The 57,671-nt window shown below is 36.5% G+C and carries 57 protein-coding genes and 1 tRNA gene (2 of these 58 running past the window's edge); 8 read left to right on the forward strand and 50 right to left on the reverse strand.

Annotated features, from left to right (window positions below):
- From ACUXEY_RS05650 to ACUXEY_RS05695, 10 genes are all read right to left on the reverse strand, one after another.
- Positions 1–2,019, reverse strand: the 5' portion of a protein-coding gene (locus ACUXEY_RS05650) for a sugar phosphate nucleotidyltransferase (RefSeq protein ID WP_166701797.1). It extends 336 nt beyond the left edge of the window; 2,019 of the gene's 2,355 nt are visible here — the first part of the coding sequence; its start codon is at positions 2,017–2,019; the stop codon falls past the left edge of the window.
- 356 nt (positions 2,020–2,375) lie between these two features.
- The gene (gene phoU, locus ACUXEY_RS05655) at positions 2,376–3,032 is read right to left on the reverse strand and encodes a phosphate signaling complex protein PhoU (protein WP_166702108.1); all 657 of its coding nucleotides are present in this window, start codon (positions 3,030–3,032) and stop codon (positions 2,376–2,378) included.
- A gap of 146 nt (positions 3,033–3,178) precedes the next feature.
- Entirely contained in the window at positions 3,179–3,994 is an 816-nt protein-coding gene (pstB, locus tag ACUXEY_RS05660) for a phosphate ABC transporter ATP-binding protein (protein ID WP_000226683.1), read from the reverse strand.
- A gap of 28 nt (positions 3,995–4,022) precedes the next feature.
- The gene (pstA, locus tag ACUXEY_RS05665) at positions 4,023–4,889 is read right to left on the reverse strand and encodes a phosphate ABC transporter permease PstA (RefSeq protein WP_429600130.1); all 867 of its coding nucleotides are present in this window, start codon (positions 4,887–4,889) and stop codon (positions 4,023–4,025) included.
- 1 nt (position 4,890) lies between these two features.
- The gene (gene pstC / locus ACUXEY_RS05670) at positions 4,891–5,841 is read right to left on the reverse strand and encodes a phosphate ABC transporter permease subunit PstC (protein WP_429600133.1); all 951 of its coding nucleotides are present in this window, start codon (positions 5,839–5,841) and stop codon (positions 4,891–4,893) included.
- A gap of 27 nt (positions 5,842–5,868) precedes the next feature.
- The gene (gene phoX / locus ACUXEY_RS05675; RefSeq protein WP_461300257.1) at positions 5,869–6,786 is read right to left on the reverse strand and encodes a phosphate ABC transporter substrate-binding protein PhoX; all 918 of its coding nucleotides are present in this window, start codon (positions 6,784–6,786) and stop codon (positions 5,869–5,871) included.
- Between the two features lie 331 nt (positions 6,787–7,117).
- Positions 7,118–9,238 (reverse strand): peptidoglycan D,D-transpeptidase FtsI family protein, encoded by a 2,121-nt coding sequence (locus ACUXEY_RS05680; protein ID WP_461300258.1) that lies wholly within the window; start codon positions 9,236–9,238, stop codon positions 7,118–7,120.
- A 109-nt stretch (positions 9,239–9,347) separates the two neighbouring features.
- Positions 9,348–10,625: an MFS transporter gene (locus ACUXEY_RS05685; protein WP_461300259.1), complete on the reverse strand. Its 1,278-nt coding sequence runs from the start codon at positions 10,623–10,625 to the stop codon at positions 9,348–9,350.
- A 115-nt stretch (positions 10,626–10,740) separates the two neighbouring features.
- A complete protein-coding gene (sodA, locus tag ACUXEY_RS05690) occupies positions 10,741–11,352 on the reverse strand; it encodes a superoxide dismutase [Mn] (protein ID WP_461300260.1) in 612 nt (203 codons plus the stop codon).
- 221 nt (positions 11,353–11,573) lie between these two features.
- Positions 11,574–11,647 (reverse strand) — tRNA-Ile (locus ACUXEY_RS05695).
- Positions 11,648–11,889: 242 nt separating this feature from the next.
- On the opposite strand from ACUXEY_RS05695, the gene ACUXEY_RS05700 reads away from it, so the two are divergent.
- The 3 genes from ACUXEY_RS05700 to ispG all read left to right on the forward strand — a co-directional run bounded on the left by ACUXEY_RS05700 (position 11,890) and on the right by ispG (position 14,354).
- On the forward strand, positions 11,890–12,648 hold the full coding sequence (locus tag ACUXEY_RS05700) for a DUF1189 domain-containing protein (RefSeq protein ID WP_461300261.1): 759 nt from the start codon (positions 11,890–11,892) through the stop codon (positions 12,646–12,648).
- A 72-nt stretch (positions 12,649–12,720) separates the two neighbouring features.
- Complete coding sequence (locus tag ACUXEY_RS05705) at positions 12,721–13,086, forward strand: hypothetical protein (protein ID WP_461300262.1); 366 nt, start codon at positions 12,721–12,723, stop codon at positions 13,084–13,086.
- A 164-nt stretch (positions 13,087–13,250) separates the two neighbouring features.
- Positions 13,251–14,354 (forward strand): flavodoxin-dependent (E)-4-hydroxy-3-methylbut-2-enyl-diphosphate synthase, encoded by a 1,104-nt coding sequence (ispG, locus tag ACUXEY_RS05710; protein ID WP_161114734.1) that lies wholly within the window; start codon positions 13,251–13,253, stop codon positions 14,352–14,354.
- Positions 14,355–14,433: 79 nt separating this feature from the next.
- On the opposite strand, the gene ACUXEY_RS05715 is transcribed toward ispG, so the two are convergent.
- The 4 genes from ACUXEY_RS05715 to ACUXEY_RS05730 all read right to left on the reverse strand — a co-directional run bounded on the left by ACUXEY_RS05715 (position 14,434) and on the right by ACUXEY_RS05730 (position 17,585).
- Positions 14,434–14,847 (reverse strand): Fur family transcriptional regulator, encoded by a 414-nt coding sequence (locus tag ACUXEY_RS05715; RefSeq protein WP_166701790.1) that lies wholly within the window; start codon positions 14,845–14,847, stop codon positions 14,434–14,436.
- Between the two features lie 13 nt (positions 14,848–14,860).
- Positions 14,861–15,694, reverse strand: a complete 834-nt coding sequence (locus tag ACUXEY_RS05720) for a metal ABC transporter permease (RefSeq protein WP_166701789.1) — start codon at positions 15,692–15,694, stop codon at positions 14,861–14,863.
- Positions 15,694–16,464 (reverse strand): metal ABC transporter ATP-binding protein, encoded by a 771-nt coding sequence (locus ACUXEY_RS05725; protein WP_166701788.1) that lies wholly within the window; start codon positions 16,462–16,464, stop codon positions 15,694–15,696. The genes ACUXEY_RS05720 and ACUXEY_RS05725 overlap by 1 nt, the downstream gene beginning before the upstream one ends.
- A gap of 242 nt (positions 16,465–16,706) precedes the next feature.
- The gene (locus ACUXEY_RS05730) at positions 16,707–17,585 is read right to left on the reverse strand and encodes a YitT family protein (protein ID WP_461300263.1); all 879 of its coding nucleotides are present in this window, start codon (positions 17,583–17,585) and stop codon (positions 16,707–16,709) included.
- Between the two features lie 149 nt (positions 17,586–17,734).
- Between ACUXEY_RS05730 and ACUXEY_RS05735 the strand changes: the two genes are divergently transcribed.
- Positions 17,735–17,989, forward strand: a complete 255-nt coding sequence (locus ACUXEY_RS05735; RefSeq protein WP_048531205.1) for a DUF2624 domain-containing protein — start codon at positions 17,735–17,737, stop codon at positions 17,987–17,989.
- Positions 17,990–18,015: 26 nt separating this feature from the next.
- On the opposite strand, the gene ACUXEY_RS05740 is transcribed toward ACUXEY_RS05735, so the two are convergent.
- Both ACUXEY_RS05740 and ACUXEY_RS05745 read right to left on the reverse strand, forming a co-directional pair.
- The gene (locus tag ACUXEY_RS05740; protein ID WP_461300264.1) at positions 18,016–18,912 is read right to left on the reverse strand and encodes a deoxyribonuclease IV; all 897 of its coding nucleotides are present in this window, start codon (positions 18,910–18,912) and stop codon (positions 18,016–18,018) included.
- Positions 18,913–19,046: 134 nt separating this feature from the next.
- Positions 19,047–20,357: a DEAD/DEAH box helicase gene (locus ACUXEY_RS05745; protein WP_048531209.1), complete on the reverse strand. Its 1,311-nt coding sequence runs from the start codon at positions 20,355–20,357 to the stop codon at positions 19,047–19,049.
- A gap of 180 nt (positions 20,358–20,537) precedes the next feature.
- Between ACUXEY_RS05745 and vrrA the strand changes: the two genes are divergently transcribed.
- Positions 20,538–21,296: a VrrA/YqfQ family protein gene (gene vrrA / locus ACUXEY_RS05750; protein WP_461300265.1), complete on the forward strand. Its 759-nt coding sequence runs from the start codon at positions 20,538–20,540 to the stop codon at positions 21,294–21,296.
- Positions 21,297–21,385: 89 nt separating this feature from the next.
- Positions 21,386–22,336, forward strand: coding sequence for a 4-hydroxy-3-methylbut-2-enyl diphosphate reductase (locus ACUXEY_RS05755; RefSeq protein WP_048531213.1), 951 nt, complete (start codon positions 21,386–21,388; stop codon positions 22,334–22,336).
- Positions 22,337–22,376: 40 nt separating this feature from the next.
- Here ACUXEY_RS05755 and ACUXEY_RS05760 read toward each other — a convergent pair whose 3' ends face one another.
- From ACUXEY_RS05760 to gpr, 32 genes are all read right to left on the reverse strand, one after another.
- On the reverse strand, positions 22,377–23,498 hold the full coding sequence (locus ACUXEY_RS05760; RefSeq protein ID WP_461300266.1) for a Nif3-like dinuclear metal center hexameric protein: 1,122 nt from the start codon (positions 23,496–23,498) through the stop codon (positions 22,377–22,379).
- A complete protein-coding gene (locus tag ACUXEY_RS05765) occupies positions 23,495–24,202 on the reverse strand; it encodes a tRNA (adenine(22)-N(1))-methyltransferase (protein ID WP_166701783.1) in 708 nt (235 codons plus the stop codon). Before ACUXEY_RS05765 ends, ACUXEY_RS05760 begins: the two co-directional genes overlap by 4 nt.
- Before the next feature lie 165 nt (positions 24,203–24,367).
- Positions 24,368–24,724: a cytochrome c550 gene (cccA, locus tag ACUXEY_RS05770; protein WP_048531220.1), complete on the reverse strand. Its 357-nt coding sequence runs from the start codon at positions 24,722–24,724 to the stop codon at positions 24,368–24,370.
- Positions 24,725–25,109: 385 nt separating this feature from the next.
- Positions 25,110–26,237, reverse strand: a complete 1,128-nt coding sequence (gene rpoD / locus ACUXEY_RS05775; protein WP_461300267.1) for an RNA polymerase sigma factor RpoD — start codon at positions 26,235–26,237, stop codon at positions 25,110–25,112.
- A 59-nt stretch (positions 26,238–26,296) separates the two neighbouring features.
- Positions 26,297–28,093, reverse strand: a complete 1,797-nt coding sequence (dnaG, locus tag ACUXEY_RS05780; RefSeq protein ID WP_000528216.1) for a DNA primase — start codon at positions 28,091–28,093, stop codon at positions 26,297–26,299.
- Between the two features lie 82 nt (positions 28,094–28,175).
- The gene (locus ACUXEY_RS05785; RefSeq protein ID WP_279588524.1) at positions 28,176–28,307 is read right to left on the reverse strand and encodes a hypothetical protein; all 132 of its coding nucleotides are present in this window, start codon (positions 28,305–28,307) and stop codon (positions 28,176–28,178) included.
- Positions 28,308–28,945: 638 nt separating this feature from the next.
- On the reverse strand, positions 28,946–29,758 hold the full coding sequence (locus ACUXEY_RS05790) for a pyruvate, water dikinase regulatory protein (protein ID WP_000368943.1): 813 nt from the start codon (positions 29,756–29,758) through the stop codon (positions 28,946–28,948).
- A gap of 29 nt (positions 29,759–29,787) precedes the next feature.
- A complete protein-coding gene (locus tag ACUXEY_RS05795) occupies positions 29,788–30,420 on the reverse strand; it encodes a helix-turn-helix transcriptional regulator (RefSeq protein WP_000583758.1) in 633 nt (210 codons plus the stop codon).
- A 106-nt stretch (positions 30,421–30,526) separates the two neighbouring features.
- Positions 30,527–31,273 (reverse strand): DNA repair protein RecO, encoded by a 747-nt coding sequence (gene recO, locus ACUXEY_RS05800; RefSeq protein WP_000487010.1) that lies wholly within the window; start codon positions 31,271–31,273, stop codon positions 30,527–30,529.
- Between the two features lie 33 nt (positions 31,274–31,306).
- The gene (locus tag ACUXEY_RS05805) at positions 31,307–31,450 is read right to left on the reverse strand and encodes a YqzL family protein (RefSeq protein WP_000883924.1); all 144 of its coding nucleotides are present in this window, start codon (positions 31,448–31,450) and stop codon (positions 31,307–31,309) included.
- A gap of 176 nt (positions 31,451–31,626) precedes the next feature.
- A complete protein-coding gene (gene era / locus ACUXEY_RS05810; RefSeq protein WP_048531222.1) occupies positions 31,627–32,532 on the reverse strand; it encodes a GTPase Era in 906 nt (301 codons plus the stop codon).
- Positions 32,525–32,923, reverse strand: a complete 399-nt coding sequence (locus tag ACUXEY_RS05815; protein ID WP_166701782.1) for a cytidine deaminase — start codon at positions 32,921–32,923, stop codon at positions 32,525–32,527. Before ACUXEY_RS05815 ends, era begins: the two co-directional genes overlap by 8 nt.
- A 99-nt stretch (positions 32,924–33,022) precedes the next feature.
- The gene (locus ACUXEY_RS05820) at positions 33,023–33,376 is read right to left on the reverse strand and encodes a diacylglycerol kinase family protein (protein WP_048531224.1); all 354 of its coding nucleotides are present in this window, start codon (positions 33,374–33,376) and stop codon (positions 33,023–33,025) included.
- On the reverse strand, positions 33,373–33,843 hold the full coding sequence (gene ybeY, locus ACUXEY_RS05825) for an rRNA maturation RNase YbeY (RefSeq protein WP_166701781.1): 471 nt from the start codon (positions 33,841–33,843) through the stop codon (positions 33,373–33,375). Before ybeY ends, ACUXEY_RS05820 begins: the two co-directional genes overlap by 4 nt.
- Positions 33,840–35,984: an HD family phosphohydrolase gene (locus tag ACUXEY_RS05830; protein WP_461300268.1), complete on the reverse strand. Its 2,145-nt coding sequence runs from the start codon at positions 35,982–35,984 to the stop codon at positions 33,840–33,842. The genes ybeY and ACUXEY_RS05830 overlap by 4 nt, the downstream gene beginning before the upstream one ends.
- A 191-nt stretch (positions 35,985–36,175) precedes the next feature.
- Positions 36,176–37,135, reverse strand: a complete 960-nt coding sequence (locus tag ACUXEY_RS05835) for a PhoH family protein (protein WP_461300269.1) — start codon at positions 37,133–37,135, stop codon at positions 36,176–36,178.
- A gap of 3 nt (positions 37,136–37,138) precedes the next feature.
- Positions 37,139–38,338, reverse strand: coding sequence for a sporulation protein YqfD (gene yqfD, locus ACUXEY_RS05840; protein WP_461300270.1), 1,200 nt, complete (start codon positions 38,336–38,338; stop codon positions 37,139–37,141).
- 175 nt (positions 38,339–38,513) lie between these two features.
- Positions 38,514–38,807: a sporulation protein YqfC gene (gene yqfC, locus ACUXEY_RS05845; protein WP_461300271.1), complete on the reverse strand. Its 294-nt coding sequence runs from the start codon at positions 38,805–38,807 to the stop codon at positions 38,514–38,516.
- Between the two features lie 107 nt (positions 38,808–38,914).
- Entirely contained in the window at positions 38,915–39,358 is a 444-nt protein-coding gene (locus tag ACUXEY_RS05850; protein WP_048531234.1) for a GatB/YqeY domain-containing protein, read from the reverse strand.
- A gap of 15 nt (positions 39,359–39,373) precedes the next feature.
- Complete coding sequence (gene rpsU / locus ACUXEY_RS05855) at positions 39,374–39,547, reverse strand: 30S ribosomal protein S21 (protein ID WP_000048061.1); 174 nt, start codon at positions 39,545–39,547, stop codon at positions 39,374–39,376.
- 412 nt (positions 39,548–39,959) lie between these two features.
- A complete protein-coding gene (gene mtaB, locus ACUXEY_RS05860; RefSeq protein WP_461300272.1) occupies positions 39,960–41,312 on the reverse strand; it encodes a tRNA (N(6)-L-threonylcarbamoyladenosine(37)-C(2))-methylthiotransferase MtaB in 1,353 nt (450 codons plus the stop codon).
- Between the two features lie 6 nt (positions 41,313–41,318).
- A complete protein-coding gene (locus ACUXEY_RS05865) occupies positions 41,319–42,068 on the reverse strand; it encodes a 16S rRNA (uracil(1498)-N(3))-methyltransferase (RefSeq protein WP_001190159.1) in 750 nt (249 codons plus the stop codon).
- Between the two features lie 145 nt (positions 42,069–42,213).
- Entirely contained in the window at positions 42,214–43,152 is a 939-nt protein-coding gene (gene prmA / locus ACUXEY_RS05870) for a 50S ribosomal protein L11 methyltransferase (RefSeq protein ID WP_461300273.1), read from the reverse strand.
- Positions 43,153–43,180: 28 nt separating this feature from the next.
- A complete protein-coding gene (gene dnaJ / locus ACUXEY_RS05875; protein ID WP_461300274.1) occupies positions 43,181–44,296 on the reverse strand; it encodes a chaperone protein DnaJ in 1,116 nt (371 codons plus the stop codon).
- A 193-nt stretch (positions 44,297–44,489) separates the two neighbouring features.
- Positions 44,490–46,325, reverse strand: coding sequence for a chaperone protein DnaK (dnaK, locus tag ACUXEY_RS05880; protein ID WP_073516545.1), 1,836 nt, complete (start codon positions 46,323–46,325; stop codon positions 44,490–44,492).
- Positions 46,326–46,351: 26 nt separating this feature from the next.
- On the reverse strand, positions 46,352–46,918 hold the full coding sequence (grpE, locus tag ACUXEY_RS05885; RefSeq protein WP_087956981.1) for a nucleotide exchange factor GrpE: 567 nt from the start codon (positions 46,916–46,918) through the stop codon (positions 46,352–46,354).
- Between the two features lie 114 nt (positions 46,919–47,032).
- Positions 47,033–48,049 (reverse strand): heat-inducible transcriptional repressor HrcA, encoded by a 1,017-nt coding sequence (hrcA, locus tag ACUXEY_RS05890; protein ID WP_140970334.1) that lies wholly within the window; start codon positions 48,047–48,049, stop codon positions 47,033–47,035.
- Between the two features lie 133 nt (positions 48,050–48,182).
- Positions 48,183–49,322 (reverse strand): radical SAM family heme chaperone HemW, encoded by a 1,140-nt coding sequence (hemW, locus tag ACUXEY_RS05895; protein WP_166701774.1) that lies wholly within the window; start codon positions 49,320–49,322, stop codon positions 48,183–48,185.
- Positions 49,323–49,373: 51 nt separating this feature from the next.
- Positions 49,374–49,748, reverse strand: a complete 375-nt coding sequence (locus ACUXEY_RS05900; protein ID WP_429600183.1) for a winged helix-turn-helix transcriptional regulator — start codon at positions 49,746–49,748, stop codon at positions 49,374–49,376.
- Between the two features lie 148 nt (positions 49,749–49,896).
- Positions 49,897–51,720, reverse strand: coding sequence for an elongation factor 4 (gene lepA, locus ACUXEY_RS05905; protein WP_144612543.1), 1,824 nt, complete (start codon positions 51,718–51,720; stop codon positions 49,897–49,899).
- A gap of 210 nt (positions 51,721–51,930) precedes the next feature.
- On the reverse strand, positions 51,931–52,293 hold the full coding sequence (locus tag ACUXEY_RS05910) for a YqxA family protein (protein ID WP_429600653.1): 363 nt from the start codon (positions 52,291–52,293) through the stop codon (positions 51,931–51,933).
- Positions 52,293–53,396 (reverse strand): GPR endopeptidase, encoded by a 1,104-nt coding sequence (gene gpr, locus ACUXEY_RS05915; RefSeq protein WP_029439956.1) that lies wholly within the window; start codon positions 53,394–53,396, stop codon positions 52,293–52,295. The genes ACUXEY_RS05910 and gpr overlap by 1 nt, the downstream gene beginning before the upstream one ends.
- 181 nt (positions 53,397–53,577) lie before the next feature.
- On the opposite strand from gpr, the gene rpsT reads away from it, so the two are divergent.
- Positions 53,578–53,835 carry a 30S ribosomal protein S20 gene (gene rpsT / locus ACUXEY_RS05920; protein WP_001274011.1) on the forward strand — a complete coding sequence of 86 codons (258 nt, stop codon included), beginning with the start codon at positions 53,578–53,580 and terminating at the stop codon, positions 53,833–53,835.
- Positions 53,836–53,914: 79 nt separating this feature from the next.
- Here rpsT and holA read toward each other — a convergent pair whose 3' ends face one another.
- On the reverse strand, positions 53,915–54,925 hold the full coding sequence (gene holA / locus ACUXEY_RS05925) for a DNA polymerase III subunit delta (RefSeq protein ID WP_461300275.1): 1,011 nt from the start codon (positions 54,923–54,925) through the stop codon (positions 53,915–53,917).
- A 346-nt stretch (positions 54,926–55,271) separates the two neighbouring features.
- On the opposite strand from holA, the gene ACUXEY_RS05930 reads away from it, so the two are divergent.
- Positions 55,272–55,406, forward strand: a complete 135-nt coding sequence (locus ACUXEY_RS05930) for a YqzM family protein (protein WP_000997609.1) — start codon at positions 55,272–55,274, stop codon at positions 55,404–55,406.
- A 29-nt stretch (positions 55,407–55,435) separates the two neighbouring features.
- On the opposite strand, the gene ACUXEY_RS05935 is transcribed toward ACUXEY_RS05930, so the two are convergent.
- A protein-coding gene (locus ACUXEY_RS05935) for a DNA internalization-related competence protein ComEC/Rec2 (RefSeq protein WP_461300276.1) crosses the window boundary here: on the reverse strand, positions 55,436–57,671 show its 3' portion. Its footprint extends 86 nt past the window's final position; only the last 2,236 of its 2,322 coding nucleotides appear in the window; its start codon lies beyond the right edge, outside the window; its stop codon occupies positions 55,436–55,438.

Genomic DNA, 57,671 nt, shown 5'->3' on the forward strand with positions numbered 1-57,671 from the left:
TCGATATAAAATATCTCGCTTCCATCTCGCTTGAAACGACTTTTTTTCATCCTGCGTATAAAATAGAAGGTAACACTCTCCTAATTTCAAAGACATTGGGTAAATATTTCCTGTCGATTCAAGTAATAAATCTGGAATATCTACCTCTTCAAAATCTGTTCCTTGGTAAATATTACTATGATTATCATATAACTCGAAATAATTTCCTTGCTCTGAAAACATAAGAGCCATATTTGCTTTACTTGATTTCATCAAAGCTTTCACATGATCCTTTTGTTCGCCCGCATAAATCCACGTAACTGTACATCCGAGCCTTTGCAAAAAGAGCATAAGTAAATGTTGTAACATATCATTTCTCTTATTAATAAGAAGATGAAACTTCTGTTTTTGTATTTTCTCAATATCAATGCGTTCTAATACAGCCTCTATATAATCATGTAAAGAAACGTGGACTAGCTTATTCCGCCCCATTTCCTTCTCACATACGTAATAAAACGACTCAGACATATATACTTGTTCTATCGCTTTTTGCTGCTTATACGTTAATTGTACCCCATCCTTGCCATACAACTTTATAACTACCTCTTTTTCATTTTCTACTTGAATGAAAACCCCGCCTGCACATTGTAAATCCTGAATGCTATACTGAAAAAGCGACTCGTTCATTTCTTTGCATTCCATCGTATGAACTCCGATACCATGAATCGCATGAAGAAAGAGATTTTTATAAGAGGTCGTTTCTATATGTTCTTGACTCCCGATTAATATACTTTCTCCTTTGGCAAAAAGAGATCCATACGCCATCGCAACCTTTACAATAAATTGAGGAGTGATTTCAACATTACCTCTTCCTACAATGCGGCTTTTTTGCAACCATCCTGCACTCTTTTCACTTTCTTGAACACCAGCCGATCCTACTACCGAATAGCTGTCAATCGCCTTATATGGCCATAGTTTTCCCTTTTGCTTAATTACCGTACTCTTCCCTATATGACAATGATCCGCTACAATGCTTTTTTGAAACAATGTAACGTCATCTTCCACCATTGTATGCTCTCCTATTGTCGTTTCTAATAACTCGCAATACTGGCCAATGTGAGCATTTGCAAAAACAATACTTTTTTGAAGATGAGAATAGCTTGAAACAATACTATTTTTCCCGATAATAGAGTACGGTTCAATTATAGCTCCAGCACCAATCTTTGCTCCTTCTCCAATAAAAGAGGGACCGTGAATTTTCGTTCCTTTTCCAATCGTCACCCCTTCCCCCATCCATACCATCGGCAATACTTCCGTGTAAGGAATAGGTACTTGTAATTTTTTCGTTAACAAATCAAATTGTGCTTGTCGATATTGATCAAATGTACCGATATCTAACCAATAGCCTTCTGACAAATATGCAAATAACGCGTTCTTATTTGCCAGTAACGGAAACACATCTTGACTGAAATCAAAAAATTTTCGGGGCGGTATGTAAGAAAAAATTTCTGGCTCCATAATATATATACCTGTATTCACAATATTAGAAACTACCTCATTCCAACTCGGTTTTTCTATATATCGTGTAACCTCTTGTTCTTTGTTCATTACAACTAAACCGAATGAGAGTGGATTTTCTACTTCCTTTACAAACATAGTTACCATTCTTTTCTTTTGTTCATGAAACGCAATGCCTGCTGATAATTGAAAATCAGTTAACGCATCCCCGCTTATGACAACAAACGTTTCATCCAAAAATTTTTCCGCTTGTTTAATACTTCCTGCAGTACCAAGCGGTGGAGAGTCTTCAAAGTAGTACAAATTGACGCCCCATTTGCTACCGTCACCAAAGTATTGTTTAATAGCCGTACTCATATACTGAACAGTAATGGCAATCTCACGAATACCATGCTGACGTAATAATTCAATATTGTATTCCAAAACTGGCTTCTCTAATAATGGCAACATCGGCTTTGGAGTATTACATGTTAATGGTCTAAGGCGTCGTCCTTTTCCTCCAGCTAAAATAACCCCCTTCATATACTTCAGCCTCCACTTATATAATGTTCAGTAACTTCATATACGATATGTATATTATCTAGCCCGCATTAACTAGCAGTATAAAATGAAACTTTAAATATTAAGGATTTTTTCATCTCCCGTTGATGGCTGACAAGCAGTATAGCTCCCTATATACATTTACCTTTCAAACACAAAAAAGAAAGCGCTTACTATTAACTTAGTAAAATATTACTTACAAAACGAACAACATATATGTCCTATTTTTTCCATTATATTATGATACATCTTATCATCATAAACTAAAGGAAACAACGAGCTTTTTTTGTCATGTTTTGACTAAAAAAAGCAGATGATGTTTCACCTGCTTTTTTTCTTTATTCATTTAATAAGTAATGCTTTCCTTTTACTAAATAAAAAACATTTTCAGCAATATTTGTAATGTGGTCTGCTACACGCTCAATATATCTCGCTACAAATGATAATTGTGTAATTTGCGTAATTGCTTCTGGTTGTTCTGGGACTGAAGATATAAATTCACGAATCGCTTTCCCATATATTTCATCAACTGAATCATCCATTTCGGCAATTTGTTTCGCAAAAGTTAAATTTTCTTGCTCATATGCATCTAATGCTAACTGTAACATATTATTTGCAATTGCAAACATCTCATCAAGATTGTGCAAACTAACAGACGCTTCTTTTTCCCCGAGACGAATCGTTGATTTCGCAATATTAACAGCATGATCTGCGATACGTTCTAAATCTGTCGCTGTTTTAATTGAAATAAAAATCCTTCTTAAATCACTTGCTACAGGTTGCTGCTTCGTAATAAGCATAAGCGCAAGATCATTTATTTCCTCTTCTAAATTATCCATACGATAATCACCATCTATTACCTCTAACGCTTTCTCTACATCCCTTTTATGAAGACCTTCCATAGCAAGCAATAAAGCTTCCCTCGCTAGTTCACCAAGCTCAATCACCTTTTGCTGTAACGCTTTTAAATCACATTGAAATTGTTCTCTTACCATTGTTTCTTCCCCCTCAATATTGTGTGCCATTATATATAAATCTCCTATGTAAGGTAATCACCCTTACATAGGAGAAGTATTCCTTCTCAATAAAACAAGAAATACCCTCTGTTAAGAGGGTATTTGCTCTTAGCCTTGCAACGATATCAACCGAATCGGCCTGTAATATAATCTTCTGTACGCTTATCTGAAGGTGTCGTAAATAATTTATTTGTATCTGTATACTCCACAACTTCTCCACTTAAGAAGAAAGCAGTTTTGTCTGAAATACGTGCTGCCTGTTGCATGTTATGCGTTACGATAACGATGCTAAAGTCTTTCTTTAATTCTTGAATTAATTCTTCTACTTTTAATGTTGAAATTGGATCTAGCGCCGATGTTGGCTCATCCATTAAAATAACGTCTGGTTCAATCGCTAAACAACGTGCGATACATAGACGCTGTTGCTGTCCACCGGATAAACCATATGCATTATCGTGCAAACGATCTTTTAACTCATCCCAAATTGCTGCTCCACGTAAACTTTTTTCAACAATTTCATCCAATGTTTTCTTGTCGCTAATACCATGAATTTTCGGGCCGTATGCTACATTTTCATAAATAGATTTTGGAAATGGATTTGGCTTTTGGAACACCATTCCTACATGTGTTCGCAATTCTTCAACTGGGTATGATTTATCAAATATATTGCGCTCTCTATATTCAATTACGCCTGTAGTTCGCACGATTGGTACTAACTCTACCATACGATTTAATGTTTTTAAGTACGTGGATTTACCACAACCACTTGGTCCGATAATTGCTGTAACTTCATTCTCATGAATGCTTAAATTAATATCTTTTAAAGCATGGTCTTCTCCGTACCATAAATTTAAGTTTTTCGTATCAAATACTACTTTCTTTGGCGCAGTCTCGATTTTCTCCTCGTTTTTCACCTGTACATTTACTACTGTTGCTACCATCTGAATTCCCCTTTCATCCATTTCCAACTTATTTTCGATTTCGTAACCATAGGACAAATATATTGATAAAGAGCAACAAACCTAACAAAACAATCATTCCAGCAGCTGCTACATACTGAAATTCTTCTTGTGGTCTACTCATCCAATTAAAAATTTGAATTGGTAAAACTGTAAATCTATCAAACATACTAAATGGAACGTAATTTGCAAATGCAAGTGCTCCAATAACTAATAAAGGTGCCGCTTCTCCAATCGCTCTTGATATCGCTAACGTACAACCCGTTATAATTCCTGGGAAAGCATATGGCAATACAACTTGATACATCGTTTGCCACTTCGTAGCACCTAATCCATAAGAAGCTTCTAATAATGAACTTGGTACAGATCGTATCGCTTCTTGACTTGCTACTACAACTGTAGGTAAGACGAGTAAACTCATCGTCAGTGCCGCCGCAATAATACTCTCACCTAAATGAAGAGCATATACAAAAATAGTTAAGCCGAGTAATCCAAATACGACGGAAGGTACTCCTGCTAACGTTTGATTATTAATTTCTATTATCTTTTTAAATATAGATTCCTTCGCATATTGCTCTAAATAAAGAGCAGTTCCGACTCCAAATATAAAGGAGACTGGTATAACAATACCCATAAACAATATCGTTCCTGACAATGCTGCAGCAATCCCAGCTTCTTTCGGATTACGCGAAGCAAAGTTTGTAAAGAAATCTAACGAAAGATAACTTATACCTTTTTCGAAAATTTGAAAAAGCAAAATAAGCAGTATTACTATTGAAAATAAAATAGCTATATAAAATAACATTTTGTAAACTCGATCTTTTAAAAAACGTGATGCCATATTTTCTTGTATTTGTTTATGATTCAACATTCGCATTTTATGTCACCCTCCTAAAGCGGCGCATAATAAACTGCGAAATGATGTTCATGATAAAAGTAAACAAGAATAACGTTGCGCCTACAGCGTACATGCTGTAATACGTAATTGTTCCATGCGGAGCATCACCTAGACTCACTTGCACAATATAAGCTGTTAGCGTTTGAATAGAGTGTGTCGGATCGAGCGATACGTTCGGCGTGGATCCCGCTGCAATTACAACGATCATCGTTTCACCAATTGCCCTGGAAGCAGCTAATATAATCGCTGCCATAATCCCTGTAAAAGCCGAAGGAAACACGACTTGTTTTACCATCTCAAACCGAGTTGCTCCAAGTGCTAACGAAGCTTCTTTCGTCCCTTTCGCTACAGCTCTCATTGCATCTTCAGACAGAGATGCAATTGTCGGGATCATCATAAAGCCAATAACAATACCCGGACTAATCGCATTAAAAAACTGTAAATCTGGTATAATCCGTTGTAAAAGCGGTGTGACAACTGTTAATGCAAAGAAACCATATACAATTGTCGGGATACCTGCTAATAGTTCTAACATCGGCTTTAATACTTTCCTTGCACCGTTTGAAGCATATTCGCTTAAAAATACGGCACACGCTAAACCGATAGGAATTGCTACGAACATAGCGATTGCTGTTACAAGTACCGTTCCACATATAAGTGGTAATATACCGAATTTAGGATCTTCAAAAAAAGGTAACCATTCTTTCTCTGTCAAAAAGGAGAGCAATGGTATTTTTTGAAAAAACATCATTGTTTCATTTGCCAGCGTAAAAATAATTCCAAGTGTCGTCACAATAGACACGCTAGCAATTATTTTTAGTAATAATGGAACGATTCGATTGATTCGCTGCGTTTTTTTTCTTTGTTTTGAATTTCTTTCAATCAAATGTTGTACAGAAAATGTAATTTGACTTTTGTCATTATGAGCCAAAGATGAAAACCCCTTTCCACCCTGACATTACCTTTTTATTTCTGTTAACATCCGCAGCTGCTCATTGTATTTTTCTTTTGGTAATTTTACATATCCTACCTCTTCAGCAAGATTACCAACATGCTGAATCATAAACTCAACATAATTTGCTACATTCATTTTATTTCGGATAGATGCATCATTTACATAAGCAAATAGCGACCTAGATAATGGCTTATATTTACCTGATTGAATCGTATCTTTCGTCGGAAGTACACCATCCACTTTTATTGCTCTCACCTTATCTCGATTGGCCATATAATAAGCATATCCTACAAAAGCAATGGCATTTTTATCATTCATTACCCCTTGCATAATAACTTGATCATCTTCAGACAAAGAGACTTTTTTTACAATGCGATTATTTTGTAAGATGACGTTTTGAAAATAATCATACGTACCAGAGTCTACACCTGGCGCATAAAACTTTACCTGTTCACGTGGCCATGAAGAATGAATTTGTGACCATCGCTTTTCGTTTCCATCTTCACTCCATAATAGACGTAACTCGTCTACTGTTATATTGTCTACCCAAGTATTTTGGCGATTCACAACGATCGTAAGACCATCGTAAGCAACTTCAAATGGTGTAAACTGAATGGAGTTTCTCTTCATTTCATTTTCTTCCACTTGTTTCATTACTCTCGAAGCATTATTTATATCCACTTCTCCTTTACTGAAACGATTAAATCCTCCTCCTGTTCCAGAAACACTGATGGAGATTTTCACGTTTGGATGCACCTTTGTATATTCCTCCGCTACTGCTTCTATAATAGGAAAAACCGTTGAGGATCCATCAACTCTCACTTCTCCCATTTCATTCACAGCAAATGCAGTAGACGTGCCAACAGACAGGAAACATGTCGACAGTATGAAAACTTTAATTGATGCACTTATCCATTTCACGTGTTCTTCCTCCTAGAAGTAACCGGAAATAACAGGATTACAGATATAAGAATACTGCTAAACTATTAATTCGGTTTTAATTGTTTGTAAAAGTTTTGTAAAGTTCCACAAGAATCAACACAAGGTAAAACTTGAATCCGTATCGACCGTTCCTCTTCACAGATAATTGACTCATAAAATCGTTATCCTCCAGAGGCTTGTGTAAGTATCATTTGTGAGATCTCTTATTTTTTTCGATATAATATGCTTGTCCACCTTATTAAAACGTATGCATGAATCATAAAAAAAAGCACACTATCTTTTCAGATAGTGTGCTTTTTTTACAACTTTTTTATTCATCATCTTGCTCTTTCTTTTTCTTATCTATTTCCTCTTGTGTAGCTTCGCCATTTTCTATTTTTTTCAAATCAAAGTACGCGTCCATAATATCACGGCTAATATAACCGTTAATACCTGATTTATCATCTACCCAAGGTACAACAACAGAAAATGCTACTTCAGGGTCTTCAAGTGGCGCATAACCTACTAATGTTAAATTATATGTTTCTTTACGCTCACCGTTTGCCTTTTTACCAATCTCTTTATCTCCGCCATACACAGTTTGAGCTGTACCTGTTTTACCAGCAGCTTTATATGGTGCACCTGTAAAATATTTCGCAGCTGTGCCGCCAGAATCGTTAAATACTTGTCTAAACCCTTCTTGAACACGTTTAATTTGTGATTCAGGCATATCAATACGATTTAGTACTTTCGGCTCCATTGAATGAACAACTTTTCCAACTTCGTCTTGTTTCGCTGACGGTTGACGAATTTCCTTTACAACTTGCGGCTGCATACGATATCCACCATTTGCGATTGTTGAAACATATTGTGCTAATTGAAGTGGTGTATACGTATCATACTGTCCAATTGATAAATCTAATAGGAAACCTGGCTGATTTCCTCTACCTGTTTGGCCCGCAGATTCATTTGGTAAATCAATACCTGTTTTTACGCCAAGTCCAAACTGTCCGAAATAATAACGCATCGTATCAAATGCTTTTTGTGGTATATCTAACGTACCACCTCTTACATATGGAACGCCTGCGATATTCATCGCTGTTTTAAACATATATACGTTAGAAGACATTTTTAATGCTGTTAAATCATTAATATATCCCATCGTCTTCCACGAAGATTTTGGTGGCGTTCCCTTTAATCTGATTGGTTCATCAAGTTGAACTGAACCTGGTTGAATTGCACCTGTTTGATATCCTGTAAGTACTGTCGCACCTTTTACAGTTGATCCCATCGGATAAGAGCTTGTCATCGTTCCTAATGCGAAATCTTGCACTTTCGTTTCGCCATTTTCTTCCACTAACTGTTTCCCTGCCATAGATAAAACTTCACCATTTTTTGGATTCATCATTACAACGAATGCACGATCTAAATAGGGTTGTCCACCTTTATATCTCAATAAATTTTTCGTGATAATTTCTTCTACACGCTTTTGTAATTCCATATCAATTGTTAAATTTAGATTATTACCACTTTGCCCTTTTGATACATTAATCGTTTCTAAAATATTACCGTTTTTATCTGTAACATTTCTCACTTCCGCTTTATTACCGTGCAAACTATCTTCATATTGCTGCTCAAGATAACTTTTCCCTACGCGGTCATTTCGATTATAATCACGAACAAGATAGTAATCTAGTCTTTCTCTAGGTAAACCTTCATCAGACGTTGACACCCCGCCAAGTACACTTCGGAATAAATCATCATAAATATACTTTCGATCCCAATCAACATTCGTATCTACACCCGGTAATGTTGCTAGATTTTCACTAATAATCGCGTATTCTTGTTCTGTAGCATCCTTTTTAATAACTTGTGGCGTCATCGCATATCCGCCGTCCATTTTGCTTTTAATCGCTAGTACTTCTAAATCTTTTGCGGATAACTGATTCACTTCTTCTTCTGTCACGCGATTTCGTTGACGCTCATCTAATTCTTTATCGTCAATTTTTTTATCTTTAAGCTCTTGACGATCTTTATTCGTAATTTTTTCTTTAGCTTCCTCTTTATGAATAGCAAGCCAATAATCTTTCTTATCGCGATCTGTTAATTTATCTGTCGGTACTTCAATCAAATCTGCTAGCTTTTTCGCTGTTTCTAAGCGAGCCTCTGCAGTTGATCCTTTCATTTTTGTAAATGTAATCGTACGTACAGCTGCATTATCTACTACAGCTCGCCCATAACGGTCAAATATTTTCCCACGTGGTACAGGATTACTAATCGTCGAGTTCTCTTTCCTCTCCACTTCATTTTTATATTCCTCACCGCGAACAATTTGTACATATCCAAGCCTTACAATAACCGCGGAGAACATTAAAAACACGCAGAAAAACAGCACGTTTAACCGAAAAGGAACGTGAGTCTTTTTCTTTTGTTGTTTCTGCTTCTTGCTCATACAAACCCCCTCTACCAACAGCTATGTAATGTGAAAGGGACACCTTCATACAGGTGTCCTCACTGCTGTCTTACATCTTTTTCTATTCTAGCATAAAACAAAAGAGAAGTTAACCTTCTGGTTCAGTTTGATTCTGCGTGGTCCCTTGCGCTACAACACTTGTTTTCCCCGCATTTCCCCCATCATATTTGACATTTTTAACTGCAAAATAAATAAGAAAATGTCCAGCACCTAAAATACATAGTAAGAAAGGTAAGCTCTTTTCAGGCGGAAAGAATAATACAGCACATAAAAAACTTAAAACTGAACAAATTCTCCCAGCATTTAACCATAATTCTCGGACAACTACATACTCTACACGCCACTCTCTCGCATTTTTCGCTCTACCAATTACATCATATGTCATCGATCCATACGGAACGAGTAAAATAGGGTATGCAATGGCAATGCATGCTGCATAAATAAGTAATTTTGTGTATGTAACATTGAATATAACTAAAAATACGACCGCATATAAAATAATGCCTCCAAGTAAAATTGCTTTTTTTCGCCACTCTTTCTTTAACATACGGGCGACTAAGTAGTAACATACAAATGATACAGCAGAATTTACTAAGCTATATTTCCCTAATGCGAGCTCACTATCGGTTGCTAAGTACACGTATACCGAAATAACAAAAATAAATGTTCCCTCTCTCAATCCTTGGAAAAAATGAGCACGTGTAATTCTTCCCCAATTTTTATCAATCCGTCGCTCTTTCAAAACTTGCGTAATCTCATAACGCCCTTCACATTCTCTCTTGGATAAAAAAAAGCTTAACACGACAGCAATTGCAAATAGCACTAATGAAAGAAAGAATATGACCGTATAGCCACTCCATTTTTCCATACGCGAAATTGTGTATCCAGCTGCTATCGGTCCAATCATGCCAGAGAAGGATGTAAGAAGCCCAAGAAATCCGTTAAAGAAATCTCTTGTTTCTGGTTCTGTAATCTCAAATGTTAATAAGTTAAACGCGAGCCAGTAAAAACCATATCCGACTCCTAAAAGAGCCCCCATCAATAAAATATAGTGAGAAGCGCTTTTCCCCGCTACTAAAACAACGATAAAAAAAATAGCTAACGTGCCTACGCCTATTCGCAACAAGATTGAGCGATCAATACGCTTCGCTAATTTCCCACCTATAAGAAATGTGAGAGGCTGTAATACAACGCTGGCCAAATTATACAAGCCAAGATTCACATAATTTTGTGTTTGTTTCCATAAATAAATGTTCACAAACGTATTCGATAAAGAAATTGCGAGCGTGTATAAACCTCCAATAAGGAGCAATAACACTAAATCCCGATTCACTTCAACGTCACCAATTATATGTTTCCACTTCATACACAACTCTCCTTTACTTCATGTTCTAGTCTTCCAAAGACAAGCCCAATTATGTAAAAGGAAAGCATAGAAAAAAGCTAGGAGCATTCTCCTAGCTTTTTTATCGTTATTACAATTATTTTGCTTCTTGGTAACGTTTTTCAGCAGCGTTCCAATCTACAACGTTCCAGAATGCACCGATGTAATCTGGACGACGGTTTTGGTAATTTAAGTAGTAAGCATGTTCCCAAACATCTAAACCGATAACTGGAGTTTTACCTTCAGTTAGAGGAGAATCTTGGTTTGGCGTGCTTGTTACTTCTAACTCACCATTATTTACTACTAACCAAGCCCAACCAGAACCGAAGCGAGTTGCGCCAGCTTTTGCGAATTCTTCTTTGAACGCATCGAAGCTACCGAATTTCGCTTCAATTGCAGTTGCAAGTTCACCTACTGGTTGTCCGCCGCCGTTTGGAGATAAGATTGTCCAGAAGAATGTGTGGTTAGCATGTCCGCCACCATTGTTACGCACTGCTGTACGGATTGCTTCTGGTACTTCTTTTAAGTTTGCAACTAATTCTTCTACGCTTTTGTCAGCTAATTCTGCATGACCTTCTAAAGCAGCGTTTAAGTTTGTGATGTACGTGTTATGGTGTTTTGTATGATGGATGTTCATTGTTTCTTTGTCAAAGTGAGGCTCTAAAGCATCATACGCATAAGGTAAATTTGGTAATTCGTGTTTTGCCATTGTTATATTCCTCCCAGTTTATGTATTGCCACTTAAGTGACATACAACTTCATTCTACCCTAATTGCCATAGGGTGCAAACAAATAAATCACATTGTCTTGCTATCATTAAAGTAGCAAAATTCCAACTTCATTTCAATTAAAATGCTCATATATTTCATAAAAAAAGCTCCCTTCTACAAGGAAGCTTCCTGCCGACATAATAAACATGTGAAATGGATATGGACCCTGTAGGACTCGAACCTACGACCGGACGGTTATGAGCCGTCTGCTCTAACCAGCTGAGCTAAGGGTCCACAATTATGTATGTAACAATACATCAAATAAAGGAATTCCTATCGGATATATTCTTTAAGAAATGTAAGATAAATTTACCATATAGAAAAGAAAAGTGTCAATTGTATTTTTCTCATTTAAAAGAAGAAAATTAATAAAAAGAAATTTAGTTATCTCTACTATATGTAAATATAATATATCTTGAGATTCCCTAGATTCCTACGTTACAATGATTTTATACATACATAAAGGAAGTGAATCTATGTCCATATTTACCCAATTAGTCAAAAGCGTATATTCGCCTAAAGATATGGCGCTATTCCGTTTTCAAAAAATCGGAAAAACCATTTTGTATATTATGCTACTTTGTCTAATCACTACTATTCCAAGAACATTCTTTTACGGTAGCTTTATTCAAGATAGTGTTACTATGGTAAATCAAGCAATTGAAAAAGATTTACCTGATTTTAAAATCGAAAACGGTGAACTAAAAGCTGATATTGAAGAACCTATTCAAAAAGAAGAGGGAGATGCTCTTTTCGTATTTGACCCAAATACAACAGATATTGAAAAATACCAAAATAAAACGGGTTTATTTATTTTAAAAGATAAAGTAGTTTCTATAGGAAATGGCCAAACGCAAACATACTCCTACAATGATTTACTAGGGACATCTCTTGAGAAGAAAGATTTACAAGATTTCATTTCTGTATTCGATAGTATCTATCCAATTTTATTAGCTGTTATCGGCGTATTAGTATATCTATTCCAATTGTTCATTACTTTCTTAGGAATTACTTTACTTGCGTTTATAGGTTCTGCTATGAGTGGTCAACGTAAATTATCTTATAAGCAAGTATGGACGTTAACTGCTTACAGCTACACAATTCCAACCATCTTCTTTATGATTATGGATTCATTCAAAATTGTTGTACCTGGTTCAACATTCATTTATATCGCAGTTGTTTTAATTGTTCTATACTTAACGATTAAAGAAGTTCCAAAACCGAAAGAAAAATAATAACGAAAAAAATGCCTAAATAGGCATTTTTTTTTTGGACAAGCATATATTCCTAGCAAAGGAGTGAAGAATATGAAAAGATTAGGTGTATTCTTATTCGTGCTTGTTCTTGGTTATATATTTTATTACGATATAAAAATCGGCACTTTACCGATGTTAAGTTCATATAAAAAAACAACTGCAGCCCAAACGATAAAACAAGAAAGTACAGATAGAAAACAAAAGAAAGAGAACAAAGCAGAAAAAGAAACAGATGTCTCTTATAAAACAATTGAAGTCAAAACAGGTGAGACAGTTCTTTCTATTACTGAACAAATTAACAAGAAAAAAATCCCTTCTATTGAAAAGGTAATTGATGACTTTAAAAAGCTGAACAAAAGTACATCTGCTACAAAAATACAAATTGGAAAGTCTTATAAATTCCCGTTATATCAATAAGCAATCACTTAATCCTTGTCAATTACATAAAGGCGCTGATACAATAGTAAAAGTGAAACCGAGCACTTCGGTTTCTATAGCCCTATGTCACGTATACTATCATTGATATAAGGGACTAAATAAGAAACTTCTTTTATAAGGAGAGCGATCTATTCGTGAATGAAATGACTCATCGTACAAAAACACGTCCAGTTAAAGTCGGTAATTTAACAATTGGCGGTAATAATGAATTAATTATACAAAGTATGACAACAACAAAAACACATGATGTTGAAGCAACAGTTGCTGAAATTAAACGTTTAGAAGAAGCTGGCTGTCAAGTCGTGCGTGTTGCTGTTCCAGACGAACGCGCAGCAAATGCTATTGCTGATATTAAAAAACAAATCAACATTCCACTTGTTGCTGATATTCATTTTGATTATCGCCTTGCTTTAAAAGCAATTGAAGGTGGCATTGATAAAGTACGTATCAATCCAGGTAACATTGGTCGTCGCCATAAAGTAGAAGCTGTTGTAAATGCAGCAAAAGAGCGCGGTATTCCAATCCGTATCGGTGTAAACGCCGGTTCATTAGAACGCCATATTTTAGAGAAGTATGGATATCCAACTGCTGATGGTATGGTTGAGAGCGCACTACACCATATTAAAATTTTAGAGGACTTAGATTTCCATGATATTATCGTATCAATGAAAGCCTCTGATGTTAACTTAGCAATCGAAGCATACGAGAAAGCTGCTCGCGCTTTTGATTATCCATTACATTTAGGTATTACAGAATCCGGAACATTATTTGCTGGAACTGTAAAGAGTGCCGCTGGTCTTGGTGCAATCTTAAGCAAAGGTATCGGAAATACGCTACGTATTTCATTAAGTGCTGATCCAGTTGAAGAGGTAAAGGTTGCGCGTGAATTATTAAAGTCATTCGGTCTTGCATCTAACGCAGCAACACTGATCTCTTGTCCAACTTGCGGTCGTATTGAAATTGATTTAATTAGCATCGCTAATGAAGTAGAAGAATATATTTCTACACTGCAAGTGCCAATTAAAGTTGCAGTACTTGGTTGCGCTGTAAACGGTCCTGGTGAAGCTCGTGAAGCTGATATCGGGATTGCTGGTGCACGTGGAGAAGGATTATTATTCCGTAAAGGGCAAGTCGTTCGTAAAGTACCAGAGGAAACAATGGTAGAAGAACTGAAAAAAGAAATCGATGTAATCGCTGCTGAAATGGCTGCTGAACGAGAAAAAGAAAAAGAAACACAAGAACAATAAAAAGAAGGTTGCCACAATATTTGTGAGCAACCTTCTTTTCTACGTAAAAAAGCTCGTCAGTTACATAACTGACGAGCTTTTACTTTGCACATTTTGGACAACGGCCGTATATTTCAAACTTATGACCAGTTACTTCATAACCCTTAAAATCTTTATTCATAAAATCCATCGGGCAGGAAGTAATCTCTTTCGTCCCTCCGCAATCTAAACAAATAAAATGATGATGATGTTCCATAATAGAACATGTAAAACGAAAATGTTTTTCACCGTTTAATTCTGTTTGTTCTAAAACACCGATTTCAGCAAACACCGTTAAGTTACGATAAATCGTATCAAAGCTAAGACCTGGATAATCATCCTTCATATGCTCTAAAACGTCTTTCGCCGTTAAATAACGATTGTGAGCTGCAAATAACCTGAGCATTTCTTCCCTTTTCCCAGTATGTTTGTATCCTTTATCTTTCATTAGGCGTAAAGCTTCTGTTAGATTCATATCTATCCCTACTTTATGCAGTTTTTTTCTTCTTCCATAAAATCGCACCAATTAAAATAAGAACTGCTATCATAACAATTGTACCACCTGGTGCTAGATTAAGTTGATATGAAGCAAACATTCCACCAATTACTGCAATTTCACCAAATAAAATGGAAAAGAAAATTGTTTGTTTAAATCCATTTGCAATACGAATACTTGCTGCAACTGGTAATGTCATTAATGATGATACGAGAAGAACCCCTACTACACGCATTGATACTGCAATGACAAGAGCAACCAATATAATGAAAATAAAGTGAATCCACTTTGCACTCAAACCAGTTGATACAGCGTATTCCTCATCAAACGATAGTAAAAATAACTCTTTGTATAATAAAGTAATCGTTACAATAACAACAATTGCTACAATGCCAATAATGATTAAATCTGTACTTGTTACAGCACTTACACTCCCAAATAAATAACTAAATAAATCTGTGTTAAATCCATTTGCAAGTGATATAAAAATAACGCCAATCCCCATTCCTGCTGAAAGAATAATCGGAATTGCTAATTCTTGATAATGTTTATATACAGTACGTAATTTTTCAATTAGTAACGCCCCACCAATAGAAAAAACCATTCCCATATATAACGGATTTAAAAATCCCCCTGTGAAAATTGTTTTTTCTAGTAGTAAACTTGCAGCAATACCCGATAATGTCACGTGGCTTAATGCATCTGCAATAAGCGACATACGACGAATGACAACAAATACACCGATAAGCGGCGCAACAAATCCTATTAAAATCCCTGCATATAAAGAGTTACGTAAAAAGTCATATTGTAAAAAATCTTGTATCATTATACCCTCCCGTGATGCTCATGCTCGTGTTCTAAACGATGAACATGATGTCCATATAAGACGGACATTTCCGCATCTTCTAACTCTCGGAACTTCTCTACATTTCCATGGAAATGTAGATGTTGGTTTAAGCATGCAACATGTGTTACTTTCTCAGTAACAGCTCCCATATCATGCGTAACGAGAATTAATGTGATTCCTAACCTTTTGTTTAAATCCTCTAATATCTCATAAAAACTTTCTACATTCTTCACATCGATTCCAACAGTAGGCTCGTCCAAAATAAGTAATTCAGGATCACTAACGAGCGCACGAGCAATAAATACACGCTGTTGTTGTCCACCAGAAAGTTCTCCGATATTACGCCCTTGAAACTCACTCATCCCTACATCAGCAATTGCTTTTTCTACTTTTTCCTTATCGCTTTTCGTGAAAAAGCGAAACAGCCCTTTTTTCGAAACGAGTCCCATTGACACAACTTCAAACACAGTTGCCGGAAAACCAGAATTAAAGCTATTCGCCTTTTGCGACACATAACCAACTTTGTTCCATTCTTTAAACTTCTTACTATCAATACCAAACAAACGAATACTTCCCTGTTTTGGCTTTAAAACACCTAATAAACATTTTAGCAACGTTGATTTCCCAGAACCATTTGGTCCAACTAAACCTAAAAAAGCTCCCTTCGGAACTTGCAAGTTAATATCTTCTAACACATTTCGATCTTCATATCGAAATGACAATCCTTCTATTTCTAATATATTATTCATAGCATCTCACCTATTTTAATTCAGAATGATTCCGATTTATATCTATTTGAATTATAGTATAGCTTATTATAGTTGTAAACCAATCTGCCTAAAATATATCTATTTTTTCAAGAAACCTTATTATTATAACAAAAAGCAGAGAAAAATTCTCTGCTTTCGAAAAATATTCCTATAAAGTGAAACCTTAATGAAATGAGTCCATCCGATTGCCGATTAGCGAAGGCTGTTACTGAATACATTTCTTAGTGAATAGCCGATTTAAACTTACCACCATTTGTCTCTTGTGTACTCATAATTGTAACAAACGCATTCGCATCAATTTCATATACAATTGATTTCAGCTTTGTGACTTCTAGACGCGTTACAACTGCATAAATCACTTCTTTTTCTTTATCCGTGTAACCGCCTTTCGCTACAAGCTTTGTCGTTCCACGACCAAGACGATGCAAAATCGCATTTGATACTTCCTTATATTGATCTGATACAATTAAAACTGCTTTCGTTTCATCTAAACCTTGAATGACTGTATCAATTGTTTTGAATGCGATATAGTACGTCATAACAGAATACATAGCTTGTTCCACACCAAATACAAATGCTGCCCATGCAAAAATAAACAAGTTCACAAACATTACAAATTCGCCAACGGAGAAAGGTAATTTCTTCGTTAATAAAATACCCATAATTTCTGTCCCGTCCATTGATCCACCGTGACGAATAACGAGCCCTACACCAAGACCTAAAATAAGACCACCAAACACTGTCGCTAAAATCGGTTCTGTTGTAAATGGCGGAACAGCATGTAACGTTGATTCAATAAACGCTAAAGCTACAATACCGAATGCCGAAGATAACATGAATGTTTTTCCGATTTGCTTATAACCCGAATACATAAATGGGATATTGAGAATAACGACTAAAGTAGAGAAACTTAACCACCAAATATTAGGAGTAAGATAATCTAATATAAGAGAAATACCAATAATTCCACCATCAATAATTTTATTTGGCATTAAGAATAATTCAATCGCTACCGCTGCGCATGCTGCCCCAAAAATAATCATAACTAAACGATAAATAAGATGGATAACACTTTCTTTTCGATGTTGCTTCTGCTCCATAAGTCCTCCTTATACTCTTTTTCTATAGTTTTGTCCTTATATTATAACATACGCTTCTTTTTCTCATGAAAAAAGAAACTCTATACGAATATGTACAAGCTACGTACTCATATATTTCGATAGAAGAACGAGTGAAGGAGGATAACTCGATGAATCTCATTAAACAACTTGTAAATAAAAAATTAAATCATATTTCTACAAAAGAGTTATTGAAATATAGTAAAGAGTATGAGGTTTCTATTACGACTGCACAAGCTGATCAAATTGTTGGACTTATGAAAGGAAAGAATATTAATATTTACGATAATGACGAACGACTAGAGCTCTTAAAACAAATAGCAAAAGTAACCTCCCCTGCTACTGCCCAACAAGTAAATACTTTATTTCAGCAACTACTAAAATAAGGAGGGGGAAATCCCCTCCTTATTGCTTATTGCGCTTTAATTTTCTCAAGAATTCCTTCATCAAAAGTACCATTTTTCAACATTTCGATTTCTAATTTATATGGCGGCTTCTTATCTTTTTTATCTTCACCTACATATGGCGTTTCAAGAATTTTTGGTACGTGCATTAACTGTGGATGATGTACAATATGATGCAACGCTTTATAACCGATATGACCGAAACCGATATTTTCATGACGGTCCTTTCCTGCGCCGCGTACATTTTTACTATCATTAATATGAAGTACTTGTAAACGATCAATACCAACAATCTTATCAAATTCGTTTAATACACCGTCAAAGTCATTTACGATATCGTATCCTGCATCGTGCGTATGGCACGTATCAAAGCATACGGATAGTTTTTCATTATATTTTACACCGTCAATAATCTTTGCAATTTCTTCAAAGCTACGACCGCATTCTGTCCCTTTACCTGCCATCGTTTCTAACGCGATGTTAACCGTCTGATCTGGCGTTAATACTTCATTCAACCCTTTAATAATTTGTTGAATACCAGCATCCGCTCCTGCCCCAACGTGCGCACCTGGGTGAAGAACGATTTGTTTCGCTACACCTAATCCCGATGTTCTTTCAATTTCCATGCGAAGGAAGTCTACACCTAATTGGAATGTTTCTGGCTTCGTCGTATTCCCGACATTAATAATATATGGTGCATGTACGATAATTTCCTCAATACCGTTTAGCTCCATATGTTTTCTTCCTGCTTCTATATTCAACTCTTCAATTGGTTTTCTTCTTGTATTTTGCGGTGCACCTGTATAAATCATAAACGTTGTTGCACCGTATGAAACAGCCTCTTCACTTGCTGCTAATAACATTTTCTTACCACTCATGGAAACATGAGATCCAATCTTTAACATACAATCACCTCTTCAATATACAATAGATATAATGATAGCATAATTTGTAGAAATATGTAGCGAATTGTTTTTTCCATTCTCCACTAATTATTATCCCGCAAATAGCCGGATAAAAAAAGATAAGGGGGCTCCCCTTATCTTTTTTTATTGCTATATTTTTTCTTCACTTTGTCACGTTCTGTTGCAAGTTTACGTTTATAGTTTGGTTTTACTTTTTTCGGCTTTTTAATAACTTTCGTTGCCATAACGTCAAGTTCATCATTTGGTTTCTTACGGCTCTTACGACGACGGCGTTCACCTAAATCCGCCCACTCATCTCCACGTAAATCTACATGTTTGAACTCAATATGACGTTGTTTTTCTAAACTATCTAACGCTTCTTCGTTTGCTGGATCATAAATCGTCACTGCAATACCTGAATGTCCTGCACGTGCTGTTCTTCCAACGCGGTGAACGAAGAAATCTAAATCTGATGGAAGTTCGTAGTTAATAACATGACTAATTCCTTCAATATCGATACCACGTGCTGCTAAGTCAGTTGCAACAATATATTGGAATTCAAGGTCACGAATTTGTTTCATCATTTTTTTACGATCACGTGGTGATAAATCACCGTGAATTCGTCCAACTTTTAAGCCACGTTCCATTAATCCGTCAGCAACCTGATCCGCCATCTTTTTCGTATTCGTGAAAACAACTGCTAAATATGGTTTAAATTGTAGCAACATTTTGTTCACTAAATCGATTTTGTTTCGATGTTTAGAAGGTACTAAATAATGCTCAATATTTCCAGCCGCAACTTGTTTTGGATTAATATGAATATGCTCTGGATTCTCCATATATTTCTTCAGAAACGGTTTTAGTTTTTGAGGAATTGTTGCAGAGAAAACTAGCATTTGCAAGTTTTTAGGCATGCGTGCTGCAATTTTGTCTACATCATGAATGAATCCCATATCAAGCATTAAGTCTGCTTCATCGACAATAATCGTATTTGCTTTATGAACAAATAGTGCTTGTTCTTCTACTAAGTCCTTAATACGTCCTGGTGTTCCAACTACAATATGAGGTTGTTTTTTCAACTTTTCAATTGAGCGTTGTTTATCAGTTCCACCAATTAAACAACGTGCTGTAATCATTTGATCTTCCGCACAGAACTTTGTTAATTTCACGATTTCTTCGTAAATTTGTTGTGCTAACTCACGAGTAGGCGCTGTAATAACAAGTTGTACTTCTTCACGACTTGCATTAATTCTGTTCAATGTAGGAAGTAAGTATGCATGTGTTTTCCCAGAACCTGTTTGGGATTGTCCAATTACACTTACACCTTTTTTCACGACTGGGAAAATTTTCTGTTGAATTCCTGTCGGCTCTGTAAAGCGTAGTTCACGAACTGCATCTATTAAAAATGGTTTAAAATCATACTGTGTAAAAGTTTGTTGTGTCATAAGTTACACCTTCTTTCTAAATTTCTACTGCGCGCACAAATCAGTCAAGTCTACATTATATCGAAATCTACAAGTAAAATCCATCTTTAGTTTAGGTTTTTCCTTCAAAAACTAACCTTCTTCCCCCTTATTGCATATTGTATGTGTATATACCTAACTGAAGAAAGGAGGATTTCTCACATGTTTCCAAAATCTCCCGCAAGACAAATGTATCCGAATCAAGGACAGCAACCTTATACACCATATCCAATTCCACAACTACCACCGATGGCACAAAAAAAGAAAGGGTTCCTTGCTAAACTCTTTAAAAAACACGATCCAACCCAACCTTACATGCAAATGGTTCCGCCTTATCGACAAATGGAAGGAGCACCGCCAATGATGCACCAGCAACAGCAACCACCACCCCAATATCGACAGCATTACCAACAGCAATACCAACAACAATACTCACAGCAATACCCGCAGCAATACCAACAGCAATATCAACCATACATGCAGCAGCATCCAGAGCAAATGATTCCCCCTCAAATGTACGAATCAAACGAAACGCGCGGCGGTGCAGCAACTACAGCAGCATCCAGTAGCGGCATCGGCAGTTTTTTTGCAAATTTAATTTCGAATCCAACTAATATGATAAACAATATCGAAAAAGTATCCCAAGTCGTTCAATCTGTAAGTCCTGTCGTCGAACAGTACGGTCCTATTATGCGTAACCTACCAAGCATTGTTAAAATCCTCACCTCTGGCAAAAGTACGGAAGAAGATTCAACTGAAAATCAGGCTGAAGACATAACAGAAAAGGTTGAGGTAGCAACTCCGCCTCCTCCACAAAAAAAAAGAAAAAGAAAAAAAATAGTGATTGAGCCAGTCATAGAAAAAGAATTAAGGGAGGAGCCTGTTCAAAAAATAGCAACAAAACCAAAACTATATGTGTAACAATCCTTTGTTTTCTATTCACTCCTCCTTTATAATGTAAAAGACTATGCACAAAAGTATCCCTTGTTTAGAAGGAGAGGATTACTCATATGAAAATTGTTAAAATTTCCCCTCGTGGTTATTGCTACGGTGTTGTGGACGCGATGGTTATTGCACGTAACGCCGCATTAGATACATCATTACCAAGACCTATTTATATTTTAGGTATGATTGTTCACAACAAACATGTAACAGATGCATTCGAAGAAGATGGCATCATTACATTAGACGGACCAAGTCGATTAGACATTTTAGATAAAATCGATTCTGGTACTGTTATTTTCACTGCACATGGTGTTTCTCCAGAAGTTAAACAACGTGCAAAAGAAAAAGGTTTAACAACAATCGATGCCACTTGCCCAGATGTTACAAAAACACATGACCTTATTGAAGCAAAGAAAGCTGAAGGTTACCATGTCATTTATATCGGCAAAAAAAATCATCCAGAACCAGAAGGCGCAGTTGGTATTGCACCTGACATCGTTCATCTTATCGAAAGAGCTGATGATTTAAAAACATTAGAAATTCCGACGGATAAAATTTTAGTTACAAATCAAACAACGATGAGCCAATGGGATGTTCAACATTTAATGGAGGACATTCAGAAGAAATTCCCAACAGCAGAATTCCATAAGGAAATTTGTTTAGCAACTCAAGTTCGCCAAGAAGCTGTTGCTAAGCAAGCTGATGTTGCAGACTTAACAATTGTTGTCGGTGATCCGAAAAGTAACAACTCAAACCGTTTAGCACAAGTATCACAAGAAATCGCTGGTACGAAAGCATATCGCGTTGCAGATGTAAGTGAAATCAAATTAGAATGGCTACAAGGTGTAGAAAACGTAGCTGTTACAGCAGGTGCTTCTACTCCAACGCCAATTACGAAAGAAGTTATCGCTTTCTTAGATCAATATGACCCAATGAATCCCGCTACATGGGAAAGGGTTCGAAAAGTACCGTTACAAAAAATATTACCTCGTGTAAAAGTGAAAAAAGAACAATAATAAAAACCGTTGCTTATATGAGCAACGGTTTTTATTTTTCTTATACAAATGTAAATGGATCTGTATGTAACTGCGAAGCATGAATATGTACATTCAGTTTCTTCGCATCTACTTTTTCTTGTAATTGCTTCTGTACACCTTGCTTCATTACCTTTTCAACGTTATGTCCTGGGTCGACTATATTTAAACCGAGCATCATCGCATCATGAGCAACATGATAATACATGTCACCTGTTACATATACATCCGCCCCTTTAAATTTAGCTTGATTGATGTATTTGTTACCATCACCACCAAGTACAGCTACTTTGCGCACTTTATCATCTAATTTCCCAACAACTCGTGCACCCTTTACATCTAATGATTGTTTTACATGTTCTGCAAACTGTCCAAGTGTCATTTCTTCTTGTAAATAGCCTATTTTTCCAAGCCCTAATGTTTCACCTTTATTATCAAGTGGATACACATCATACGCTACTTCCTCATATGGATGTGCCGTTAATATTGCTTTAATCACTTTTCGCTGTAGTGAAGCTGAAATAATCGTTTCGATTCGCACTTCTTCTACGCGCTCTAACTGCCCAGTTTCCCCGATATAAGGATTTGTCCCCTCTTGAGGTACAAACGTGCCTATACCCTCGCTATTAAACGTACAGTGGCTATAATTGCCGATATGACCCGCACCTGCATCTCCTAATGCTTTTCGTACTTCTTCTGCATGAGTTACTGGCACAAAAACAACAACTTTTTTCATTTCTTCTGCATATGTCGGTGCCAAAACTTCTGTATTTTGCAATCCTAATGCCTCAGCAAGTAAATCATTTACCCCGCCCTTAGCAACATCCACATTTGTATGTGCTGCATAGATTGCAATATCATTTTTAATACACTTTTCAATAATTTTCCCATACGCCTTATCTGTATGAATCGCTTTTAACGGGTTAAAAATTAAAGGGTGATGTGCAATAATGACATTTGCTCCTAATTGAATTGCTTCATCTACCACTTCTTCCGTTACATCTAACGCAATTAATACGTGCTGCACGGGTTTATTAAGCGCTCCAATTTGCAGGCCAATCTTATCTCCTTCCATCGCCAAATGCTTTGGATACATACTTTCAAATAAAGAAATAATTTCATGGCCATTTGGAATTTTACTCACGATAAAACCTCTCCTATCATTTTCATTTTCGCTTCTACTTCCGCACGCTTCGCTTTTGTTTCTTCAGAATCAACCGCACGTTCTAACTGTTTTAAAATATTTTGGAAGTTTTTCAACTCTCCTTCCCATTTTTCAACGAAAGCTTCACTTTTTTCTTTTATTAAAAATGGTCCCATAAATAATTCAGCTTGTTTATTTTCGGAATAAGGCAACGCGATGTTTCCTCGCTCTCCTACTAAAATCTCGTAAATTTTCCCATCTTCTTTTACGATTTTTTCATGGATAAGCTCCCATCCATTCTCAATAAACCATTCACGAATGTGATGCGCTGCAATATTCGGCTGTAAAATTAAACGTGTTACACCTTCTAATTTCTCTTTACCACTTTCTAAAATGTCACGAATTAACGCTCCGCCCATTCCAGCAACCGTAATTACATCTACTTCTCCTGGCGCTATAACAGCTAATCCATTCCCTTTACGCACATCTACTTTATCTTGTAAGCCACTTTCAGCTACAGTTGCTTGTGCAGAGCGAAATGGCCCATCTACAACCTCTCCTGCAACTGCTTTTGTAGCAATATTATTTATAATTGTATAACACGGTAAATACGCATGATCCGATCCAATATCAGCAACTGTAGATCCCACTGGTATTTCACGCACAACTTCTTCTAATCGTTTTGAAAGCTTTACTTCATTCATGTATTTCCATTACTCCTTCTCTTGTCAGTCTGTCTCCATGATAATGAATTTATAGTAGTTGTTGCAAGCCCATAACAACAATTCACTTCTCTATCATTCATCGTATTTTAGAAAATATAGAAAAACAAGCCCTTTGCATAAGCAAAAGACTTGTCATACGGAACTTTATTTTTTCTTCGATAACCAATCAGCTACTTTAGCGGCTTGATCAGCTGGAACTAAATTAGGTGGCATGTTTCCTTTTCCTTTCGAAATAACTTCTTGAATCTCTTCTTTCGAAAGTTTCCCACCAATTTTTTGTAAATTAGGTCCTACTGCCCCTTGTAACTGATCACCGTGGCAGCTCGTACAGCTTTGCTTCACAATATCCTCTGGCTTTGATGCTGTTTGCGTTGGCTTCCCGCCATTTTTTGCATCAGCTAACTCTTTAGATTTATTTAGCCCCTGAAATGAAAATACAAACATAACGATAATACCTAATGCTGCAATAAGAGCGAACGGAATCAGCGGATTACGTTTCATATCTCTTCTCCCCCCTCTATACCCCTAAATAGTTAGATGATTCAGTCATTTCCATTGTACTTGAAAACGCTCTATCAGAAAAGAGTAAACTACTAATCGTTAAAAATATTCCATAAATTCAGTTTATTGTTTTTTATTGTTATATCGCGTATTATTTCGATAATTATTAACGTTTCTCATCATATTTTTCACTTTTCTACATATATTTTTGTATAGAATAAACAAAATTAATCGAAAAATCGAAAAATGAGCATTTGCAAATCAAAAGACAATTCTGTAAAATAAATTACAAGAAATTGTAATCGTTGCTGATAGCTAAAGTTTAACAAAAATTAACAAAATAAAAAAGTTTACTTCACAAAGGTGAAGTAAACTTAAAAAGAACCTATTCTAAGAAATCCTTAAGACGCTTACTACGGCTTGGATGTCTTAATTTACGAAGTGCTTTTGCTTCAATTTGTCGGATACGTTCTCTCGTTACGCCGAATACTTTCCCAACTTCTTCAAGCGTACGAGTTCGTCCATCATCTAAACCAAAACGAAGACGCAGAACATTTTCTTCACGATCTGTTAGCGTGTCTAACACATCTTCTAATTGTTCTTTTAGCAATTCATACGCTGCATGGTCCGCAGGCGATGTTGCTTCTTGGTCTTCAATAAAATCACCTAAATGGGAGTCATCTTCTTCACCAATTGGTGTTTCAAGAGAAACTGGCTCCTGTGCAATTTTTAAGATTTCGCGTACTTTTTCTGGAGCAAGATCCATTTCTTCACCAATCTCTTCAGGAGATGGTTCACGTCCTAAATCTTGTAATAATTGACGTTGTACACGAATTAACTTATTAATCGTTTCAACCATATGAACTGGGATACGAATAGTTCGTGCTTGGTCTGCAATCGCACGTGTAATCGCTTGGCGAATCCACCAAGTTGCATACGTACTGAATTTGAAACCTTTACGATAATCGAACTTTTCAACTGCTTTAATTAGACCCATATTCCCTTCTTGGATTAAGTCTAAGAAAAGCATACCACGGCCCACGTAGCGCTTTGCAATACTTACTACAAGACGTAAGTTTGCTTCTGCAAGACGACGTTTCGCTTCTTCATCGCCCTCTTCAATACGCGTTGCAAGTCGAATTTCTTCTTCTGCAGATAGTAAATCTACACGACCAATTTCTTTTAAATACATACGAACTGGATCATTGATTTTAACCCCAGGTGGTACACTTAAATCGTTAAGGTCAAATTCTTCTTCCGCTTTTGTAATTTGGCGATTATTAGGACCTTCGTCGTTGTCATTGTCACCAACTAAGTCAATCCCTTGTTCACCTAAATATTCATAGTATTCATCCATTTGATCGGATTCAATTTCAAATCCATTCATGCGTTCTGCAATCTCTTCATATGTAAGAACGCCACGTTTTTTTCCGAGCTCAATGAGTTGTTCTTTCACTTGCTCAAGGGTCATTTCAGTTTCAATTTGTTTAGAACGAGCTGGTTTGTCAGCCATCTGTTCCCCTCCTTACGCGAGATACAAACATTCATTATACTAAAAATTTATCAAAAAAGCTATTTTCTCGCTTTTTGATTTTGTAAATATGCCACATAATATTTAGCAGCCTCTACAGGATCTGTTTTTTCCATTTGTTTTATCTTGAAGATGATTTCCATCTTTTCAAGTTTTTCTTGATGACGTCTAAGCGTCTCCAAATGGCCTTGCAACACTTCTTCTGTGTATTCTGGATTAATAAATTCATCCGTCGAAATATCAGTGATAATATTTTTCAACTTTTCATCAGAGAGCCAACTTAAAAATGTTCCGACTGAAGGTTCATTTCCCTTTTCATAATATGCGTATAGTTCATATAAAATCCCTTTATGTTCTTCTGTATGAAAATCTTCTATATGGGATTCCATACGAACAGCCACTTCTGGACTTTGCAACATATGGTAAATAATTTCTCTTTCTGCCCTTTCAAAACCTGTTAACTTCGGTTTTGTTTGAACAATTTGAGACGGCTTAGAAACCTGTTTTACTTGTTTTTGCTGTACCTTTTGTTCTTTGCGATATTGGTGCAATTGATTCAAAAGTGTTTCCATTGAATACGAAAATTCTTGCGATAACGACTTCAAATATGATTCTGCCTGCATCGCATCTTGTAGCAACGATAACTCTTTTAAAACACTCTTCACATATTCTTCTTTGCCAGATTCATCTTGCAAATTTTTCCCTAAACGCAAATAATTTATTTTAAAACCAACAAAACTTATACTTGATTTCACAAGATTTTCAAAAGCAGTCGTCCCATATTGTTGCACATATTCATCAGGATCAAGCTTATCTGGCAAGGATGTAACTTTCACTTGGCAACCAACTTGCAACAATAATTGCCCTGCTTTCATCGTTGCTTCTCGTCCTGCTTTATCACCATCATAGCAAAGAACAACAGTTTCAACGTTACGTCGCAGAAGTTTTGCTTGTTCTTCAGTTAAAGCTGTTCCCATTGTCGCAACAGCTTCTTCCACACCACTTTTTACCGCAGCTAGTACGTCGGCATACCCTTCAAAAAGGACCACTTGCCCACGTTTTCTAATAAACGGCCTCGCTTGGTGGAAGTTATACAACAATTTACTTTTATGAAAAATCGGTGTTTCAGGGCTATTTAAATATTTTGGAGTGTCATCTCCTAACGCCCTTCCACTAAACGCTATCACTTTACCTTGTAACGTGTAGATTGGAAACATAACCCTTCCACGGAAGCGATCATAATGACTACCATCCTTCTCGCTTCTTATGAGAAGACCAGCTTGTTCCATACTAGACAGCGATAAACCTCTTTTTTGTAAAATTTTCGTTGCTGCATCCCAAGCAGGTGACGCATAACCAATTTCAAACTTCTCAATCATCTCTTTCGTAATACCACGTTTTAACAAATACGAAAGTGCTTCATTTCCTTCTTCTGTATTTACTAATAAATGATGATAATACTTTTTCAAAAGTTCATGAGCCTGTTGCATGATGACAGTGTCATCAGATATGTCCTCTTGTTGTCCTTGCCCTGATGTATACTCTGCAACCGCAATTCCATTTCTTTCACCTAGCTTTTGAACAGCCTCGGTAAAAGCCAGTCCTTCCATTTTCATTAGAAAGGAAAATACATTTCCACCTTCTCCACATCCGAAGCAATGAAAAATTTGCTTATCAGATGAAACAGAGAATGAAGGAGAATTCTCACCATGAAATGGACAAAGGCCGAAATAGTTACGCCCCTGTTTTCTAAGTTGAACGTATTCACCAATCACTTCTACAATATCCGATGATGTCCGAATCTGTTCAACAACTTCTTCGGGAATTCTGTTCCCCATAAATCCATCTCCGTGTCGTATTTTGTATTCGATATAAATTAAAAAATTCCTTTATAATTCGACAATATTTTTTCTAAACTTATTAGAAAGTGTTGTCGATTACGTTATCAAACGATTTTGCAGGCCATTTTCTGCGCCATTTCGCAGATACGTACCTACTATATAAAATTGTATCCATTTGCTCATCTGTTACAAATGTACCTCCTGGAGACAATACATATACACTTTTTTACAAGAAGACTAGCAAGCACCATATCCTATATGATCACGAGATCTGCTTCTTTTGCATGTTGATACATATAAAAAAATCAACTTTAGCTTATTCAGCATCTACATAGATCCAATTTCCTTGCTGCTTCCTTAAACGATGAGCATACGATGTGACAAACAAAATTTCGACATGAACTTTCGTTCCAACTTGCACAATTTTCAGCATTCACAGTATATGCATCTGCATCAACTAATACGATATTGATGTTTTGCATATTTCTGTATTCTACATCCCTTCTGCGAATCCTTCCATAATGTGCGTTTTCTTGTATAGATTTTGTCGATTTAACGTAATTACATGTCTTTTCGTAAATCCTATCCCTAGTTTATTCTGAAAAATTAAAGTCTAAACGTAAAATATAGGTTTTTATCACAATTTTTTATTATAATATATTTTCTTCAACTACGCTACATATCCCTTTATTTTTTCATCTTCTATTTCAGGATAACGAAACCATGCCTTTAACATAATAAAAAGCGAGAAGAATATAAGTATAACCACTTCGCTATCATCTATTACGAAATCAACAGGCATAGTGTTTCTCACGAGCGAAAAAAGCACATTCACCTTTGGTAAATGTGCTAAAACATTTTTTGGTTTTGCACTGCATTCACAATAATGTTAGCCGTTTCTTCAATCGCTTTGTTCGATACATCAATTACTTGACAATTTATTTTACTAACTACATTCTCAAAGTGATCAATTTCTTCTTTAATACGATTAATATTGGCATATGTTGCACCGTCACTTAGTCCAAGTGATTTCAATCGCTCTTTTCGAATATGATTCAACTTCTCTGGTGTAATTTTTAAACCGAAGCATTTTTCTTTAGCCACTTGATATAGTTCTTCAGGCGGATCTACTTCTGGTACGAGTGGTACATTGGCAACTTTCAAACGTTTGTTATGAGCTAAATATTGAGAAAGTGGTGTTTTTGATGTGCGCGAAATGCCAATCAACACGATATCTGCTTTCAAAATACCACGTGCATCTCTACCATCATCATACTTTACAGCAAACTCAATCGCTTCAATCTTTTTAAAGTATTCTTCATCTAATCTACGAACAACACCCGGCTCATATCTCGGCACTTGCCCTGTAATTTCTTCGATTTGATCGATAAGAGGCCCAATAATATCATATGCCTCTACGCCTTCTTTCGCAGCCTCTGTCACTAAATACTGACGCATGTCAGGCTTTACTAATGTAAAACAGATAAGCGCTTGATTGCTCTTAGCAATCGAAATCACTTCTTTTAATGTCCCTGTATCTTCAACATACGGTACACGTCTAATATCAGGAGCAAATGGGAATTGCCCCATTGCCGCTCGAACAACCAAATCAGCCGTTTCTCCAACAGAATCAGATACGACATATACGATTTTATTATCCATTACATTACCTCACTTTAAACAAATTACACTTACTCGTTATTTACTAAGTTTACAAACGCACGTGTAATATTTGTTTTTGTAATTCGTCCAATCACTTCTAAACCTTGTTTCGTATCTTTTACAACTGGCATCGCATCAATCTGTCTTTCTATTAATTCCATCGCAATATCATATAAAGAATCTTCTCTACGACACATCGCAATGTTTGGCATCCTTGTCATGATAATATTAACCGGAAGAGAGGTTAAATCCTGCTTGCCTAGGCTAGCTCGTAATAAATCTTTACGAGATACAACACCAACTAATAGAGTAGATTGATCTACAACGAATAATGTACCTACATCCTCTAAAAACATAGTACAAATCGCATCGTATACTGATACATTTTTATCAATTACAACTGGTCTAGATTGATAATCTTGTACTTTAATTTTCTTAACAGCTTCAGATAATAGCTGCCCCCCAGTTTTACCCGTATAAAAATAACCTACGCGTGGACGCGCTTCTAAATAACCAGCCATCGTTAAAATTGCTAAGTCTGGTCTTAGCGTTGCACGTGTTAATCCCAATTGCGCAGCAATTGACTCCCCTGTAATAGGACCGTGATCTTTTACAATCTGAATGATATGTTCTTGCCGTTTATTCAGCTCTATGATAATCACCACCTTTAATGCACAACGAAAAAAGTTATACTATCTCTTAAATATTATATACTAAATATGCTATTCGAAAAAGATAGGATGTAAAAAGGACCGTATACGGTCCAAATTATATTTGAAACTTATCAAGTTGTTCTAAGAAACGTCTTGATTTCAAATAAATCCCGCAATATTCATCATAATATGTATTCAATACTAAACGCATTTGTTTTTTTGTGCTATCCTTCACTGATACATTGCCAAGTCTATGTAAATCGAAGTGGTAAAAAAGACGCAATAATTTATGAACAGCTTCCCCCACCGGTATACGATACTGATCTTGCTCAGCATGACGCGAGCACAGAAAACCGCCTTCCCGGACAGAGAAGGCGACAAAATCTGTTTCTTGATGACAAATCGCACATGTATCAAAGTACGGGCGCATCCCTAATACCGGAAGCATTTTCGTTTGATAAATTAATGATAATACTTCTGGATCAACACCCTCACACATATAATGCAACGTTTGATATAACATTTCAAATAAATATGGATTATGTTTTTTATCTTCTGTTGCTTTATCAGTTAACTCAACAATAAATGATGCATAAGCAGTTAAAAATATATCCTCGCGAATTTCTTTCATAGTTGAAATAATCTCGCCTTGTTGCAAAGTTCCAAGTCCAGATCCCATTTGAATAAGGAAATGACCATGTGTCATAAGTTGCGAAACAGATGCTAACCGACTTTTCGGTTTTTTTGCTCCTCTTGCCATCGCACTTACCTTACCCAACTCTCTTGAGAATATCGTAACAATCTTGTTCGTTTCTCCGTAATCTGTCGTACGGATAACGATGCCCTCAACTTTTTGAAACATGTTCGTCACCATCCAAGGTTTGAACAAAACGGGTCAAGAAATTGGAGAGTCTAGATGCGCTAGCTCCTCTTCATGTTGATCCATCTCATCGTTTACGTCTTTTTCCATTTCTTTCAAAAGCAAGTACGTCTCAATGCTTCCTGTTTTGGAGAAAAACTTCCAGGTAAAATCTAGCATAAGAATCCACCTTTCTCAATAAGCGTAGCCTATAAACCAATTTCCTTTGTTGTTATTAAATTGACCCATTTTGTCCATTTTCATGTGAGAAAAATTTTTCCTAATTTATCAAAACTCATAAAAACCAATAATCAGCGGATGAACAAAACATCCGCTGATTACAGCTTTACTCTATTTTAATACTCGTCTTCGCGGAAACCAAGGTCACGAAGCTGAGACATTTTATTACGCCAATCTTTTTGCACTTTTACCCATACTTCTAAAAATACTTTAGAACCAAGTAATGCTTCAATATCAAAACGAGCTCGCTTACCGACTTCTTTTAGCATCTTCCCTTGTTTCCCGATAATAATTCCTTTTTGCGACGGACGTTCAACAACAATCGTTGCATTTATATAAACTGCCCCGCCTTCGCGTTTTTGAATTGCATCGATAACAACAGCCACAGAATGCGGTACTTCTTCACGTGTTAAATGTAGTACCTTCTCACGAATAAGCTCTGCAATAATAAATCTCTCCGGATGATCCGTTACTTGATTATCTGGGTAGTATTGTGGTCCTTCTGGTAAATACTTTTTAATTGTTCCAATTAAAGCGTCCACATTATTACCGTCTAATGCAGAAATCGGTACAATCTCTGCAAACTCATGTAGTTTGCGGTATTGGTCAATTAACTCTAATAACTGCTCTGGATGCAATTGGTCAATTTTATTAATGACTAAAAACACTGGTTGTTTCGTCTCTTTTAATTTCTCAATGATGAATTCCTCACCACGACCAAACCCTTCAACCGCATTAACCATAAACAGAACGATATCAACTTCTTTTAATGTCGTTTGCGCCATTTTTACCATGAAGTCGCCTAGCTTATGTTTCGGTTTATGTATCCCTGGTGTATCAATGAAAATTACTTGTGAATCATTTTCTGTATATACGCCTTGAATTTTATTACGAGTTGTTTGTGGTTTATCACTCATAATGGCAATTTTTTGGCCGATAATACGATTTAGAAATGTAGATTTCCCAACATTCGGTCTGCCAATAATAGAGACAAAACCTGATTTATAACCTTTTCTATTCATGTAAATCCTCCGCTAAAAATGCTCCTGGTAACAATTCTCCGACTGTCGTCTCTTGAACGTCACCATGTAAGTTTGATAGGTATACTTTCGTATCCTGTTTACATAATTCTACCATAACTTGTCGACATGCTCCACAAGGAGGTACTGGACGCTTTGTATCCGCCACAACTGCGATAGCTACAAACTCTTTATCTCCTTCAGAAACCGCCTTAAATAAGGCTGTTCTTTCTGCACAGTTACATAAGCCATATGATGCATTCTCAACATTACATCCACGATACACTTTTCCATCCTGTGTTAATAATGCTGCACCTACTTGAAATTTAGAATATGGTACGTACGCTTGTTTACGCGCTTCGATTGCTTCTTGAATTAATTGTTTACTATTCATATTCCCGCATCCTTCCTGTTCACAGCTGTGAATAGATACACTCTCTTATTAAAGGCCTTTACGGCACTTCCAAAGCCTAATAAAAGCTTTGGAATGCAACTATACCACATACGGTAAAAAGATAATAGCACCAATTATAACGGCTATTATTGCAAACAATAAAACCGCTCCCGCTGCGACATCCTTTGCAATTTTTGCAAACGGATGTATATCCGTAGTCGCTAAATCTACTGTTTTTTCCACAGCCGTATTTACCATCTCTAAACTCATTACAATTCCTATTACAATAAGTACTACCATCCACTCTACTTTCGTAATATGGAAATAAAAGCCGCAGCATATAACAATGACTGCGGCTAAATAATGAATTTTCATATTTCGTTCATGACGAAGACAAAAGAATATACCTGCTATAGCATATCCAAAACTATTTATAAGTTTTCCTTTTTTCATCGTCCTAATCCAAATGCTTCTAAAATTTCTTTTTGTCTTCCGAACATTTCTTTTTCATCCTCTTCTGTCATGTGGTCATAACCAAGCAAATGTAAAAAGCCATGTAACGCTAAAAAGCCAAGTTCACGATCAAAAGAATGTCCATACTCTTCAGCTTGTTCTTTCGCTCTCGGAATAGAAATAATAAGGTCACCTAACATGCGAGGCATCTCTGCACCTACAATTTCCATTTCTCCTTCTCCCATTTCTTCCATAGCAAAGGAAATGACATCAGTAGGCTGATCCTTATCTCGGTAATCACGATTAATCTCGCGAATGCGTTCGTTATCTACAAATGTCACGGATAACTCCGCACCCTCCTCTATTTTTTCCATTTGAGCCGCTGTTCCTAATATCTCACGAATTAAATTCACATATTCTTCTTTCACTTCTTCTGTTTCATCAATGAAATCAATTAATAAACTCATTCTTTCTCCTTCTCTTCCGGTGGTTCCGGATATGTAATACGCGAATGGAAAATACCATTTAACGTTTCACATAACGTTTTTCCAACGATTTGTAGTTCCTTAAATGTCAAATCACATTCACTAAATTGCCCATCTTGCAGACGATCTTTAATAATATTTTGTACTAAATTATTAATTTGATCTGGCGTTGGGTGATTCATAGAACGTACCGCCGCTTCAACACTATCAGCAATACCAACAATTGCCGATTCTTTAGAAGTTGCTTTTGATCCCGGGTAACGGAACATCTCTTCTGTATATTTTTCTTTATCTTCTTTAATCGCTTTATAATAAAAATATTTAAGGAGCGTTGTACCATGATGTTGTCCAGCAATATCGATAATCTCTTGCGGAATATGGTATTCTTCGAGCATTTTCACTCCATCTGTTACATGAGCAATGATAATATCTTTACTGGTCACAGGATCTAATTTATCATGCGGATTTTCAATTCCCATCTGGTTTTCAATAAAGAATTGTGGTTGTACCGTTTTTCCTACATCATGATAATACGCCCCTACACGTGCTAATACACCATTTGCTCCAACTGCTTCACAAGCCGACTCAGAAAGATTCGCTACCATTACACTATGGTGATATGTTCCTGGCGCTTCTAACAAAATCCTACGCAAAAGCGGATGATTCGGACTTGATAGTTCCATAAGTTTCATGCTTGATACAATTCCAAGTCCACTTTCTAAATATGGTAATATTCCCATAGCCAAAACAGATGAGATAATCCCTGAAACGGAAGCCATCAATAATTGCGTACCAATTTCAAGAGGTGAAAAATTCCCATTACGTAATAATAATAACGCCGCCAAGACGACTACATTTAAGATAGAAACAAGTATACCAGCTTGCAAAATCATCGTACGACGATTTTTTTCGCGCAAGAAAATACTTACTGATAATGAACTTAATAACACATAAATACCTACACTATAATTCAGTGTACTTGTTACCCCTTCATTAAACATAATACTTCCGCACACAGAAAAAATCATACTTGTTAAAAATACAAATCGATCGCCAATCATTAGTTTTACAAGTATTGTTCCCATCGCAACAGGGACAACATACGCAATTCCTGCATATTCAAGCTTTTGAAACAAACTAATAATTTTCATTAAAACAATCGTGATAGACAAAATTGTAATATACGCTAAAATGTACGGTCTGTCTTCTCTTTTCCGCTGTAAAAATACTTCAAACTGCTTATGCATAAAGTATAGTAACACGCCAATGAGCACCGCTAATCCAACATAAGGCTGAAAACTATTACCTTTCTCTAATAAACCGACTAATTTCAACTGATTATACATATCACTTGAAATTGTTTCACCTTCTCTAACAATAACTTGTCCTTGAAGAATATAAACAGGTGGAACTAAATCTTCTTCTGCTTTCTTCTTCTCTTTCGTTACAGCTGGATCATAAAAATAATTTGCTGTAATCGCATAAGATCCTAGCGCATTCACAGCTTCCTTTAATCCGCTATTCACATTAAGGCTCTTCATTTCATTAACAAATCGCTCTTTCGCTGCCATTTCTTCGGACATTTTAATATTTCCACCCATAATAACACTAACAGACGTTAAAGCCGCATTCTTTGCTAATTCTAATTGATCCGGTTCTGCATTAATAAAGTATAATAAATTCTCATCCGATAATTCCTTTGTTAAATTAGATGGCAACTTCTTCTTCAATTTTTCTAATTTATTAGCATCGGTCATCTTTTTTTGCTCTTCAGGTCCAGCAGCTTTCATCTCCTGAATTACTTCATTTACCTTAGCAAAAACATCATTTACAATATCTACTCTATTTTGTTTATATTCACTTCTATATGTATATTGATCCCCGACTTTTTGAGCGGCCTCTTGTTTTTTTCTGTCCGTTATAACCTTATCTTCAATTTTAATAGGAGAATGAATTGTTTTTTTCGCAATAGAATACATATCAACATCTAATTGCTCTGGTTTCACATTATTCATAAGTGCAAAAAACAGCACTGCTCCTAATAAAACGTAAGAAATCCAACTTAGTTTTTTCGAATGTTGTAAATTACGAAACCACTTAGAAATTTCTTGAGATCTTAACATGATTTCAATACCTTCTCCTCTCCAGAAATAAAGTGAAACTATTTATAGCTTTCATTTCTTTTAGCCAACGATACTTTTAGGTAACATTTTATACACCAATCCTATAGTTTATTTCTCTTATCTTTTATGATATTAAAAAATATGCCGTTCGCCAACCTTAATACAAAAAGAAATGATCCTGACAAATAGGATCATTCCATTTTATCATATGCCTCAATAATACGTTGCACCAGTGGATGCCTTACAACGTCCGTTTGTTCTAATGTAATGAATGAAAGACCAGATACACCAGATAAAATGTTAGAAGCTAGCGTAAGCCCTGACTTTACCCCTTTTGGTAAATCTACTTGCGAAGGGTCTCCCGTAATAACCATTTTAGAACTAAAACCTAATCTAGTTAAAAACATTTTTATTTGTGCACCCGTTGTATTTTGCGCTTCATCTAAAATAACAAATGAATCATCGAGCGTACGTCCTCTCATATAAGCAAGAGGCGCGATTTCAATTACACCTCGTTCCATCATACGCTGCGTATATTCTTGTCCAAGAATATCGTGCAAGGCATCATACAATGGACGTAAGTACGGATCTACCTTCTCTTTCAAATCACCCGGTAAAAACCCTAAACTTTCTCCAGCTTCTACAGCTGGTCTCGTTAAAATGATTTTCTTTACATACCCTTGCTTTAAAGCTCTTACAGCCATTACTACAGCTAAATATGTTTTCCCAGTTCCGGCAGGCCCTATTCCAAATACAACATCATTTTTCTTCATTGCATGAATATATCTTCTTTGCCCCATTGTTTTTACACGAATGGATTTACCTTTTGCCGTTTTAAAGATTTCTTCTTCATATAACTCTTCAAATTGAGCAATTTTCCCTTGTTGTGCGAGCTGAATTGCATACGCAACATCTCTTTCTGTAATTGATACACCTTTTCGAATAACAACAAGTAATTGCTGTAAGATTTTTTCTACGAGTGTCACAGTTTCAACTGCTCCAGATGCATGAACAATTTCACCTCTAGTTACAATCGATACATTCAGTTCCCGTTCAATTACTTTCAAATGAGCATCATTGACTCCAAAAAGAGCGATTGCTTCGTTAGTATTTTCCAATTGTTGGTTCATTTCTACTAATTGTTCTGCCATTACTCAGTCTCCTTGAATATCGGATTCGGATATTGGTTGTGACTCTGCAATATTTTCAATCACAGTATAATGCAATGTGACTTTTAGTTGATCCGCCTCAACCTCTTTACTCAAAATCTTATCACTTACAATCATAGCATGTTCATCCAATTTTTTCTTTAGTTCTTTTTCAGCCATCTCTTTCGCTACTTTCATTGCTTGTTTTTCTGTATATTCTCGATTTGCTTCTTCCTCTTCCCGTACTATATCTTTTTCATATGCAATCGGTAATGTAAAACCAAATAATTTCACATCATGCTTTACACTTTCAGAACGAGAGCGTTTATACTTATCATGTTGAAATCCCCATATTTTTATTTTCGTATTCCCAAATGTAAGGTAATGCTCATTATATGCATCGCCCGTATATACTTGAAATTGCGTCTTTAGCGGCACATTCACATTAGATGTATACCACGTTTCTCCATATACAATACCTTTCGCCGAAACAATCGTTGGACTCTCCTCATTACCGTATATCCCTGATACGAGAAGCTGTCCTTTTTCTACATGATCATTTTTTAAAACAACTGGTTTTCCTACTTCAACAAATGTTTTTGTAACAATCGCTTCTTTTTTTGCCACTAAATTTTGCGGCCTTTGTTCCTTTTCTTTTTTCGGCTCGTTTTTTTCAACTATTTTAAAATGGTACGTCGTTCCTCTTATTTCGAGTCCCGCCCAAGTAATCGCATTAATATTATCAGTCAAATGACGCTGTACATCTTCTACATTAGGCATTTGGAATTGTAATTTCCCTCTTTTAATACCCATTTTGTCCAATTCTTTCATCAATATATATTCTGTTTCAGGTTTCGCTCCTGTAATTTCAATTTTCCAAACCATATTCGATAATGCAATCATACCAAAAAAGAAAATTAGAAAACCAATTAAGAATCCACTATTTTTAATTAAACGCTTATTCCAAAAAGGAAAGCCATAGCGCCCAATAAAATATAATTTACATTCATTTTTTCTATAAATCGGCTTTATTTTTTTCACATCTCGTAATAGCATACAAAATACTAACGTTTCATCAGCGATTTTCTTAACGTCCCAAACTAATAAATTCCTACGCACACATTCGTTAACGAACCGTTCCGCTCCTCTACCTTCAATTCGTACCTTTACATATCCAAGCCACTTTATAAACCATTTATTTTTCATCTACCACCTTCACTACCTTTCCAAAAGTAGACACACTACTTTTCACTTTAATTAGCAAAATAGCTCGTACAAAAATGAAATAAAGAGTTTTATCTTCCATAAATAGCGGGACAAACTAAATAGTAGGTTCATATCATTAGAATAAAGAAGAAAACTTCACATACGGAAGTTTCCCTTACTTCTCTTTCTGTTCGTCTTCTAAAAACGTCACTTGCTCAATGATCCCTTCAAGCAAAAGTTCTTCCGGAAGGATTGTTTTAATAACAAAGGACTGCCCCTTAATTAATAACTGACCATGCTTTAACAACAATCTTACTTCGTTATCTGAAAACACTAATAAACCTCGATGATTTTCTATATAGATATGCACTTGCCCAACAAGCGTGATCCGAGGTAGATCCATTAGCACATCCACTGGTAGGTCTATTTGCTTCGTTAACCAATTCTTCATTTGTTCTAATTTTTTCATCCCAAAAGACCCCCTCTCATCCCATATGTATGAAAAAAGAGCTTGTAATATCACGTCCAAACTGAAAAAAGCATAAAAAAACGTCTCATACGAAATGAGACGTTTTTTTATGCTAATAGCTGGACAACCAGCTTATTCACAAGTGATCCATCTGTTTTACCTTTTACTTTCGGCATAACAGCAGTCATCACCTTACCCATATCTGCTTTCGAAGTTGCACCAACTTCAGAAATAACTTGCTTGATTATATCAGCTAGTTGTTCTTCCGTTAATTGCTCAGGCAAATATGCACTTAAAATCTGAATTTCACTTTGCAGTTTATTAACAAGGTCTTCACGACCAGCTTTTTTAAATTCAAGGAGGGAGTCCTTATGCTGTTTTACTTCACGAGCTAAAACTGTTAGTTCCTCTTCTTCAGTAAGAGTATGCTGTAGTTTAATACCTTCATTTTGTAAAGCAGCCTTAACCATACGAATGACGGTTAATTTTTCTTTTTGTTTATTCTTCATCGCTTGTTTCATATCATCGTTTAAACGACCGAGAAGACTCATAACTTACACCCTCTCTTAGAATTTACGCTTTCTTGCCGCTTCAGATTTCTTCTTACGTTTTACACTTGGTTTTTCATAAAACTCGCGCTTTCTTGCTTCAGCAAGTGTACCAGTTTTAGAAACCGATCTTTTAAAACGGCGAAGTGCATCCTCCAAAGACTCGTTTTTACGAACGACTGTTTTTGACATTCTCTTTCCCTCCCTCCGAAACATCACACTTACATACTAACTTCAGCATGCAAAAAGAAACACTTCTTCAGCATGTCTTTTACGATTATAATACATTTTATCACTTCAGGTCAACTATTTGGCAGAATAAAAGAAGAATAGATGCTCTTCCTTTTTCAAAAACTATGTAGATAGCTGTTATCCTTCCCCTGAAGCCAACTATATTTTTATCATTACACCCTTTTTCATGCAGGAATGTACGAAAAAAACTTCTCATTTCTCACATTTTCAGTACTTAACTTATCCACTAAAAAAGAAAACATGCAAATCATTTCCATTTGCATGCTTTTTTATCCCGCTATTTGCCCTGCCACCCGATTGGTGAAGGCTAATAATCAGCGGGGATGAATCCCACGCTGATTAAAGTTTCACTTTATGCGCTTGCTGATTCCTTTTTCACATCATCTTCAAGAACACGAACAAATTGCGCTTCATTATATGGATAACCAGCTTTCGTAATTTTCACTTTCACTAGTTTACCAATTAATTCTTCTGATCCTTCAAATACAATTTTCAAGTAGTTATCTGTATAACCTACATATAACCCTTCGCGGTCGCCCTCTTTAAATTGCTCTTCTGGAATGATTTCAAGTACTTCGCCTTCAAACTGTGACGCATACTCTTTCGCTAATTGATTAGATAGTTCAATTAAACGGTGAACACGATCATTCTTCACATCTTCAGGAACTTGATCTTCCATACGTGCTGCAGGTGTTCCTGTACGTTTTGAGTACGGGAATACGTGTAATTCAGAGAAGCGATTCTCTTTAATGAAATTGTATGTTTCCATGAATTCTTCTTCTGTTTCACCTGGGAAACCAACGATTACGTCCGATGTAATCGCAAGACCTGGTAACGCTTCTTTCAAACGATCTAAGCGCTCTTGGAAAAATTCCATCGTATACTTACGACGCATACGCTTTAATACAGTATTAGATCCAGATTGCAACGGAATGTGTAAGTGACGTACAACTACTTCAGACTTATCTAACACTTCAATTACTTCATCTGAAATCTGACTCGCTTCAATAGAAGAAATACGAAGACGTTTTAATCCGCCTACTTCCGCTTCCATATCACGAAGTAATCCAGCTAAGTTATAATCTTTAATATCTTCACCGTATCCACCTGTATGAATACCTGTTAATACGATTTCTTTATAACCTGCATCGACTAATTGCTGCGCTTGTTTAATAACTTCTTTCCCCTCACGAGAACGCATTAAGCCACGCGCCCAAGGAATAATACAGAATGTACAGAAATTATTACAACCTTCTTGGATTTTTAAAGATGCACGTGTACGATCCGTGAAGTAAGGTACATCCAGTTCTTCGTATACACGTGTTTTCATAATATTGCGGACAGCATTAATTGGCTGGCGCTCTTTACGGAATTCTTCGATGTATCCTAACATCTTTTCACGATCTTGTGTACCAACTACAATATCTACACCTGGAATCGCCATAATTTCCGCTGGAGATGTTTGTGCATAACATCCTGTTACACAAATAACCGCATCCGGGTTTTGACGAACAGCACGTCTAATAACTTGACGACTTTTCTTATCTCCCGTATTCGTTACTGTACACGTATTAATTACATATACATCAGCTTTCTTTTCATATTCAGTTCTTTCATATCCACCTTGTTTAAACAATTGCCAAATGGCTTCTGTTTCATAGTGGTTTACTTTACAACCTAACGTATGGAACGCAACAGTTGACATTGATCATCACCCCATCAATTCAAAATGATACGAAGCAGCACTTAACGCATATAACGGCGCCGTTTCTGTTCTTAAAATTCTTGGTCCTAAACTACATGGTACAAATTTATGTTCACGAAGCGCTGTAATCTCTTCCTCAGCTAAACCGCCTTCTGGGCCAAATACAATCAATAGCTTTTGACCTGGTTTCATCGTCGTTAAAGCTTTCGCAAAATTAGATTTCTCACCTTGTTTTGCTTCCTCTTCGTAAGCAACAAGGCAAACATCATACTCACCGCTCATTGAAAGTAATTGTTTAAACGATGCTGGAGCATGTACTTCTGGAATTTCACTTCTATGTGATTGTTCCGCAGCTTCTTTCACAATTTTTCTTAAACGCTCAACTTTTTTATCAGCTTTTTTCGCATCCCACTTTACGATAGAGCGAGATGCTTGAAATGGTAAGAATGCAGCTGCCCCAAGCTCAGTTCCTTTTTGGAAAATTAACTCTAGCTTGTCTCCTTTCGGCAGTCCACTTGCGATCGTCACGAAAACAGGAAGTTCACTTGACGCCTCTACCCATTCTACAATAGCCGTATTAATAAATTCACTGGTAATTTCATCAATTGAACATACGGCTGTTTTTCCGTTTACACAGCAATAAATGTGATCACCAGCTGACATACGCATCACTCTTGCGATATGATGTACGTCATCACCTACAATGCGAATACTTGTCTCATTTACATATTTCTCTTCTACAAAATAACGTTGCATATAATCACCTTAGTAGAGTTTCGTTCCTTTCGTAAGTCAACACTTACGAAAAGAACGAAACGTTATCATTTTTTCATATAACAAACGGCAAGTCCCTCACCTTATAGTGAGAGACTCCCCTTTTCATTATAGACTAAAATCTATATTACGCATTTCGTGCAATAATTGCTACCCAATCTTCCATTCGTAACACTTCTTCAATTGTAAATCCAGCTTTTTCTAGCGCCTCAGAAATTACTTTTTCCTTCGCAGCGATAATGCCCGATGTAATAAATAATCCACCTGATTTCACAACTCTTGCTGCATCTTCAGGGAATAATAAAATAATTTCTGCTAATAAGTTCGCTACGATTAAATCAACAGGACCTTCAATACCTTCTAAAAGACTATTTTGTCCAACAGACACGATATCATCTGTTTTATTTAAACGTACATTCATTTCTGCACTTTCAACTGCAACAGGATCTAAATCATATGCTTGAACAGAAGACGCACCTAATTTTGCTGCTGCAATACTAAGTACACCAGAACCTGTTCCTACATCAATGATAGTGTCACCTGGCTGAACAGTTTTCTCTAAAGCACGAATACACATCGTTGTTGTTGGATGGGTTCCTGTTCCAAACGCCATACCTGGATCTAATTCAATAATTTTTTCTTCCGGAGAAGATGGTGTATATTCTTCCCACGTCGGCACAATTGTGAATATATCAGAAATTTGTACTGGATGGTAATATTTTTTCCAAGCAGTAGCCCAATCTTCTTCATTGACTTCGTTAACGGTAATATTTCCAGTACCAATTTCGATGTCGTAAGATGGAAGCACATCAATAGATGATTTTACACCTGCAATCGTTTCATGTAAAGAATCCGTTTGCGGGAAATATGCTTTTATTAATACGCCTTCCTCCGGATATTCATCTGGGTTCAATGCATAAATTTCACCGTATTGTTGCTCGCGCTCTTTCGTCAACTCCGCTGGATCCTCAATCGCAACTCCACTAGCACCAGCTTCATGTAAAATATGAGAGACAGCTTCTACTGCTTCTTCTGTTGTATGAATACTAATTTCTGACCATTTCACAATTTACCAACTCCATTTTTTATTTCCATTATTCCCCTTTGAAAGCACGTTTAAGCTTTCCAAATAAACTATCATCCTGCTCTTCTTGTCCCGCAAATTCACGTAATAAATCTTTTTGATGTGAAGTTAATTTCGTCGGTACAACAACACGAACGACTACATATTGATCTCCTTGACCGTATCCACGTACGTTCGGAGCACCTTTTCCTTTTAAGCGGAATTCTGTTCCTGTTTGTGTTCCTGCTGGAATTTTCAACTTCACTTTCCCATGAACTGTAGGAACTTCTACTTCAGCACCAAGTGCCATTTGCGCAAATGTTAATGGCATTTCGCAAATAATGTGATCTCCTTCACGCTCAAAGAATTCATGATTTCTTACATGAACAACAACATATAAATCTCCTGCCGGTCCGCCATTTACGCCCGCTTCACCTTTTCCAGATACACGGATTTGTTGACCATTATCGATACCTGCCGGAATTTTAACGTTGATTTTTTTACGTTTACGTACTTTACCAGAACCTTGACATGTCGTACATTTTTCTTTAATCATTTGACCAGTTCCTGAGCAATGACCACAAGCTTGACGGTTTACGATACGACCAAATGGTGTATTTTGTTCTACACTTACTTGCCCAGATCCTGAACAATGTTTACACGTTTCTTTTGAAGTTCCTGGTTTCGCTCCACTACCTTTACAAGTATCACATGGATCTTCTACTGGAATCTCGACATTTAATTCTTTACCAAAAATAGCTTCTTCAAACTCTAAAGTAACTTGATATTGTAAGTCAGCACCTTGACGCGGAGCATTTGGATCACGACGTCTGCCGCCACCCCCACCAAAGAACGAACTAAAGATATCTTCAAAACCGAAGCCACCGCCGAAGTCTCCTCCGCCACCAAAGCCACCGAAACCTTGATTTGCACCAGCATGACCAAATTGATCATATTGCGCACGCTTTTGATCGTCGCTTAATACTTCGTATGCTTCTTGTACTTCTTTAAACTTTTCAATTGCATTCTCTTCTTTACTTACGTCTGGATGGTATTTTTTAGCCAAACGACGATACGCTTTTTTTATTTCATCTTTTGAAGCACCCTTGCTAAGTCCAAGGACCTCGTAATAATCTCGTTTACTCATAAATTTACAACCCCCGAATCTTTCACATAAACGTAATTTTAACACCGAAAGAAAGTGCTTTGCAACAAAGTTTCCTCACTTACAGTATGCAAAGTTAAAAACTTAAGAACCTCACACTTTTCTTCTCATTCGTGAAAAAAGTCAAAGCCAAGGCACGCTTGACTTTGACTTTTTGTCATCTTACTTATTTATATTACTTATCTTCTTTTACTTCTTCAAACTCAGCGTCTACTACATTGTCTTTCTTCGCGCCAGCATCTTGTGCTCCTTGTGCACCTTCTGCTTGCCCTGCAGCTGCTTGAGCTTGCTCGTATAATTTAACACTTAATTGTTGTACAATTTCTTGTAAAGCGTCTTTTTTCGCACGGATGTCTTCAAGCTCGTTCTTCTCGATCGCAGCTTGTAGTGCTTCTTTCGCTTCTGTTGCTTTTGCAACTTCAGCTGCATCCACTTTACCTTCTAAATCTTTTACAACTTTATCCGTTTGGAATACAAGTTGGTCAGCTTCGTTACGAAGTTCAACCTCTTCCTTACGTTTTTGGTCAGCATCAGCATTTGCTTCTGCTTCTTGTACCATACGATCTACTTCTTCATCAGAAAGACCTGAAGAAGATTGGATTGTAATAGCTTGCTCTTTGCTTGTTCCTAAGTCTTTTGCACGTACGTTAACGATACCGTTCGCATCAATATCGAATGTTACTTCGATTTGTGGAATACCACGTGGTGCTGGTGGAAGGTCTGTTAATTGGAAACGACCTAATGTTTTGTTGTCAGCTGACATTGGACGCTCACCTTGTAATACGTGAATATCTACTGCTGGTTGGTTATCAGCAGCTGTCGAGAATACTTGTGACTTACTTGTTGGAATTGTAGTGTTACGCTCGATTAATTTCGTGAACACGCCACCCATAGTTTCAATACCTAAAGAAAGTGGAGTTACGTCTAATAATAGTACGCCTTCTACATCACCAGTAAGTACGCCACCTTGAACTGCAGCACCTAATGCTACAACTTCATCAGGGTTTACACCTTTATATGGTTCTTTACCAGTTTCACGTTTAATAGCTTCTTGTACAGCTGGGATACGAGTAGATCCACCAACAAGGATAACTTTATCTAATTCGCTTGGAGCAAAACCAGCGTCTTTTAATGCACGGCGAGTTGGCTCTAATGTTCTTTCAACAAGACCTGCTGAAAGCTCTTCGAATTTCGCTCTTGTTAATGTTAATTCTAAGTGTAATGGACCAGCAGCTCCAGCACTAATGAATGGTAATGAAATTTGTGTTTGTGTTACGCCAGAAAGATCTTTTTTCGCTTTTTCAGCTGCATCTTTCAAACGTTGAAGTGCCATTTTATCTTGGCTTAAATCAATGTTATTTTCTTTTTTGAACTCAGCTACTAAGTGGTCAATAATAACTTGGTCAAAGTCATCTCCACCAAGACGGTTGTCACCAGCAGTTGAAATAACTTCGAATGTTCCGTCTGCTAACTCAAGGATAGATACGTCAAATGTACCGCCACCTAAGTCATATACTAAGATTTTTTGCTCTTCATCTTGTTTTTCTAAACCGTAAGCAAGCGCTGCTGCTGTTGGTTCGTTAATGATACGCTCAACTTCTAAACCAGCGATACGACCAGCATCTTTTGTTGCTTGACGCTCTGCATCGTTGAAGTATGCAGGTACTGTAATAACAGCTTTCGTTACTGTTTCACCTAAGTATGCTTCAGCAGAAGCTTTTAAGTTTTGTAAAATGATTGCAGAAATTTCTTGAGGTGTATAATCTTTACCTTCAACTTCTACTTTATAGTCTGTACCCATATGACGTTTAACAGACATGATTGTATTTGGGTTTGTAATTGCTTGACGCTTTGCAACTTCCCCAACTTGACGCTCTTCATTTTTGAAAGCTACAACAGAAGGTGTTGTACGGTTTCCTTCTGGATTTGGGATAACCTTTGGTTCTCCACCTTCCATAACAGCTACACAAGAGTTTGTTGTACCTAAGTCAATACCGATAATTTTACTCATGGCGAATCCTCCTACTTTTATGTAAATTATTGATTTACTTTTACCATTGATGGGCGAATCACACGGTCTTTTAGTTTATAACCTTTTTGGAATTCTTCAACTACCGCGTTTGATTCAAATTCACTGTCTTCTACTTGCATAATAGCCTGGTGTTCATTAGGATCAAACTGTTTACCAACAGCTTCAATCGCCTCAACACCTTCTTTAGACAACGCTTCTAGCAATTGACGATGCACCATTTCCATACCTTGTAACAAGGATTTCGTTTGCTCATCAGTTGCTTCCACTTGCATCGCTCTTTCAAAATTATCAAGAGCTGGCAAAATATCTGAAACTAGGCTTTGTGCTCTATATTTTTCAGCAGCCTGTTTATCCATTTGGACACGGCGCTTATAATTTTCAAAATCAGCTTGTAGACGTAATGTGCGACCTTCCGTTTCCGTTAGTTTCGCTTGTAACTCATCTACTTTTTCTTGTAAAAGAGCAGCCTCACTTTTTTCTTCTACAGTTTTTTCACTGTTTTCTGTCGTGACAGCTTCTTCAACTTGCGCTTCTTTTACTTCTTCTACCACTTGTTCGTTACGCTCTTCCACAATATTCACCTCCTTAAAAGGTATTAGGTATCATGCATAGCATGATTACCTAAGCATAGTTATATATTACACACAGCGATGTATTGTTCATCACTTGAGCGCATGTATTCTTCTTTATTTTTTTAGTCCATCTGTAATTTGCCTTGTAAATAACTGCAACAAACTAATTACACGAGAGTATTGCATTCTCGTTGGACCTAAAATTGCAATTGTTCCAAGCTGTTCTTCTCCAATCGAATATGTTGCAGAAATTAAACTACAATCTTCCATGGCTGTCGCAGAGTTTTCCCTACCAATTTTCACTTGAATACCTACTTGTTTATGACGCAAAATGTCATAGAACTCAGCTTCATTATCAATCATCGTCAGCAAGGATCTTACTTTGTGAATGTCATGGAACTCTGGTTGCGAAAGCATATTTGCTTTTCCTCCAAAGTATATCTTTTCCGATAAAGGAACTTGAAATGTACCATCTAACATTTTTATTGCACTATCGTAATTATGAACATAGCCACGTAAAACTGTAACAATCTCTTTAAAGATTTTGTTATGGAGTTCCGACATCGGTACGCCTGATAGCTTTTCATTTAAAATATTAACCATTTTTTCTAAATCTGATAAATCAACAGATTCCGGAACGGTAATCGTTTTGCTTTGTACATGCCCTGTATCCGTTACAATAATAGCGACTGCAGTTTGACGATCAAGCGGCACAATTTGTACGTTTTTCAGTTTATTTGTGCTTAACTTCGGTCCAAGAACAATGGCCGTATAATTCGTAAGCTCTGATAAAATTTGAGCCGATTGCTGTGCAATCTTTTCCGCTTCAAAAATTCTTTCAGCAAATAAATCTTTAATTTGTACAATTTCATCTTTCGGTAAGTTTTGCGGCGCTAAAAGATGGTCTACATAAAATCGGTATCCTTTCTCAGAAGGAACACGTCCAGAAGAACTATGCGTTTTCTCAATAAATCCTAGCTCCTCTAAATCAGCCATTTCATTTCGAATAGTAGCTGAACTAAATGTAATTTCATCTTTCTTAGCCAACGTCCTCGACCCAACAGGTTGCGCTGATCCAATAAAGTCATCAATAATTGTTTGTAAAATTAAGAGCTGACGTTCCGTAAGCATCTCATCATCACCTCTGTTAGCACTCTTTGTCTTCGAGTGCTAAATCTATTAATAACTTACCAAAATTGACATTCAATTGTCAACGGAAACGTCACGAAATAATGAAACTTTTTCACGTTAATGGAACATTTAATTAGTCAATCAAAAATGATTGGAATACTTCATTCCCTAATAACTTTCCTTTTCGCGTTAAACGAACATACCCATCGCTCTCTTCAAGCAATCCTTGTTCTTGGTTGTTTTGTAACTGCTTCGCGAAAACTTGATCCATCTCCATATTAAATTTCTTTTGAAACGCTATTTTAGATACACCTTTTGTTTTTCGAAGCCCTAAGAACAACTCTTCTTCCATTTTTTCTTTCTCCGTCACCACGTGAACATCTAAATACGGAAATCCAGTTTCATCGATTTTATTGAAATATTGCTTGAGTGGCCCTACATTTTGGATACGTTCCCCATTTACATAACTATGCGCTCCAGCTCCAAATCCATAATACTCTTCATTATTCCAGTATGTGAGATTATGTCTACTTTCATTATCACCTTTTGAGAAATTACTAATTTCATACTGGCTATATCCATGTTTTTCCATTTCATCCATTACCATTTCGTACATTTTCGCTTCATGGTCTTCACCTGGAAGTCTTAATTTCCCTTTATTCATTAAGTTATAAAACACCGTTTTCGGTTCCACAATTAATGAATAGGCCGAGAAATGTTGTACACCAAGCGTAAAAGCAATATCTAACGTTTCTTTCACATCTTCTATCGTCTGCCCTGGCAGTGCATAAATAATATCTACATTTATATTTTTAAAGCCCACTTCCTGCGCTTCTCTAATTGCTACAAACGCATCTTCCCTCGTATGCTTACGTCCAATTTTCTCAAGCAATTCATCTCGAAATGTTTGCACACCAAAACTAATTCGGTTTACTCCACCTTCTAGCAACACATTTAACTTCTCTTTTGGCAAATCACCCGGATTCGCTTCAAATGTTAATTCACAATTCGGGGCAAACGGGCGTAAACGACGATTTATAATATCTAATAATTTCTTTGTCTGCTCCATGTTTAATGCTGTCGGAGTTCCTCCACCAACAAAAATCGTTTTCATACTATCAAACGGTACCTTTTGAACTGTATTTATTATTTCTTTCTCTAAATACTCTAAATATTGATCGACCGGTTGGCGTTCAATAAACACTTTATTAAAATCACAATAGTGACAAATATGCTGACAAAACGGAATATGAATATATGCAGCTTGCACCAAAAATAACTCCTACCTTTCTAAAAAGAAAACCTCCGCGCTCGGGAGGCTTCTTTACTTCTCTAACGTATTACGAATTTGCTCCATTCGCATTTTTCCCCAATCATACATCATTTCAACGATTGGTAAAAGCGACATGCCTAATTCCGTCATATAATACTCCACTCGCGGAGGAATTTCTGGGTATACTGTTCGGGCAACAATCCCGTCTTCCATTAACTCTTTTAATTGATTCGACAAAACTTTATGAGAAATGCTTGGGAATAATCGTTGTAATTCACTAAAACGATGAGGCCCTTCCACACCAAGATGCCACAGTATCACAACTTTCCACTTTCCGCTAATAATAGAAAGCGTCAATTCCTTTTCACAATTAAAATTGCCATTTTGTATTTTCTCGTGAATATCTTTTCGAATATTTTCGGACATTAACAAACTCCTAACTCTATATGAACTAAAAAGCTCTCTCACCATTGTAAATGAGAGAAGCTACGTTGTCTAAAAAGTAATGATATAAAAAAGAAGCCGTATAAACGACTTCTTTTTATATCGATTCGCATGAAATAACAATCAATTATTAATTGTCATCCATTTTCAGTACAGCCATGAACGCTTCTTGCGGTACTTCTACAGAACCAACAGACTTCATACGTTTTTTACCTTCTTTTTGCTTATCAAGAAGTTTACGTTTACGAGAAATGTCACCACCGTAACATTTCGCAAGTACGTTTTTACGCATCGCCTTAATTGTAGAACGCGCTACAACTTTGTTTCCGATTGTCGCTTGAATTGGTACTTCGAACTGCTGTCTTGGAATTAAATCTTTTAATTTTTCTACAATCACTTTACCGCGGTCATACGCTGAATCACGGTGTACGATAAATGATAGAGCATCCACTTGTTCATTATTTAAAAGAATATCCATTTTCACAAGTTTAGATGGTTTGTAGCCAATTAACTCGTAATCAAATGATGCATATCCTTTTGTGTTTGATTTCAACTGATCGAAGAAATCATATACGATTTCTGATAACGGGATTTCATATGTTAATGTAACACGTGTTTCATCTAAATATTGCATATCAATAAACGTTCCACGTTTACCTTGGCAAATTTCCATTACAGCTCCAACATAGTCATTTGGAACCATAATTGAAGCCTTCACAAACGGCTCTTCTACACGATCGATAGACTGTGGATCTGGCATATTAGATGGATTATCAACAATAACATCTTCACCGTTTGTTAAATACACTTTATAAATAACGCTTGGCGCTGTTGTAATTAAGTCAATTTTAAATTCACGTTCAATACGTTCTTGAATGATTTCCATGTGAAGAAGTCCTAAGAAACCACAACGGAAACCAAATCCTAGCGCTTGAGATGTTTCTGGTTCAAACTCAAGAGCAGAATCGTTTAACTCTAATTTTTCTAACGCATCACGTAAATCGTTGTAACGTGCAGAATCAATTGGATATAAACCACAGAATACCATAGGGTTTAATTTACGATAACCTGCTAACGGTTCTGCAGCTGGACGTTTCGCATGTGTAATCGTATCACCAACGCGTGTGTCACCAACATTTTTAATCGATGCTGCTAAGAAACCTACATCACCTACTGTTAACTCGTCACGTTGCGTAGTCTTCGGTGTAAATACACCTACTTCTGTTACTTCAAATTCTTTACCAGTTGCCATCATACGTACTTTATCGCCAACTTTTACCGTTCCGTTAACAACACGAATATATGCAATTACACCGCGGTATGGATCATATAAAGAGTCAAAGATCATACATTGTAACGGCTCTTCTGAATCCCCTGTTGGTGCTGGTACTTTTTCAACGATTTGTTCTAAAATTTCTTCAATACCAATCCCAGCTTTTGCAGAAGCAAGTACAGCTTCTGATGCATCTAAACCGATTACATCTTCTACTTCTTGACGTACACGTTCTGGGTCTGCACTTGGTAAGTCGATTTTATTAATAACTGGTAAAATTTCTAAATTGTTATCAAGCGCTAAGTAAACGTTCGCTAACGTTTGCGCTTCAATACCTTGCGCCGCATCCACTACAAGAATTGCACCTTCACAAGCCGCTAAACTACGAGATACTTCGTACGTAAAGTCGACGTGTCCTGGTGTATCAATTAAGTGAAGAATATATTCTTCACCGTCTTTTGCTTTATACGTTAACTGTACTGCGTTTAATTTAATTGTAATACCACGCTCACGCTCTAAATCCATAGAGTCAAGCAACTGCGCTTTCATTTCACGTTGTGTTAACGCGTTTGTTTTCTCTAAAATACGGTCTGCTAACGTTGATTTTCCGTGGTCAATATGAGCAATGATAGAGAAATTACGGATTTTGGACTGTCTTTTTGCTCTTTCTTCTTTGTTCATCTATGTTCTCAACTCCTAATAGTCTCGCCAATATACACTAGCACTGATTATATCAATAGAGCAGCAAAGATTCAATGAAAACTCGTGCTGCTTACAATACAAATCATTCTATCTATATCTTATGCGAACAAACCATAAGAGACAAACCTTTTTCAAATTAAAAAACGGCTGTCTTACAAATCTGTAAAACAGCCGTCCTCCGTTTGACTCTTAACTAAAAATTCCTTTTACTTTCCCGACAACTATATCTGTTCCAAACTTTGTTATTTCATAGGCAACACTTGCTATTACCATACCCATTCCTTCTACAACATTAAAACTTCTTAAGCTTTCTAATTGTTTTTGTTTTTCAGTAGCGGAAAACGAGCCTTCCAAAATTTCTGATTCAGCAGCCTCACCTTTTGTTCCTGTCATATGAGCGATTTGTTCATACGACATTTGCTGATAACCTTTCATACTTTTCAAACCGTGATTAGCAAGTGCCACCCCCGCTATCACCATAAGTAAGCATATAACTGTACTACATATACATAAAAGCGAAAAGCGGCTTAAATAATTATCCTCTCTTCCCATCAATGTGTATATGCTCCTGTATTATCTTGGTCAATTTGATGATGCAGTGCTGCATTTAAACCACTTGCTATTACATTCGCCATATCCTCTATAAAAGCATCCACTTCTTTCGGAGTCACCATTAAATTATGTCCAAGAGGAGATAACACTTCATAAATTAATTTTCTCTTCTCTTCATCTTCCAGTGTACCTACAGCACCTAAAAACATATTTCGGCTCTTTTCATCCGGCATATCTTCTTCTGTTAATTTTTTCTTTTCTCCAAATGTAAAGCCAGCTGGTAACAAAGATCTTGAAGGTTTGTTTCCTTCTTTCATCTCCCGGCCAAAATGTTTCAAAATAAAATCAATTGTATCGCTTGTAATCGAAACGGCATCCACCACAGTCGGAACACCAATCGCGATAACAGGTATACCCAATGTTTCTTTACTGAGTTCCTTACGTTTATTGCCAACACCTGATCCAGGATGAATCCCCGTATCAGAAATTTGTATCGTACTATTTACTCGTTCAATAGAACGGGCAGCTAATGCATCAATTGCTATAACAAAGTCCGGCTTCGTCTTCTCAATAATTCCATAAATGACATCGCTCGTTTCGATTCCTGTAATTCCCATTACTCCTGGCCGAATTGCACTAACAGGCCTAAACCCTTCTTCTACACTTTCAGGCTGCAATTGAAACAAATGTCTCGTTACCAATACATTTTCTACAACTATCGGACCAAGCGCATCTGGCGTTACATTCCAATTCCCAAGACCAACAATTAAACAACTCGCTTCTTTCGTAACGCCAACCTCTTCTAAGAAATAAGAAAATTCTTTTGCAAAAATGCGCTCTACTTTTTGTTGCAGCTCTGTATCTTGTTGGCGTATACCTTGTACTTCAAGCGTTAAATAATTTCCAGGTTTTTTACCCATCGATTCAGAGGCAACTTCATCAATCGTTACTTTCGTAATGGTAATACCTTCTTCTTCCCTCTCTTTTACAATAACTCCTTGTATTCCTTGTTGCTCTTCTTGACGCTCTTGCAACATTTGATGTGCCTCTACAGCAAGGTCCGTTCTAACACTATATTTACTTAAATCTAATGGTTCTTTCATCGTATCTCCTCCGTAATTCATAGTAAATATCGTTAGATTTCCCAAAGTTATATAAGGTCATTCTTTCCTTTACGTGAAATTTCATGGATATACTATTGCAATTCTCTTCACCGTTTGATAGAATATCACTTGTTCTATGTTATGAATCGAGTCATTCGATTGCACCAGGGAGGTGAAAAGTATGGCAAACATCAAATCTGCTATCAAACGCGCTAAACTTAGCGAAGAGCGTCGTGCACATAACGCTTCTATCAAGTCTGACATGCGTTCTGCTGTTAAAACTGTTGAAGCTTTAGTTACTAATAACGATCTTGAAAATGCTAAAGAAGCTTTCAAAACTGCTTCTAAAAAACTTGACAAAGCAGCTCGTAAAGGTCTTATCCACCAAAACGCTGCAGCTCGTCAAAAATCTCGCTTAGCGAAACAAGTAAACGCGTAAGGCGTTTAAAAAACGATCCATTTGGATCGTTTTTTTATATACAAAAAAGTTCACGCGCTAAGCACGTGAATTTTTTTCATTACATATGATTTAACCGCATTAAGAAAAACTCAAGCACAAGTTTCTTATCCATTTTTCCTGTCTTCATACTATAATCAGCTTCCGCTAATTCTATAATCACTTTTTTTAATTCTTCAAAAGAGAAAAACTTCGTTTGATTCATCGCTAACTTTACACGATAGGGATGCACACCAATATGAGACGCAATTTGATTCTGTCCATAACCACGTTGCTGTAACTCTTTCACTTGATGCAGCAAACGGAATTGACTTACTAATAACGCAAGTAGTTTAATCGGTTCCTCTTGCTGCGTAAATAATCCATCCAAAATTTGCATCGCACCTGCAATATCTTTTTTTACCACTTTTTCTGTCAAAGCAAACACATTTTGTTCAACTGATTTTGGCACAAGCTCCGCAACAAGTTTTGGGGTAACCTCTCCCCCCATACCAACGTATAACGTTAACTTGTCCATTTCCTTCACCAACATCGTTACATTACTTCCCACAAGCTCTAGCAACAAACTAACAGCCGCATTATCAATATGTACATGCACTTCATCCGCACGAGCCACAATCCACTTCTGAACATCCTGCACTTGCATCGCATTCGCTTCTACTACATCCGCTGTTTTCTTTAATAGTTTTGTAATTTTTTTTCGTTCATCAAGCTTTTCGTAAGGCGCAACAAAAACAAGAATAGAAAACGGAGAAGGCTCCCCAATATATTCTTCTAAAATCTTTATATTTTGTTCTAACTTTTCTTTTTGTGAAGTTAGAAATAGTGGTGATTTTATTAATAGCACTTTACGTTCTCCAAAAAAAGGAAGTGTACGTGCATCCTCAACCACATCTTCTAAATATGCTTCTTCTAAATCATATGTCACAACATTAAACTCGCGATCTTCCTCTTCAAGCGCTTCTGTTGTAATAAGTTTTATCGTTTCATTTATAAAAAACGCTTCCGTTCCATACAGTAAATACAACGAAGAAAACTGCTTCTTTTTAATCTTTTTATGTATATCACTCATACTTTTTCCTACTCCCTAACTTGACAATATATATTTATACTAATGCCCTAGCTTTTGTTTTACAAGTACAAAGGAACAGGCTGTATAACCCGTCCCTTTATTTATATTAAACGCCACGCAATAAGCCCCGGGTTTCTTATTGGTGTGCGGTAATCACCTTCCCTTTATTATTCACAATAAAAATTCGAGTATAAGTGCCAACTGTTAACATGCTTGGAAACAAAAAACTCACGTTACTTCATAATCTAAAAGTAGTAAAAACGCTCTATTTCTCTTCCTATATAAATTGTAGATTTTTTTCTGACAATATTTTATACTAAAGTGGAATGTTGGGGAGGGATTCTAAATGAATGATTTTGAACAAAATGTTCAAAGTAAACGCAATGACGCTATTGATTCAGGGGTAGGATTTATCGTCTCATTTGGTTTTTTCGCAACACTTTTCATCATTGCAACTGTTATTAAATTTATCGGTTCTTAAAGACTGCTGCTTACTGGCAGTCTTCTTTTTTATCTATTATGTGTTTCATCATATGTGATTTTGCTACGAAAGGTTCCGCCTTCCCCTTTAAAAACATAGGAAATAGCACCTCGCTTATCCGTGCGCCATATTTCAATCCCCATCTTCTCCAAACGCTCTATAACTTCTTTATGAGGGTGTCCATACCTATTACGCTCACCGGCAGAAATAATCGCCATATTAGGCTGTACAGCGCTTAAAAAAGGCGTTATAGATGACGTGTTACTCCCATGATGAGCAACCTTTAAAACATCCGCCCGTAATTCGGAATACGTAGCTACTAAAAACCTCTCGCCTTCTTCTTCTAAATCACCTGTAAATAACCACGTTAGTCCTCCTAATTTTGCCCACACTACAATTGAAGCGTTATTTTCACTTTTTTCCTTTCCTGTTGGGGCTAATACGAAAAATTCCGCTCCATTTACGCTCCAACTCTCTCCTTCTCCCACTTCTCTTATTTTCACTTCCTTTTCTAACGCCTGTTTCTTTACTACTTTTTCTAATTCCGCATCTTGTTCCTTTCGGCCAAATACGACTTCTTTTACGATTATATTTGATAATAACTCTTGCGCAGCACCTATATGATCCGCATCGCCATGCGTTACGATTAACTTATCGATTTTTTTAATACCTTCCTTTTGTAAATACGGAATCAAAATATCATTTCCGACAGAAAATTCATGCTTTTTCCGTTGCCATTCTTCCTTGTTTACACGAATTGTTCCACCAGTATCGATGAGGTAGATCTCTTTATCGTACGGGAGACGAATTAATATCGCATCTCCCTGTCCAACATCAAGAAATGTAACACTTCCGCTTTCCCGAAAATACGGATATACATAATGACATGTACTAATAAATAGAAATATACCCGAAGCTATACACATAATCGCTTTCGACATTCGCCTTTCCCAAACCATCAATACACTAATAATACTCACGCAATATAGAGTTACAAGAAGTATAGGTGTTTGCCCGAAATTAAGACGGATAAATGGCAAGTTTTCACAATAACTTAAAAAATCATTAGAAAGATTCAAACCTATTGATAGTACATTCGCAAGTCCTTTTGCAAGAAACGGGATGATCGGTATACATATTAAAATAACAATGCTACACGGCAATACAATAAGAGATAAAAACGGAACGTATAGGATATTTAGAAAAATACTATATGGAGAAAAATAACCGAAGTGATATAACAAAATCGGGGTACTAACGAGCTGTGAAATAAAAGAAATATAAATAGAATTTCGGATTACTCCCTTACTACTCTCTAGTAAAAGCGGGGCAGATAAAAGTAGAGCAAAACTACCAACGAAGGAAAACTGAAAACCAATATTAAACACGAGATATGGATCAAATATAAGCATACATATAGCTGTTACACTTAAAGCATCTAAGCTAGATAAACGAATAGAACACATAAAAGCAATCAACATTAAAACTCCTGTTATAGAAGCTCTTATAACAGATGGTGACGCTCCTGCTAAAATCATATATAGAGGAATACAGAAGATAAGACATACTGTTGCTACCTCCCTCGTCACACCACTTCTTAGCAAAATAAAATACACGATCACCATTAACAATACGATATGCGATCCTGAAATCGCCAACAAATGTATAAGACCAAATTGTTGATATTGCTCTTCAACTTCATATATCATTTGTTGTCTATCACCAAATACTAATGCATTCATAAAAGCACCTGATTGCTCCGGAAACATTTCTGTAACTCCCGAGATTGCTTGCTGCCTTAAAAGAAGGATCCATTGCACAGGTGACAATGATGTTTTATAGCATTCAGAAATATATGTAGCTTCCAATATGAAATGAATATTTTGCTTATACAAATAATCACGATAATTAAAACCATGAAAATTCCGAGCTATCGGTGGTTCTTTCCTCTCACCTTCGAATACACATGATGCTCCTGCATGTAATTGTCGCAGTTGTTTCTTTTCCGAGGTTGATTTAATTTTGTAACTTAACTGCACTATATTTTTATACTGATCTTCAACTTGAAATGATAGGCGATCCCCGTTAATAAGAGGTGTATTGTATATCACTCCTCTTGTAGCTTCGTAGGACTCTCCTAGAGGCTTATTTTGCCCTTGAACATACGCAGTGTACATAGCGCCACTAAAACACGCTATCATACAATAAAGGAAGGTTTTACGCGAAGTACGATACAAACAAAAGATAACATATAGAACGAGACAA

This window comes from Bacillus sp. F9_6S_D1_P_5 (assembly GCF_054823925.1).

What these genes read in the sequence shown, in the direction of transcription:
- phoU (WP_166702108.1), bottom strand. Translation starts at nt 3,032, where the DNA reads ATGGTAAGAGAACAATTTCAATGTGATTTAAAAGCGTTACAGCAAAAG.
- pstB (WP_000226683.1), bottom strand. Translation starts at nt 3,994, where the DNA reads ATGGTAGCAACAGTAGTAAATGTACAGGTGAAAAACGAGGAGAAAATC.
- pstA (WP_429600130.1), bottom strand. Translation starts at nt 4,889, where the DNA reads ATGCGAATGTTGAATCATAAACAAATACAAGAAAATATGGCATCACGT.
- ACUXEY_RS05680 (WP_461300258.1), bottom strand. Translation starts at nt 9,238, where the DNA reads ATGAGCAAGAAGCAGAAACAACAAAAGAAAAAGACTCACGTTCCTTTT.
- ACUXEY_RS05685 (WP_461300259.1), bottom strand. Translation starts at nt 10,625, where the DNA reads ATGAAGTGGAAACATATAATTGGTGACGTTGAAGTGAATCGGGATTTA.
- sodA (WP_461300260.1), bottom strand. Translation starts at nt 11,352, where the DNA reads ATGGCAAAACACGAATTACCAAATTTACCTTATGCGTATGATGCTTTA.
- ACUXEY_RS05700 (WP_461300261.1), top strand. Translation starts at nt 11,890, where the DNA reads ATGTCCATATTTACCCAATTAGTCAAAAGCGTATATTCGCCTAAAGAT.
- ACUXEY_RS05705 (WP_461300262.1), top strand. Translation starts at nt 12,721, where the DNA reads ATGAAAAGATTAGGTGTATTCTTATTCGTGCTTGTTCTTGGTTATATA.
- ispG (WP_161114734.1), top strand. Translation starts at nt 13,251, where the DNA reads ATGACTCATCGTACAAAAACACGTCCAGTTAAAGTCGGTAATTTAACA.
- ACUXEY_RS05715 (WP_166701790.1), bottom strand. Translation starts at nt 14,847, where the DNA reads ATGAATCTAACAGAAGCTTTACGCCTAATGAAAGATAAAGGATACAAA.
- ACUXEY_RS05720 (WP_166701789.1), bottom strand. Translation starts at nt 15,694, where the DNA reads ATGATACAAGATTTTTTACAATATGACTTTTTACGTAACTCTTTATAT.
- ACUXEY_RS05725 (WP_166701788.1), bottom strand. Translation starts at nt 16,464, where the DNA reads ATGAATAATATATTAGAAATAGAAGGATTGTCATTTCGATATGAAGAT.
- ACUXEY_RS05730 (WP_461300263.1), bottom strand. Translation starts at nt 17,585, where the DNA reads ATGGAGCAGAAGCAACATCGAAAAGAAAGTGTTATCCATCTTATTTAT.
- ACUXEY_RS05735 (WP_048531205.1), top strand. Translation starts at nt 17,735, where the DNA reads ATGAATCTCATTAAACAACTTGTAAATAAAAAATTAAATCATATTTCT.
- ACUXEY_RS05740 (WP_461300264.1), bottom strand. Translation starts at nt 18,912, where the DNA reads ATGTTAAAGATTGGATCTCATGTTTCCATGAGTGGTAAGAAAATGTTA.
- ACUXEY_RS05745 (WP_048531209.1), bottom strand. Translation starts at nt 20,357, where the DNA reads ATGACACAACAAACTTTTACACAGTATGATTTTAAACCATTTTTAATA.
- vrrA (WP_461300265.1), top strand. Translation starts at nt 20,538, where the DNA reads ATGTTTCCAAAATCTCCCGCAAGACAAATGTATCCGAATCAAGGACAG.
- ACUXEY_RS05755 (WP_048531213.1), top strand. Translation starts at nt 21,386, where the DNA reads ATGAAAATTGTTAAAATTTCCCCTCGTGGTTATTGCTACGGTGTTGTG.
- ACUXEY_RS05765 (WP_166701783.1), bottom strand. Translation starts at nt 24,202, where the DNA reads ATGAATGAAGTAAAGCTTTCAAAACGATTAGAAGAAGTTGTGCGTGAA.
- cccA (WP_048531220.1), bottom strand. Translation starts at nt 24,724, where the DNA reads ATGAAACGTAATCCGCTGATTCCGTTCGCTCTTATTGCAGCATTAGGT.
- rpoD (WP_461300267.1), bottom strand. Translation starts at nt 26,237, where the DNA reads ATGGCTGACAAACCAGCTCGTTCTAAACAAATTGAAACTGAAATGACC.
- dnaG (WP_000528216.1), bottom strand. Translation starts at nt 28,093, where the DNA reads ATGGGGAACAGAATTCCCGAAGAAGTTGTTGAACAGATTCGGACATCA.
- ACUXEY_RS05790 (WP_000368943.1), bottom strand. Translation starts at nt 29,758, where the DNA reads ATGGATAATAAAATCGTATATGTCGTATCTGATTCTGTTGGAGAAACG.
- recO (WP_000487010.1), bottom strand. Translation starts at nt 31,273, where the DNA reads ATGTTTCAAAAAGTTGAGGGCATCGTTATCCGTACGACAGATTACGGA.
- ACUXEY_RS05805 (WP_000883924.1), bottom strand. Translation starts at nt 31,450, where the DNA reads ATGCTAGATTTTACCTGGAAGTTTTTCTCCAAAACAGGAAGCATTGAG.
- era (WP_048531222.1), bottom strand. Translation starts at nt 32,532, where the DNA reads ATGAATAGAAAAGGTTATAAATCAGGTTTTGTCTCTATTATTGGCAGA.
- ACUXEY_RS05815 (WP_166701782.1), bottom strand. Translation starts at nt 32,923, where the DNA reads ATGAATAGTAAACAATTAATTCAAGAAGCAATCGAAGCGCGTAAACAA.
- ACUXEY_RS05820 (WP_048531224.1), bottom strand. Translation starts at nt 33,376, where the DNA reads ATGAAAAAAGGAAAACTTATAAATAGTTTTGGATATGCTATAGCAGGT.
- ybeY (WP_166701781.1), bottom strand. Translation starts at nt 33,843, where the DNA reads ATGAGTTTATTAATTGATTTCATTGATGAAACAGAAGAAGTGAAAGAA.
- ACUXEY_RS05830 (WP_461300268.1), bottom strand. Translation starts at nt 35,984, where the DNA reads ATGTTAAGATCTCAAGAAATTTCTAAGTGGTTTCGTAATTTACAACAT.
- ACUXEY_RS05835 (WP_461300269.1), bottom strand. Translation starts at nt 37,135, where the DNA reads ATGGCAGAACAATTAGTAGAAATGAACCAACAATTGGAAAATACTAAC.
- yqfD (WP_461300270.1), bottom strand. Translation starts at nt 38,338, where the DNA reads ATGAAAAATAAATGGTTTATAAAGTGGCTTGGATATGTAAAGGTACGA.
- yqfC (WP_461300271.1), bottom strand. Translation starts at nt 38,807, where the DNA reads ATGAAAAAATTAGAACAAATGAAGAATTGGTTAACGAAGCAAATAGAC.
- ACUXEY_RS05850 (WP_048531234.1), bottom strand. Translation starts at nt 39,358, where the DNA reads ATGAGTCTTCTCGGTCGTTTAAACGATGATATGAAACAAGCGATGAAG.
- rpsU (WP_000048061.1), bottom strand. Translation starts at nt 39,547, where the DNA reads ATGTCAAAAACAGTCGTTCGTAAAAACGAGTCTTTGGAGGATGCACTT.
- mtaB (WP_461300272.1), bottom strand. Translation starts at nt 41,312, where the DNA reads ATGTCAACTGTTGCGTTCCATACGTTAGGTTGTAAAGTAAACCACTAT.
- ACUXEY_RS05865 (WP_001190159.1), bottom strand. Translation starts at nt 42,068, where the DNA reads ATGCAACGTTATTTTGTAGAAGAGAAATATGTAAATGAGACAAGTATT.
- dnaJ (WP_461300274.1), bottom strand. Translation starts at nt 44,296, where the DNA reads ATGAGTAAACGAGATTATTACGAGGTCCTTGGACTTAGCAAGGGTGCT.
- dnaK (WP_073516545.1), bottom strand. Translation starts at nt 46,325, where the DNA reads ATGAGTAAAATTATCGGTATTGACTTAGGTACAACAAACTCTTGTGTA.
- hrcA (WP_140970334.1), bottom strand. Translation starts at nt 48,049, where the DNA reads ATGCTTACGGAACGTCAGCTCTTAATTTTACAAACAATTATTGATGAC.
- ACUXEY_RS05900 (WP_429600183.1), bottom strand. Translation starts at nt 49,748, where the DNA reads ATGTCCGAAAATATTCGAAAAGATATTCACGAGAAAATACAAAATGGC.
- lepA (WP_144612543.1), bottom strand. Translation starts at nt 51,720, where the DNA reads ATGAACAAAGAAGAAAGAGCAAAAAGACAGTCCAAAATCCGTAATTTC.
- ACUXEY_RS05910 (WP_429600653.1), bottom strand. Translation starts at nt 52,293, where the DNA reads ATGGGAAGAGAGGATAATTATTTAAGCCGCTTTTCGCTTTTATGTATA.
- gpr (WP_029439956.1), bottom strand. Translation starts at nt 53,396, where the DNA reads ATGAAAGAACCATTAGATTTAAGTAAATATAGTGTTAGAACGGACCTT.
- rpsT (WP_001274011.1), top strand. Translation starts at nt 53,578, where the DNA reads ATGGCAAACATCAAATCTGCTATCAAACGCGCTAAACTTAGCGAAGAG.
- holA (WP_461300275.1), bottom strand. Translation starts at nt 54,925, where the DNA reads ATGAGTGATATACATAAAAAGATTAAAAAGAAGCAGTTTTCTTCGTTG.
- ACUXEY_RS05930 (WP_000997609.1), top strand. Translation starts at nt 55,272, where the DNA reads ATGAATGATTTTGAACAAAATGTTCAAAGTAAACGCAATGACGCTATT.